Below are 55802 nucleotides of genomic sequence, written 5' to 3'. Positions count from 1 at the left end.
CTGCGCGAATACGGCATCGAACGCCTCACCGAGGCCGGCACCATCGCCGACGTCCGCCGCGCCCACGCCCGCTACTTCCGCGACCTCGCCGAACAAGCCGAGCCCCACCTGCGCCGCCGCGAACAACTCACCTGGCTCGCCCGCCTGGACGCCGACCACGACAACATCCTGGCCGCCCTGCGCTTCGCCGCCGACAGCGGCGAGGCCGACACCGCGATCCGCCTCGCCGCCGCCCTGGCCTGGTACTGGTCCATCATCGGCCAGACCGCCGAAGGCCGCGTCTGGCTCGCCCTCGCCCTGTCCGTCGACGGCGACTCACCCGCCGAGGCCCACGCCGTCGTCACCATCCTGCACGCTCTCAGCGGCCTGTTCAGCGCCCAGGACTGGACCGAGCTCAGCGACATCACCGACGCCCTGGCCACCGTCGTCGACGACCCCGGCCTGCCGTATGACAACCCGCTGCTGGCCATCGCCGCCTGCACCATCCCGATCATCACCGACGACCTGCCCGCGGTCGTCGCCGCCGTCGCCGTCCACGAGAACCACCCCGACCCCTGGGTCCGCGGCATGCTGCACCTGATGCGCGGCATGGCCGCCGAGAACAGCGGCGACCTCGCCACCCAACGCCGCGACCTGGAAGAAGCCCGCCGCCGCTTCGCCGAGATCGGCGAACGCTGGGGCCTGTCCGCCACCTTGTCGGTACTCGCCGGCATGGCCATGGCCGACGGCGACACCACCCACGCCATGCAGCTACAGGACGAGGCACTGACCCTGCTCCACGAGATCAACGCCGCCGACGACGCCGCACAGATCCAGATGATGCGCGCCACCGCCCTGGCCCGCATCGGCAACCAGGACGAAGCCAAGGCCCTGGTGAACTCGATCCTGGAATCGGCCCGCCAGAACCGCTCCCACCCGGCGATGCTGCTGGCGTACATCGGCCTGGCCGACATCGCCCGCTACGAAGGGGACACGGACACGGCGTGGCAGAACCTGCGGGAGTCATACGAGATCACGCGCGGACAATGGCAAGGGCCGCCACAGCTGCTGGCGCTGCGGGAAGTGACGAAGGCGCTGCTGTACTTGGCCGGCACCAGCTCGGACGCCGGTGAGACGGATGCCGCGGATGCCGCGGATGCCGCGGATCGCACGGAAGACGCCGGTGCCGCCGATGACGAGCGGACCAAGGCGAAGCAAGCACTCCACGAGGCGTACGCCCTCGGAACCGCAGCCCACGACATGCCGGTCCTGTCCCGCATCGCCATCGGCATCGCCACCTACGCCGACGCGACCGGCGACTCCCACGGCGCGGCCCGATTCCTCGGCACAGCCGACGCCCTGCGCGGCGGCACCGACCTCGGCGACCCGGACCGTGCGGACGTTGGGCAGAGCGTACGCGCGCAACTCGGGAACGAGGAGTACGACGCGACGTTCGCCCTCGGGCGCGCGATGGCCCGGCAGGAGGGACTGGTCGCCATGGCCGACCACCTCGGCATCGAGCCCAGTGCTCCGCGAGGCTTCGACGAAGTGAGCGAGGGCTGAAGCCACGCCAGAGTCCTGGTTCACGGCTTCAATGTTCACGGCCTCAACTCGCTGCCATGGTCGGCCCGGGCCCGCTGAGGTCGGCAAGTCGTCGCCGAGACCACTGAGACCAGCGAAGCCACCAAGACCACTGAAGGCCGCCGAGGTAGCGACCGCGACTTCCGCAGCCGTCAGAGTCAGCACGCTTGCTTTCGCCCACCGGCCACTCCCCTGTCGGCAAGCCACCAGCGATTCCAGCCCACGCAAACTGGCTGGTTGTATTAGTTGAGTGCCGCCGAAGGCGGCTCCCTAGAGTTCGTGTGACGCGTATCGGGACTATTTATCTAGAAGAAGTTGAGGGCCAGTTATCTTAGGCATAGTCGCGGAGACACCGCATACCCCGAGCCCTATTCCGGCTCATCGCGGTTGACCTTCGAGCCTCCAGTCATATTGGCTCGCCTGATGAAGCTGCTGTTGACATCGAGCGGTCTGCGCAACGAGACACTGCGGCAGGCGCTGCGGGACCTGCTGGGCAAGCCGTTCGAGGCGGCGAACATCGTGTACATTCCCACCGCATCCGTCGCCGAGCCCGGAGACCACGGCTGGTTCGTGGAGGACATGAACCGGCTGCACGGCCTCGGTTGGCGGGAGTTCGACATCCTGGAGCTGAACGGCCTGCCTCGACAGATGGTGCTCGACCGGCTGCTGCACGCCGACGTCATCTATGCCGAGGGCGGCAACCACTACCACCTCGCGCGCAGCATCATCGGCAACGACCTGGCCGCCGACTTCCTGGAAGCACTGGAGAGCCGGGTCTACGTGGGCGTGAGCGCCGGATCGATGATCTTCAGCGGGAACCTCACGGAACACTCCGCTGACGTCATCGGGGACGCCGCAGACCTGCACGTGCTCGGCGCGACGACCGTGCAGCCGCCGTTCGGCCTGTTCGACTGGTATCTCAAGCCGCACCTGTACTCGCCGGACTTCCCGGAGCGGGACGACGCCTGGGCCGATCGCATCGCCGCGCGGGCGGACTTCCCGATCTACTTCATCGACGACCAGACGGCTATTCGCGTCAGCGACGACAGGGTGGACGTGATCTCCGAGGGCCGGTGGCGGTTTCACCCCTGACACGGCGCACTGAGTGACGCACCGAGCGGCGCGTCAGCACGCAGAGGCTCGCTGAGCCGCGCGCACCCAGGGATTCTGGGACACCCGGGGATTCGCGGGCGCCGGAGGATTCGCGGACACCCCACATTCTTCGGCGTCATGCACCTGTGCCGGCCGATCTTCGAGTTCCAGGACCGCCATCCCGGGATTCACGTCGACTCCGTCCTGACCGACGAGCGCTCCGACCTGATCCGCGACGGCATCGGCCTGGGCCCGCAGATCGGCCCGCAACCAGGTTGGCACGGTTGGCACGGCCGCCTCCGGCTGAGGGCTTGCGCGCGATCAAAGCAGCTAGGGCCGCATCCCGTCCCACTGGACGTCGAAACACACCAGGCCGTGCTCAGCGAAAACCTCGCCGGCTTCCACGTCGCCAGGCGGGCGCTCGCCCTCCCATACCGCCATGTCGTAGCTCATTGCTGAATGCTTGCAGAGTCCGCTGACAGCTGATCCCTGCCTAATCCCCCATGAACCACAGGTAGCTGCCCGGCATCGCCGCACAGGCGGCCAACAACCTCGCGAGATCGTGAACGGCCGCCGTCTGCGACGCATTCAGGCACAGCGGCAATAGGCCGGGGACCTCCAGAAGGGCAGCTTCTGCGTCGTGCTCGGTGAACAACGTGTCGTCGAAGGGCGTTACCGAGCAGAGCCTGCCCGTCCTGTTGCTCCCGAGTAGGGCCGCCAGCACCTGCGCCAACGCTTTGCCGTGCTCGTACGACCCTTGAAGGACCGTGGCTCTGGATGTTTCCCAGGTTTCCCACTCGGTCCACGCCGGTCGCTCGGAGTGCAGTTCGAGCTCAATCCCCATGTTCGTCTCCTTGAAGGGCACGCGCCGAAGCCCGTCGTGGGTGTCCATGGTGCCTAGTCGGCGGTTTTGGGTTTCGTGGCTATTCCTATGGAAGTTTGGGGCCAGTTATCTGACGTCCAACAACCGACGACGCCGCTCCTCCACATCATCGAGGATCGCCGCGGTGGCGGTGGCGCCGAAGCGGGTGGCGCCCAGGCGGTTGAGTTCCAGCAACGCGTCCAGGGTCCGGACACCGCCGGCTGCCTTGACCTGCACCGCGGCCGATACGGTGCGCCGCATCAGGGCGATGTCCTGCGCCGTTGCCCCGCCGGCGGCGAAGCCTGTGCTGGTCTTCACGAAAGCCGCGCCGGCCGCCTCGGCCGCGCGGTAGCCCGCGACCTTCTGCTCCTGCGTCAGGTAGGAGTTCTCGAAGATCACCTTCACCGGGCGGCCGGCCGCCGCTTCGACCACCGCCGCGATCTCGTCCTGCGTGAACGTCGTGTCGCCGGCGCGGAGGCGGCCGATGTCGATGACCATGTCGATCTCGTCGGCGCCGAGGGCGATCAGTTCGGTGGCCTCGAAGACCTTCGTCGGCGTGGTGCCGCTGCCGTGCGGGAAGGCCACTACCGTGCCGACGGCGACCGGGGTGCCGCGCAGGGCGGCGGACGCTGCCTCCACGTCGGTCGGCCGGACGCATACCGAGGCCGTGCTGTAGGCGAGCGCCGTGGTCAAGCCGGCCTGGACGTCCGCGGGAGTGAGTTCGGGACGCAGCAACGAGTGGTCGATCATCTTCGCCACCTCCTCGCGGGTCGGCAGCGGGCCGTCCCAGCGCGGGACCTCGATCGAAGCTATGGCCATGGTGGTTCTCCTTCAGCGAGACAACTGTCTAGACAGCCTATACACTTATCGCCATGGCCGCATCACAGCCCCTCTACGAGCGCATCGAGAAGCAGCTCCGCCGCCGCCTCACCACCGCGGACGACGGCGATCCGTTCCCCTCCGAGCCGCAGCTCGCGGAGGAGTTCGGGGTTTCGCGGATGACGGTGCGCGCCGCGTTGGCCGGCTTGGAGCGCGACGGGATGTTGGAGCGGGTGCCGGGGCGCGGCAGTTTCGTGCGCAAGGGCGCGGCGGCGCGGCCGGTCGGCATCCTGCTGAGCTTTCACGACCAGGCGCGTGCCGCGGGCAAGACCCCGCGTTCCCGGGTCCTGGAAGCCACTGTGCGTGACGCCGAGCCGCCCGAGATCGCAGCCCTCTACCAGGTCAGCGACCCGGCAGCCTCAGGCTTGGCGTCGGTGACAGCCCCGCGCCCCGCGCCGCCCCGAGTCCTCGCCATCACCCGCGTCCGCCTGTTCGACGACACCCCGATCGCCCTGGAGCACGCGACCTTCCCCGCGACTCCCACCCTCAGCACTCTGTTGACCGCCGACCTGGAGACCGGCTCGCTCCACCACGCACTCCGCCGCCTGGGTCTGAACCCGACCCTGGGCTCCTCGATCCTCACCGCCCGCACCGCCGGCGACGACGCCCGCGAACTCGGCGTCGCCCCGACCACCCCGATGCTCGTCGAGACCCGGTCCATCGTCGACCAGCACGGCGACCCGTTGGAGTACACCGTCAGTTCCTACGTCGCGGACCGCTACGCGCTCAAAGTCGACTTCGCCGTCCAAGCGGGCTGATGCCCGAAGCTGACACCCGCGCGGAGTGATCCACCTGCGCTAAACCCCGCGATATCCGCGCTCCGACCCGCGATAATGGCCGGCGTGCAAGAGGTCGAAGTGATCGTCGCCCATACCGAGCGCACGACCCTGCGGGTCGGCGAGGTGTTCCTGAAGGTCGACGCGGATCAGGCGCGCGCCGACGTGGAGGTCGAGGCGATGGCCCTGGTGCCGGTCCCGACGCCGGAGGTGCTGTGGCGTAAGCCGCCGGTGCTGGCGCTGGCCGCGGTGTCCGGGACGGCGTTGGGGCGGTTGGGCGAGCCGTCGGCGGCGTCGGCCGCGGCCTGGGGTGCGGCCGGGGCCGCCATCCGCGCGCTGCACGAGGCGCCGCTGCCGCCGTGGCCCGGTCCCAGCCTCGACAAGCTTTCAGCGGAGCTGGAGACCGAGTGCGACTGGCTGCTCGCGAACGACGTGCTCCCCGCCGGCGTGGTCACGCGCGGCCGACTGGTCGCCGAGGCGGCGCTGCGGCCGTGGAAGCCGGCGTTCGTGCACGGCGATCTGCAGATCGCCCACGTGTTCGTCGACGGCGACCGGGTCACCGGGATCATCGACTGGTCCGAGGCGGCGTGCGGGGACGCGTTGTACGACCTGGCCACGTTGACGCTCGGGCAGCAGGAGCGGGTCGGGGACCTGCTGGCCGGTTACGGCGGTGACGTCGATCTCGACGTGATCCGGGGCTGGTGGGCGCATCGCAGCCTGGTGGTGATCCGGTGGCTGACCGAGCACGGCTTCGACCCGTTCCTGCCCGGTTGTGAGGTCGACGTGCTCAGGTCTCTGATGTGACGCGGTGATGTGACGCGATAATTCGACGCCGTGATCTGACGCGATAAGCCTCCGCGATCCGACGCCGTATCAGACCCCTGGCGCCGGAGCCGTACTCTCCCGCACCGCCAACGTGGGCGGCAGCAGCGTCACCCCGGACATCCCGGCATCCGGCCCCAGCAGCATCTCCACCGCCTGCCGTCCCAGCTCCTGCGCCGGAACCGGGATCGTCGTCAACCGCGGCGAGGTCTGCAACGCCACCGGCTCGTCCGGCCCGATCGCCACTATCGACACCTCCTCCGGGACCGTCCGGCCCGAAGACCGCAGCAGCCCCAGCAGCGGTGCGATCATCGCCTCGTTCTGGACCACCAGCCCCGTGGTGTCGGGGCGGTCCTCGAAGATGCGGGCCAGCACGCCGGCCGCGCCCTCGAACGAGGCGTCGCAGGGCCGGTGCACCGCACGCAGCCCCCGCTGGCGACACCGCTCCTGGAACCCGGCCAGCGTGCGCTCGGCGAAGCCGGTGTGCCGGCGGTAGACGCCCTCGCTCTGGCCGATGAAGGCGATCTCGCGGTGGCCGAGATCGGCCAGGTGGTCCGCGGCCGTCGCGCCCGCCGCGGCGAAGTCCAGATCCACGCAGGACAACCCGGCCGGGTCGGCGGGCAGCCCGATCAGCGAGGCCCGGGTGCCCTGGGCGCGCAGCACCTCGACCCGCTCGTCCTCCAACTCCACGTCCATCAGGATCACGCCGTCGGCCAGGCCGCTGCCGGCCACCCGCCGCACCCCGTCCGGCCCCTCGTCGTTGGTGATCAGCAGCACGTCGTGCCCGTACTGCCGGGCAGTGGTGGTGACCGCGATCGCGATCTGCATCATCACCGGCACGTACAGATCGGTGCGCAGCGGCACGACCAGCGCCACGATGTGCGACTTGCTGCTGGCCAGCGCCCGCGCCCCGGCGTTCGGGTGGTACCCGAGCGCGTCGATCGCGGCCTGCACCCGCACCCGCGTCGAGTCCGAGATCGAGCGTTTGCCGCTCAGGACGTAGGAGACCGTGCTCGGCGAGACTCCCGCGTGCTTCGCCACTTCGGCGAGTGTCGCCATCCTCGGCCCCTGGCCCTTCTGATCGGTCATGCCTGTCATTGTGGACTGTCCGGCGCGCTGTCGCGGAGCAGGGCGCCATAGCCGGGCAGTTCGAGTCCAGCAGCTTCGAGTCCAGCAGTTTCGAGTCCGGCAGCTCCAAGTTCAGCCGCTTCGAGCCCGGCCGCGCCGTCCGGGCCCGCGCGGAGATGCGGCTCAGCCCTTGATCGCCCCGGTCAGCATCCCCTTCGCGAAGTGCTTCTGCACGAACGGCGTCAGGACGACGATCGGCACCAGCGACAGCGACACCACGCACATCTGCAAGCCCAGCTGCGAAGCCTGCTGGAGTCCGCCGATCCCGGTGGTCCCCATCCCCGGCATCTGGTTGCCGGAGTAGGTGTACTCGTAGATGACCATCGCCAGCGGCCACTTGCGGCTGTCGGGTTCGTACAGCAGCGCGTTGAAGAACGTGCCCCAGTAGGTGACCGCGTAGAACATCGTCATGACCGCCAGGACCGGCCGCGAGGTGGGGATCACCACCGACCACAGCAGCCGCCACTCGTTGGCGCCGTCCAGGCGGGCGGCCTCGATCATCTCCGCGGCGGTGTTCTGGAAGAACGAGCGGATGATGAGGATGTTGAAGACGTTCACCGCCGAGGGCAGGATCATCGCCCACAGGCTGCCGTACAGCTTGAGGTCGCTGACCACCAGGAAGGTGGGGATCAGGCCGCCGTTGAAGAACATGGTGACGATCAGCATCATCAGCAGCGGGCGCTGGCCGAGCGAGCGGGGCCGGGACAGGCCGTAGGCGCACAGGACGCTGACGACCATCGACAGGGCCGTGCCGATCAGCGTCACGAACAAGCTGACGTACACCGCCTGGGAGACCGTCCCGCCGGAGAAGATCAGCTGGTAGTTCTGCAGGCTCAGCCCGTGCGGGATCAGGACCAGGCCGCCGGCGGAGTTGATCGAGCCTTTGGTGGAGAAGCTGGTCAGCACCACCGCCCACACCGGCACGATGACCAGCGCGCAGACCACGGTCAGCACCGTGCCCTTGCTGAACTGGCCGATCCGGGTCGGCCTCTCCTCCCAGACCTGGCGGCCCTTGGCACGCTTGCGCGGCGCGGTGGTCGCGGCGCGCGGGGATTGAGTCAATGAGCTCATTTGCGGTACAACCCGTCCTCACCGAAAGCGTGCGCGAGTCTGTTGGCGCCCAGGATCAAGATCAGCGACAGCACGGCCTTGAACAGCCCGGCGGCGGCGCCGTAGCTGTAGTCGGCGCCCATCGTGGTGGACGAGCCGAAGCCGCCGCCGATCCCGTAGATATAGGAGTAGGTGTCCAGGACGTCCGCGGCTCCGGCGCCGACGGCCTGGCGCTGGATCAGCATCTGTTCGAAGCCGACGCTGAGCGCGTTGCCCAGCCGCAGCACCAACATCAGGATCACGATGCCGCGCAGCCCCGGCATCGTGATGTGCCGCATCCGGCGCCAGCGTCCCGCGCCGTCCACCGCCGCCGCCTCGTACAGGGACTGGTCGATCGCGGCCAGCGCGGCCAGGAACACGATCAGGCCCCAGCCGGCTTCCTTCCACACCGCCTGCGCGGTCACCAGGTACTTGAACGTGCCCGGGTCGGTCATGATGTTCCACGACGAGATCCCGTGCTTGTTCAGGAAGACGTTCAGTACCCCCGCGCCGCCCAGGAACTCCTGGAAGATGGTGATCACCAGGACGTAGGAGAAGAAGTGCGGCAGGTACACCACGGCCTGGATGAAGCCGCGGACCTTCGTGCTCAAGACGGTGTTCACCATCAGCGCCAGCGCGATCGGGACCGGGAAGTACAGGATCAGCTGGACGAAGCTGATCACCAGGGTGTTCTCGAAGGCGTGCCAGAAGTCGGGGTTGGCGACCAGCTGGCGGAACTCGTCCAGGCCGACGAAGTTGCTGTGGATCAGGCCCTGGTAGATGTCGTAGTGCTCGAAGGCCACGATGATGCCGGCCATCGGCAGGTAGTTGAACAGCAGGAGCAGCAGCAGGGCGGGGACCGTCATCAGCAGCAGGGACTTGTCCCTGCGCAGCCGGATCCGGAAGCTTAGCCGGGGCCGCGGCGGGGCCGGGGGCCCCTGGCGCCGGGGCCGGCCGAAGCGGCGCCGTCGCGGGGCCGGTTCTGCCGTCGCCTCCTGGGTCGTTATCGAAGCCACCGCCCTGTCTCCTACTCTCCCGTGTGCCTCAACGCGCCTGACCTTAATTACCCGTGCCGTACTGCTTGGCAATGCCTTCGTAGAAAGTCCGCAGCTGGTTGCCGCCGTTGTTCTGCCACGTGCTCAGCGCCGACTGGTAGTCGGACACGCCCTTGCGCCCCATCCGCACGTCGGTGATCACCGCCTCCAGCGCCGTGCTGGCCTTGGCGGTCTGGGCCGGCTCGCTGACGTTCATCGAATAGAACATCGGCTTGGTGGCGTGCTGGACCATGTCGGCCTGCCAGGCCGCGTAGTCCTTGGTCATCTGGTTGTAGCCGGCGTTGAACGTCACCGCCTGGCAGTTCGCCAGCTGGTCGAAGACGTCGGTGACCACCTTGTTGCCCTCGTCGGTGAGGATCGGCGCGCCGGCGGTCATCGTGTAGTCGACGCCGACCTTGCCGTACCGGGCGATCAGGTACTCCGCGCTGCCGAACGGCGCGGCGAGGTAGTCGGCGATCCGCAGCAGTTCCTTGACCTTGGCGTCGGACAGGCTCTTGCTCAGGTAGGAGCTCATGCCGGCGCCCGGGTACAGCGGCATCGTCGCCTTGCCGCCGTCGAAGGCGAAGACCTTGAACGCCTGGCGCTCGTAGTTCGGGCTGGCCGCGACACCGCTCTGCGCGTCGCTCTTGTTCCACGCCCCGGTACCGTCCCCGGTGATCACGGTCTTGCCGGCCCAGAACCGGTTCTTGGCCTTCGAGGAGTCCCCGGCCAGCGCGTCGGGGTGGATCAGCCCGCCCTTGGCCAGGGAGTTCTCGAAGTTCAGCAGCTCCAGGAACTCCGGCACCTCGTAGCCGTTGACCAGCTTGCCGGTGCTGTCCCGGGTCCATCCGGTGTTGCCGTTGTTCTGCGGGATGTTGAAGACCTGGTACAGGTACTTGGTCAGGTCCTCGAAGGCGTACTGGCCCTTCGACGGGGCGTTGACCTGCTTGCCGACCGCCTTGAGCTGATCGGCGGAGGTGACGGTCGAGGGGTCGATGCCGGCGGCCTTGAAGATGTCCGCGCGGTAGAACAGCGCGCCTTGGACGGCCGCGGCCGAGGTCCACAGCGGGATGCCGTAGAGCTTGCCGTTCCACACCCCGGCCTGCCAGCCGCCGGTCGGGATGGCCGCCAGGTTCGGGTAGTCGAGGATCTTGTCTCCGGCCAGGTACGGTGTCAGGTCCTTGAAGAACTTGTCGACGCCCTCAGCGAAGTTCTGGATCGAGGAGACGTTCCAGCCCGGCACGGCCAGCCAGTCCGGGATGTTGCCGGAGGCGAAGCGGGTGGCCAGCATCGTGGCGTAGGTGGTGCCGTCCGCCGGGTTGTCGGTCAGCGTGGCGCCGAGGGCCTGGTTCAGGGCCGTGTAGTAGCTGTTGCCCGCCGGCGGGACCGAACCCCACAGCGGCGAGACCGCCTGGTAGCTGCCGCCGGAGCCGACCGCACCGGTCACCGACGCCGGCGGGCTGGCCGGATACGTCAGGAACGCCGGGTCGCTGGCGGCGCCGTTCGCCCCGGGGACCCCGGGGATGTCGGCCGTCACCGCGTTGCTCGGCTTGTAGGTCGGCAGGACCGCCTGCACCGCCGCCTTGGCCACGACGCCGCTGCTCTTCGACGCGGTCGAGCCGGCACCGCAGGCGGACAACAGCGGCGCGGCGGCTATCGCCCCGCCGAAGGCCACGGAGGTCTTGAAGACCTGGCGGCGGGTGAAGGTGAAGGTATTCGAACTCGCCATGGAACCCTCCATCGAAACGGATGTATATCGAAGTGGATGTACATGCACCTGCGGACTGTCTGACCTCACGCCTGTCAGACCTCACACTTGTCGGGCCTCACGCCTGTCGGGCCCCACGCCTGTCGGGCCCCACGCCTGTCGAGCCTCATGCCTCCAGGGTCAGCACCACGGTGTCGCCGTCGGCCCGCACCTCGTCGAGCCCGGCCACCTGAACCCCCCAGTTCCGCGCGCCGCCGGAGCAGGTGACGCGGATCGTCCGGCCGGTCCTGGTCGTGGTGAACGTCGCCAACACCGAACCGTCCGCGGCCGGCACCGCCGTGGAGACCTCGGCGCCGTCCTGGAGTTCGAACACGTGCAGCGTGACGCCGTCGGCGTAGTCGTATTCGGGCCCGCCGTCGTGCGCGCCGACCGCGATGACCGAGCCGGGCCGGGCCAGCAGCGGGACGCTGTCGAACCCGTGCCGCTCGGCCGCCCAGCGCGGCCCGACCACCTTCTGACCGGTCAGCAGGTGGGTCCACGTGCCCTCCGGCACGTAGTACCGCACGTCTCCCTCAGCCGTGAACACCGGAGCGACCAGCAGGTCGTCGCCGAGCATGTACTGCCGCTCCAGGTGTGTGCAGGCCGGATCATCGGGGAACTCCAACACCATCGCCCGCAGCACCGGCAGACCGTCGCCGACCGCCTGCTCCGCGCTCTGGAGCAGGTAGGGCATCAGCCGGGCCTTGAGCTTGGTGAAGTGCCGCAGGACGTCCACGGCCTCCTCGTCGAACAGCCACGGGACCCGGTAGGACTCGTGGCCGTGCAGCCGGCTGTGCGAGGACAGCAGGCCGAACGCGATCCAGCGCTTGAACACCGCCGGATCCGGCGTGCCCTCGAAGCCGCCGATGTCGTGGCTCCAGAAGCCGAAGCCGGACAGGCCCAGCGACAGCCCGCCGCGCAGGCTCTCGGCCATCGCCTCGAACGTCGAGGCGCAGTCCCCGCCCCAGTGCACCGGGAACTGCTGCGACCCGACGGTGGCCGACCGGGCGAACACCAGCGCCTCGCCGTCGCCGCGCCGCTTGCGCAGCAACTCGAAAACGGTCTGGTTGTAGTAGTAGGCGTAGAGGTTGTGCACGCGCTCGGGGTCGGAGCCGTCGGCGTAGACCACGTCGGTGGGGATGCGCTCGCCGAAGTCCGACTTGAAGCAGTCGACGCCCATCTCGACCAGCGCGTCCAGCTTGGCGGCGTACCACTGGCGGGCCTCGGGGTTCGTGAAGTCGACGACCGCCAGCCCCGGCTGCCACAGGTCCCACTGCCAGACGTCGCCGTTGGCCCGCTTCAGCAGATACCCGGCGGCCCTGGCCTCGGCGAACAACGGCGAGCGCTGGGCTATGTAAGGGTTGATCCATACGCAGATCCGCAGGCCGCGGGCCTTCAGCCGGGCCAGCATCCCGCGCGGGTCCGGGAACGTGCGCCGGTCCCACTCGAAGTCACACCAGTTGTACTCGCGCATCCAGAACGTGTCGAAGTGGAACACCGACAGCGGCAGATCGCGCCGCACCATCTCGTCGATGAAGGCGCCGACGGTCTCCTCGTCGTAGTCGGTGGTGAACGACGTCGACAGCCACAGGCCGTAGGACCAGGCCGGGACCCGCGGCGGCCGACCGGTCAGCGCGGTGTACTTGCGCAGGATCTCCCGCGGTGTGGGCCCGTATATGAGGAAGTACTCCAACTGCTGGCCCTCGACGCTGAACTGGGCCCGGGCCACCGATTCGGAGGCCAGCTCGAACGACACCCGGCCGGGGTGGTTGACGAAGACCCCGTAGCCGGCGTTGGTGAGGAAGAAGGGGACGTTCTTGTACGCCTGCTCGCTGGCCGTGCCGCCGTCGGCGTTCCAGCTGTCCACGGACTGGCCGTTCTTCACCAGCGGGCCGAAGCGCTCGCCGAGGCCGTAGACGAAGGCGTCGATCGCCAGGTCCAGCTGTTCGCGGACGTAGTGGCCGCCGTCGGGGGTGTCGATCGCGGCCATCGCCTTGGTTCCGCTGCCGGTCAGCCGCCGGCCCTCGGCCAGGAAGTCCAGGCTCCAGCGCGGGCCCTTGCCGATCCGGGCGGTCAGCGCGCCGGAGGTGAAGGTCAGCGCCGCGTCGTCCTCGGTGATCACCGGCGCGGCGCCGTCGCCTTCGGCCAGCACGAAATCCGGCTTGCGGTCCTGGCCGGCGAAGTGCGTCACGGTGACCCGCAGCACGTCCGGCAGCGGCGCGCCGAAGGCCACCGTCAGCGCCGGGCCGCGCAGCAGGTCGTCGCGGCCGTGGAAGGTGTAGCAGGGGGCGTGGACGACCAGCGTGTCCGGACCGATGTCGCCGTCCAGCACCCGGGCGGGATACGCCGCCTGGACGCCGGGCCGCATCATCCAGTAGCCGTCGGTGAACTTCACAGGACCCCCTTGGGTCTTCGGGCTTGGCTCGCGCTCGTGAGCTCCTGAGCGAAGCGCTTCGATGTCCAGCGCCGACACCACGGCTTCCTTGCCGTCAGCCCTCGTGGTGATCGTCGAAGCGCTTCGATGGTTCGTCATCGTAGGGGCAGGGCGATGCGCAGAACAACACCTGGAGGAAACTTTGTGGGCGGGCAAGTGGGCGGACAGTGGCCAAAGCGTGCCGAAAGGCCGTGCACGGGGGTCGCGACGATGGTCGGCAATGGTCCGGCGGTGGTCCGGCGGTGGTCCGGCGGTGGTCCGGCGGTGGTCCGGCGGTGGTCCGGCGGTGGTCCGGCGGTGGTCCGGCGGTGGTCCGGCGGTGGTCCGGCGGTGGTCCGGCGGTGGTCCGGCGACGGCCCGCGGCGAGAACAGCGACGTCCACGACAACCGCGACGATGACAGCGAAACCGTTCGACACTACGGTTCTCGATCATGGCCTTCGTCGACATGCCCCTGACAGAGCTCCGCGACTACCGTCCGGACCGCACCGATCCCGCCGATTTCGACGCGTTCTGGACCGCGACCCTTGCCGCCGCCCGCGAATTCCCCCTCGACGCCCGCTTCGAATCCGTCGACACCGGCCTGAGCACGATCGCGGTCGAAGACGTCACCTTCAGCGGCTTCGCCGGACAGCCGGTCAAGGGCTGGCTGCTCCGCCCCGCCACCGCCACCGGACCCCTGCCGGCCATCGTCGAGTACGTCGGCTACGGCGGCGGCCGAGGCCTCCCCCACGAACGCCTGCTGTGGTCCAGCGCCGGCTACGCGCACCTGATCATGGACACCCGCGGCCAGGGCGGCGCCTGGCAGACCGGCGACACCCCGGACGACGGCCCGACCGGCCCCTCGTTCCCCGGCTTCACCACCCGCGGCGTCCTGGACCCCGACACGTACTACTACCGGCGCCTGTACACCGACGCCGTCCGCGCGATCGAGGCGGCCCGAACACACCCGGCCGTGGACCCGACCCGCGTCCTGGTCGCCGGCGGCAGCCAGGGCGGCGGCACCGCGCTGGCCGCCGCCGGACTGGTCGGCGACCTGACGGGCGTCCTCACCGACGTGCCGTTCATGCAGCACATCCGGCACGCGACGGAGAGCACCGACGGGTACCCGTACAAGGAGATCGCAGAGTTCTGCAAGGTCCACCGCGACAAGGTGGAGCAGATCTTCGACACCATCGCCCACGTCGACGGCGTCAACTTCGCGGCGCGCGCCACCGCCCCGGCCCTGTACTCGGTGGCGCTGATGGACGACGTGTGCCCGCCCTCAACGGTCTTCGCCTCGTTCAACCACTACGCCGGGCCGAAGGAGATCGAGGTGTATCCGTACAACGGGCACGAGGGCGGCGGGGCGCATCAGGTTTCGCGGGCGCTCGCGTTCGCGGCGGGGCTTGTCTGAGGGGCGGAAATTGTCTGAGCGGCGGGGCTTGCCTCTACTCCGCCGCCGCAGGCTTTCTGATGCGGTAGACCACACCCGCGCGCAGCGGACCCTCGGGCACCGTCGGGTCGTCGAAGTCGTCGCGCGGATCGTGGGTCATGCCGAGGCGCCGCATCACCGCTTGGGAGCGAACGTTGCCGACGGTCGTCAGCGCCAGGATCTCCGGCAAGTCCAAGGCGTCGAAGCCGAACGCCAGGACGGCCCGGGCGGCCTCGGTGGCGTAGCCGTGGCCCCAGGCCGCCCGGGCCAGCCGCCAGCCGATCTCGACACCGTCGAACGGCATCTCCTCGTCCACCTCGTCCAGACCGGCGAAGCCGATGAACTCGCCGGTCTGGCCCACCTCGACCGCGAACCAGCCGTAGCCGCGCGCGTCGAACTCCTCCTGGAAGCGCGCGACCGACTCATCGCTCTGCTCCCGTGTCATCACCTCGCCCAGGTGCTCCCGGACCAGCGGGTCGGCGTTCATCGCCGCCCAGGGTTCGAGATCTGATTGCTGCCAGCGGCGCAGCAGGAGGCGTTCGGTGCGAAGTTCGGTCACGCAGGACACCCAACGCGATCTTGCGCGTGCAGGCAACTCCGTTATGACATCAGCACTCCCAGCCCGACTTCAACCCGAAAGCGTCAGTAGCATGATCGACGGACCGACAGACCGACAGACCGCTTACCCGAAGGCAGCCCGATGGCAGACTCCACCGACCACGCCCGTATGATCGCTCACTGCTTGACCGATGCCGAGTTCGATGGCGTGCCCGGGTTCTATCGCAACAAGGTACGCGATGCCTACCAGTTGCCCGGTCGACGCCGGCTGCTGATCTCGACCGACCGGCAGTCCGCGTTCGACCGCGTTCTGGCCGATATCCCGCACAAGGGCCAGGTGCTCACCCAGACCGCGCGGTACTGGTTCGACGTCACCGCGGACGTGTGCCCCAACCACGTGCTGTCCTACCCCGACCCCAACGTGGTCCTGGTGAAGGACCTCGACATGTTGCCTCTGGAGATGGTCGTCCGCGCCTACCTCACCGGGTCCACCAACACCAGCCCGTGGCCGATGTACGCCCGCGGCGAGCGAGTGCTCTATGGTCACCGCTTCCCCGAGGGGATGAAGAAGAACCAATCCCTCCCCGAGCCGATCATCACACCGACGACGAAGCCGGCAGAGGGCGGTCACGACGCGCCGACCACCGAGGCCGAGATCCTCAGCACCCAGCTCGTCACGACCGAGCAGTGGCACGAGATGGCGCGCAAGAGCCTGGCGCTGTTCGCCCGCGGCCAGCAGGTCGCGGCGGAGAAGGGCCTGATCCTGGTGGACACCAAGTACGAGTTCGGTCTCGACGAGAACGGGACCGTGGTCATCGCCGACGAGATCCACACCCCCGACTCCAGCCGCTACTGGATCGCGGACTCCTACGAGGAGCGGTTCGCGGCCGGCGAGGAGCCGGACAGCCTGGACAAGGAGTTCCTTCGGCTCTGGATCACCAGCCAATGCGACCCCTACACCGAGCCGATACCGACGATCCCGGACGACACCGTCATCGAGTTCAGCGACAAGTACATCGCGCTCTTTGAGCGGGTGACCGGCCAGACCTTCGAGCGCCCAGACCCGGCGCTCTCAGTCCGCGCCCGCATCCGCGAGGCGCTGGCGCGGGAGTTCCCCGAGCACTTCTAGGCACCGTGGCCCGCGATCAGGGGCGGTGGAGGATCACCGGCGCCAGGCCGGCGATTATCCGCGCGGGCGGTGGCGGCGGCGAGTGGTTTTCGGGCGCGGGGCAGGGCGGGGATGGGGCGGCATCGACGGCATGCCGCTCGGCAGCTCTCCGCTCGGCAGCTCTCCGTTCGGCAGCTCTCCGCGCGCCAGCTCCGTGCTCCCCAACTCCCCGATCGCCGCGACCGTCGCCCCGCTCGTCCGGCAAGCCCATACCGCGGTGCCGGCCTCGACCGTAGCCGTCAGCGGGTGCGTGTTCGGGTGGATCGGGCAGTGGGGCCAGACGGCCGGCTCGCCTGCCGTCCAGAGTGCTTCGACCGCCCATTCCTGCACCTGGTCCGCGAGGTTGGCCAGGGGGTCCGGGCCGGGGCCGCCGAGCCAGATGAGGCCCTGGCCGGAGCCGTCTGGTGCGTAGAGCATGGTCTCATCCGCGGCGTCCACGCGTACCTTCGGCAGCACCGCGTGCTGGGCACGCAGGTCGTGCAGGATCGTCTCCAGTGCCTCGGTGAATTCCGGGTCGGTCATGGGGCTCCGATCGCGCGGTGTCGGCTGGGGCTGGGGTGGAGCTGAGGCTTTGCCGGAACGGCAAGGGTGTTTGGCGGGGCGCGGGCGGGGCGCGCATGATCGCCATGGTACGGGGAGCACGGCGTTCCGAGTCGTTCAGGAGGCAGCATGATGACCAGCTCGCGCCACGACGAGCACGACGAACACGGCCAGCCCGACCACCCCGACCAGCCAGCCCAGCGCCACCGGACCATCACCACACCTGCGGGCCGGCGCATCCACCTGGTCGAGCAAGGCACCGGGCCGCTCGTCCTGCTGATCCACGGCTTCCCAGAAGGCTGGTACTCCTGGCGACGCCAGTTGCCGGCGCTGGCCGAGGCCGGGTACCGGGCCGTGGCGCTCGACGTCATCGGCTACGGCCGGTCGTCGAAGCCTGCGGACCCGGCGGCGTACCGCATGGTCGAGTTGGTCGAGGACAACGCCGCGGTGGTGGCGGCGCTCGGCGAGCGCCGCGCGGTCGTGGTCGGGCACGACTGGGGTGCGACCATCGCGGCGAACACCGCGCTGCTGCGGCCTGACGTGTTCCGTGCGGTGGGGTTGCTGAGCGTCCCCTATGCCCCGCGCGGCGGTCCGCGGCCGAGCGAGATCTTCGCGCAGATGGGCGGTGATGAAGAGTTCTACGTCAGCTACTTCCAGGAGCCGGGCCGCGCCGAGGGGGAGATCGAACCCGACGTCCGTGGCTGGCTTGCCGGCTTCTACGCCGCCCTGTCCGCTGACACCATGCCCGCTCCCGACGCGCCGTCCCCGTACTTCGTGCCCCGAGACGGCGGCCGACTCCGCGACCGGTTCCCCGCCGACCGCATCCCGTCTTGGCTGACCGAAGCCGACCTCGACGTCTACGCCGCGGAGTTCGAGCGCACCGGCACGACCGGCGCGCTCAACCGCTACCGCGCGATGGACCGCGACTGGGAGGACCTGGCCCCCGTGGACGGCGCGCCGATCCCGCAGCCGTCGCTGTTCATCGGTGGCGCGAGGGACGCCTCGATGACCTGGCTGGCCGGGGCGATCGAGGCGTTCCCCACGACGCTCCCCGCCCTGCGCGCGACGCACATCCTGGACGGCGTCGGCCATTGGCTCCAGCAGGAGCGGCCCGACGAAGTCAACAAGCTGATCATAGACTGGCTCGCCACACTCACCACCCTCGCCGACTGACCAGCGACGACGAGAGCGCCTGCGGCGGCGGTGCCTGCGACAGCGACCGCCCCACCGCCGGCAAGTGCTCACAGCTGCGAAGCGCCGCCATCCACCACGAGCTCAGCACCGGTCGTGTACGTGGCGTCGAAGGCCAGGAAAGCGAAGGCCTTGGCGATCTCCATGGGCTCACCGAAGCGCAGCATCGGGTTGTTCACCCGCATCTGCTCCTCCACCTCCGCCCGAGCCGCCTCCGGCAGCACCTTGCCCAGGATGCCGGTGGCGATCGGCCCGGGACTGATGGCGTTGACCCGGATCCCCCGCGGCAGCAGCTCACGGGCCATGCTGCGGGTCAGGGAACGCACCGCGGCCTTGGTGGCGGAATAGATGCTGATCATCTCCAGCCCCTTGACGTTCGCGACCGAGGTGGTCAGCACCACGCCGCCGCCCGGGCGCAGCAGCGGCGCGAGCTTCTGCACGGTGAAGTACGCGCCCTTGACGTTCGTCGCGAACAACTCGTCATGCACGGCCTCGGTCGCCGCCTCGAACGGCACGAACCGGGTGATGCCGGCGTTCACGAACACCGCGTCCAGCGTCCCGAACTCCGCCTTCGCCCGGTCGGCGAGCACGTCGAGATCGTTCCCGTCGGCGACGTCCCCGGCCACCGTCACCGCGTTGTCCCCGAGCTGTTCCCGGGCGGCGGCGAGTGCTTCGGGCCGCCGCCCGGTGATCATCACCCGCGCTCCCCCGGCCGCCAACAGCTGCGCGGTGGCCAGGCCGAAGCCGCTGCTGCCGCCGGTGATGACCACGTTCTTGTCTGCGTATTCGTTCATGATTCGAGTCAACGGCACGCCCCCGGGGACCGTCCAAGACCTGTTCAGGATGGGGTCATGCGGCCCCGGCATGACCGACGTACGCTGGTCGGGTGGATCTGGACCTGCGGCTGGTGCGGTACTTCACCGTCGTGGCCGAGCACGGCGGGCTCGGCAAGGCGGCCGGCGCGCTGCACGTCGCCCAGCCCGCGCTGAGCCGGCAGATGCAGCGGCTGGAGCACCAGGTCGGCGCGCGCCTGTTCGACCGCACGCCACAGGGTGTCAGCCTGACGCGGGCCGGTCAGGAGTTCCTGCCCTACGCGCAAACCCTGCTGCGCACAGCGGAACGCGGCCTGTCTGCGGCTCGAACCGCACCCGCCGGCACGATCGTGATCGGGCACCTGGGCGACCTCGTGATCACCCCGGCGGTCCGGGAGCTGCGTCGGCTGCATCCCGGCGCCCTGATCCGCACCCGGCATCTGGACTGGCGCGAGCTGGACGCGCTGTCCGAGCGCCGGGTGGACGCGCTGGTGACCCGCTTGCCATTGCCGATGCCAGCAGCGGCGCCGACACCCGCGCCAGCACCGATGCCAGGGCCAACACCAGGGCCGATGACTGCTGACCGGCTGCGCGTGACAGTGCTCTACGACGAGCCGCGGGTGGCGGTGCTGCCGGCGGGGCATCGGCTGGCCGGCAAGGACACGATCGCCGTCGCCGATCTCGTCGACGAAGACCTGGTCGCGTGCGAACACACGCCGACGATCTGGGGTGTGAGTCGGAGCGCGGCCGGGCCGATCGTGCCGCCGAGCGCCGAGGACGGTTACGAGGACAAGCTCGAACTGGTCGCGAGCGGGGACGCCGTCGCGATTCTGCCGGCCGGGGATCGACGCATCGCTTTACGGAGCGAGGTGGTGACGGTTCCGGTCACCGGCATCGAGCCGTGCCGGGTGGTGGCCGTGACGCACGCCGACGATGACTCGGTGCTGGCGGACGCGTTCCATCGGGTCGCGGCGCAGACGCTCCGGGACCCGATGGGGCTTTGAGCTCCGACGCGACTTTGAGCTCCGACGGCGCTGTTGGTCTGGTTCTGTTCCTCCATGTACACGGGATTACGGTGCGCTAGGCGAGAACCGACACGCTATGCAGGAAATGGTTCATCAAGTCGCGCGGCACTACTGGAAGCAAGACATTTGCGGCGAACTCAGGGAACGCCGGGCGTGATCGCCGAGTCCGCCGGGTTCGCCGCGTCTGTCGAGTTCGCTGAGTCCGCCGCGTCCGCCGCGTAGGCGACCGCTTGCTCCCACGACGGCTGCGCGGCCGTCCCGCCGACCTCCCGCGTGGACAACGCCCCGCACGCGCAGCCGATCGCGAGCGCCCGGTCCAGATCGTCGCCGTTCAGCACCGCGGCCAGGAATCCGGCGTCGAAGCTGTCGCCGGCGCCGACGGTGTCGACCGGGTCGAGCGGGGTGAGGCGCGCGCTGTGGAGCTCGGTGCCCTTACGGGCCGTCGCTCCGTCGCGACCGCGTTTGACGACCGGTGTGACGACCCCCGCTTTGACGAAGCCGGCCAGCGCTTCGTCCACGGTCGCGGTGCCGGTCAGGGCCAGGGCTTCGGCTTCGTTGGGGAGGACGTAGTCGCAGGCTTCGAGCAGACCGGGGGTCAGGTGCCAGTGGCCGGACGGGTCGTGGTTGGTGTCCATGGAGCAGGTGGCATCGGTGGTGCGGAACAGGTCCGGCAGGCGGGCGGCCAGGGCTGGCTGGAGGAAGTAGGACGCGGCGTGGATGTGCCGGGCCGGAGGCAGCTGCCGCGGGTCGAAGGCGGCCAGGCAGCCGGGGGCGGTGAGGATGGCGCGGTCGCCGTCGGGGCCGTCGAGGCAGACGGTCAGGGCGGTGGGCAGGTCGGGGTGGCGGGTGACGGCCGCGATGTCGACGCCGGCCGAGGTCAGCACGTCGAGGACGAAGTCACCGGCGGCGTCGCGGCCCACGGCGGCGGCCAGCGCGGTGGACAGGCCCAGGCGCGCGGCACCGTGCGCGACGATGGCCGCGGACCCGCCGAGGGCCAGGGCGCCGGACGTCACCAGGGTCTCGGCCTGGCCGTAGGGCGGGACCGGCGGGGCGCCGGCGAGCAGGACGTCGGGGTTCGCGTCGCCGACGACGAGGAGGTCGAAGGTGGTCACCGCGGTCCTCGCGCGGACCCGAGATCAGTCCCCCTCACCGAGCACCTCCCGCAGCCAACGGACTGCGCCGCAGCGGCTCCGGCAACACCTCGCGGTGTGCCTCGACCATCGCGTCGCACAGCGTCCAGATCTCCTCGACCGTCAGCGCCGCGGCCGTCGCCGGGTCGGCCATCGCCGCGTGCCGGATGTGCCGCGGGTCGCCCTCCACCGCCGCGGCGACCACCAGGTCGACCACGTTCAGGAAGTGCCGGTTCGGCGCCGCCAGCTGCACCGGCAGGTCCCCGACATAGTGCGGGTGCACGCCCAGCCGGTCCAGGGTGGCCGGGACCTCGACCGCCGCGCCCGGCGGCAGGTTGGTGATCAGGCCGGTGTTGGCCGTGTTCACCTGGATCGTGCGCTGGGTGCCGGTGACCAGGCTGTGGATGACCTGCGGGGCGTACTCCGCGGCGTCGCTCTCCCACCCGTCGGCCGGCGCGGCGCCCTCGGCCACGGCGGCCCGCAGCGCCGCGTACTCGGCCAGGTTCTCGGCGCTGATGGCCACGTAGTCGCCGACCGGGATCCGCAGTCGGGCGATCTCGCTGTCGTGACCGAGGTACCAGGGCACGTATTCGGACGAGTGCTCGCTGGTCTCGGTCGGGTAGTAGCCCAGCCGCCGGTACATGTCGACGCGCACCCGGCGCGCCAGGTCCGGCCGGGCCGCGATCGCGGCGTCCAGCTCCGGGTACAAGTCCCGCCCCTGGTGCTGCCAGCGCAGGATCCAGGCCTGGTGGTTGACGCCGGCGGACAGGACATCGACCTCCTCGTGCGGGACGCCGATGATCTCGCAGAGCCCGCGCACCGTCCAGTACACCGAGTGGCACAGGCCCGCGACCTTCAGCCCCGGCGCGATCCGGCTCAGGTACTGGATGTTCATGGCCATCGGGTTGGTGTAGTTGAGCAGCCAGGCGTCCGGGCAGACCTCGGCCATGTCCGCCGCCAGGGCTCGCAGCACCGGAAAGGTGCGCAGAGCCCGGAAGATGCCGCCCACGCCGAGGGTGTCGCCGATCGTCTGCCGCAGGCCGGAGGCGGCCGGGATCTCGAAGTCGGTGACGGTGGCCGGGTGGCCGCCGACCGCGATCATGTTGACCACGACGTCGGCGCCGGCCAGGGCGGCACGGCGGTCGGTGGTGGCGGTGACCGTCGGCTTGGCGCCGAGGGTCTGCGCGGCGCGGTCGGCCAGGGCGGCGGCGACCTGGAGGCGCTCGGGGTCGATGTCGTGCAGCGCGATGGCCACGCCGGACAGCTCGGGGAAGGAAAGGATGTCGTGCAGCAGCTGCCGGGTGAAGACCACTGAGCCGGCGCCGACGAAGGCGATGCGGAACACGCGGGATTCTCTTTCAGGATCGGGCGGCGGACGAGGGAGCCGGGGAGGAAACGGAGGAAGCCGGGGAGGTCGCCGGGGACGACGAGGCCTTGGCCGCGGCGGCGTCGTGCGGGCGCAGGATCACCGAGCGGGTCAGGTGCCGCGGGGCGTCCGGGTCCAGGCCACGGGCCGCGGCCAGTTCCAGGGCCAGGCGCTGCGCCTGGATCAGTGAGGCGAGCGGGTCGAGGTTCTGCTGGACCCACAGCCCGCCGGTGACGCCGACCTGCTCGGCCAGGCCCTCGGGCGCGGCGCCGAACATCCAGACCGCCGACTGCTCGTCGGTGATCGCGATCGGGCCGTGCCGGTAGTCCATGGCCGGGTACGACTCGGACCACGCCAGGGCCGCCTCACGCATCTTCAGCGCGGCCTCGGCGGCCAGGCCGGTGGTCCAGCCCGCGCCCAGGAACGTGAACTGGACGCGTTCGGCGACCCCGGCCGGAAGCGGTTCGCTGACCGCCCGCTGAGCGTCGGCGATGGCCCCGGACAGGTCTTCGCCGAGATGCGCACGCAGCAAGGCCAGCGTGGTGGTCGCGAACCGGGTCTGGACCACCGAGCGCTCGTCGGCGAAGTCCAGCACGACCGACGTGTCGGCGAGCGCCGGCGCCGGGGAGTCGGCCACGCCGGTGATCAGCGTGGTCGGCACCGTGGCGGCGGCCAGGACGTCCAGGATCTCGGTGGTGGTGCCGGACCGGCTCAGGGCCAGTATCCGGTCGTAGGCGCGGCCGGCGGGCAGTTCGGAGGCGGTGAAGGCGTCGGTCTCCCCGGCCCCGGCGGCCTCGCGCAGGCCGGCGTAGGCCTGGGCCATGAACCAGGAGGTGCCGCAGCCGACGACGGCGACGCGTTCGCCGGGTTCGGGCAGGCCGGCCGCCGACGGGGCCAGGTCGGCGGCCCGCTGCCAGCTGCGCGGCTGGTCGGCCAGTTCGGCGGTGACGAAGGAAGGCATGGGACTGGGACTCCGTTCGAGCAAGGTTTCTGTTTCGAGCAGGGGGTCTGTTTCGGACCGGGTGTCTGTTCGCTGGTTCAGCCTTTGAGCCCGGACATGCTCATCGTCTGGACGAACTGCCGCTGGGCGATGAGGAAGCCGATGATCAGCGGCGCGGTGGCCACGACGTTGCAGGCCATCAGCTCCTGCCAGTCGATGTGGTGCGCGCCCTGGAAGTTGACCAGGCCGAGCTGGATGGTGAACTTCGACGGGTCGTTGATCGCGATCAGCGGCCACAGCAGGTCGTTCCAGGAGTTGAGCAGCGTGAACACCGCCAGCGTGGCCAGCGCCGGCCGGGCCAGCGGCAGCACGATGCGGAAGAAGACGCCGAAGGTGGTCAGGCCGTCGATGCGGCCGGCCTCCTCCAGGTCCTTGGGCAGCGACAGGAAGAACTGCCGCATCAGGAACACGCCGAAGGCCGAGGTCAGGAACGGCACGAAGGCCGCGCCGAGGGTGTCGATCAGGCCCAGGTGCGAGAACATGAAGTAGGTCGGGATCATCAGCATCTGGGTCGGGATCATGATCGTGGCGACCAGTGTCACGAAGGCCACGGTCCGACCCCGGAAGGACAGCCGGGCGTAGGCGTAGCCGCCCAGCGAGCACAGCACCAGGTGGCTGACGATCGCGATGCCGGAGACGATCGCCGAGTTCAGCATCCACCGCCCGACCGGGGCGTCCCGGAACAACCGCACGTAGCCGCTGATGTGCAGCGCGGACGGGATGAAGCGCGGCGGGAAGCGGTTGATGTCGGCGTTGGAGGTGAACGAGGCCAGGAGCATCTGCGCCAGCGGCAGCAGGAACACCAGGGACAGCGGCATCAGGAGCAGGTGCCAGCGGCTGAACTTCCGGCTCATCAGAAGGCCTCGATCTTGCTGCGCCGGGCGTACGCGAACAGCCCGAGGGTGATGATCAGGGTGCCGCCGAACAGCGTGTAGGCGACGGCGGACCCGTATCCGTAGCGAGACAGGTTGAACGCCTGGTTGTAGATGAAGTACACGATGGTCTGGCTGGCCCCGAGCGGGCCGCCGTGGGTGGTGGTCAGCACCAGCTCGAAGATCTGCAGGACCGAGATCGTCTCCCAGACCCCGACGAACACGGTGACCGGCGCCAGGCTGGGCAGGATCACGTGCCGGAACTGCTGCCAGCGGTTGGCGCCGTCGATCCGGGCCGCCTCCAGGCAGTCGGTCGGGATGTCCTGGAGCGCGGCGAGGTAGACGATGACGGAGAACGCCAGGTCGGTCCACAGGTAGATCAGGGCGATGACCCACATCACCTCGTGCCGGTCGGCCAGGAAACCCTGCCGCGGCAGGTGCAGAACCCGCAGCAGGTTGTTCGCCAAGCCGAACTGCTGGTCGAACACGAAGTTGGCGAGGATGCCGGTGGCCGCGGCCGAGACCACCAGCGGGACGAACAGCGCGGTCCGGTAGAAGGAGATGAAGCGGATCTTCCGGTTCAGCGCGATCGCCAGGAACATGCCCAGGCACAGCACGACCGGGACGTACAGGACGGTGAACAGGACCGTGTGGTTCACCGCCGACTTGAAGTCGGCGTCCTTGAGTAGCAGGCGGTAGTTGTCCCAGCCGATCTGGCGGGCCGGGGTCAGGCCGTTCCAGTGCTCGCGGGAGATCAGGAACGCCCAGGCCGCCGGGAACAGGGTCAGGGCCAGGATGATCAGGGTCGCCGGGGCGGCGAAGGACCAGCCGGTGAGGTTGGCCACGACCCGGCGGCGGCGCGCGGTCCACTTGGGTTTGGCCGCCGGGGCGGGCTCATCCGGCGTGGTGCGTCGGTCGCGCCGGCGGACGACGTTGGCGCCGGACTTCTCGTGGTCGGAGATCAGGATTCCGTGTTTCATCGGCGCGACCCTCAATCCGCTTGAGCCAGCGCGACGTCGGCGGCCTTCGCCGCGTCCTTCAGCGCCGATTGCGGATCACCCTGGCCTTGCAGCACCTTGGCGATCGCTTGTCCGACCGCCTGGGACAGGCCGACGTAGCCGGGGACCGTGGGCCGGGCGGTCGTGGCGTTCTTCAGGTTGTCGAAGAGGGTCTGCGCGCCGGGGTACTGCTTGGCGTAGTCCTGGAACTCCTGGCTGTCGGACTCGCTGCTGCGCAGCGGCAGGTTGCCGGTGGCCAGGTTGAACTTCGGGTCGACCTGGGCCGAGGTCAGCCACTGCGCGAACTGGTAGGACCAGTAGGCGCGGTCGGCGTCGTGGTGGTCGTACAGGGTCCAGATGTCCGGGCCGGAGATGGTCTGGTGGTCGGTGCCGTCGAAGGACGGCAGGTAGGTGACGCCGTAGTCCAGGTTCGCGGCGACGTTGTCCGAGAGCTGCCACGGGCCGCTCATGATCATGCCGATCAGGCCGGACTTGAACAGGTCGGCGTACTTCTGGTCGTCCTGCGAGAGGTACACGGACTTGTCGTCCACGGCCATCTGCTGAAGGAACGTCAGCGCGGCCACCCCGGCCGGGGAGTCGAACTCCGATTTGGTGCCGTCGGAGTTCACGACCGTGCCGCCCTTCTGCCACAGCAGCGGCCAGAAGTGCCAGGTGGTGTCCTCGGTGCCGGAGACGGAGTAGGCGGTGCCGTACACGTTCTTGGCCGGGTCGGTGAGCTTCTTGGCCGCGGCCCGGAAGTCGTCCCAGGTCCAGGTGTTGGTCGGCGGGGCCACCCCGGCGGCGGCGAACAGCTTCTTGTTGTACATCAGCGCCAGGTTGTCCACGACCGCCGGGAAGCCGATGACGTGCCCGTTGGGGGTGGCGGTCTGGCGGGCGGCCGGCGGGAACTCGTCCCACTTCACCGCCGGGTCCTTGACCTTGTCGGTGATGTCCAGGGTGCGGCCGGACAGCTGCATCTGGGTGGCCCAGCTGCCGAAGTTGTAGGAGATGTCCGGGTAGGTGCCGCTGGTGAAGGCGGCGGTCAGCTTGGGCAGCAGCTGGTCGGTGGTCGGCGCGCCGGGCGAGATGTCGATGGTGACGTTCGGGTGCGCGTCGTGGAACTGCTTGGCCAGCCCCTCCAGCAGCTTCTCCGGGCCGACGTCCTGCCCGGTCCACACGGTGATGGTGACGGCCTTCGCCGGATCCGCCGGTGCCTTGGCGGAGGACGAGGAGGACGACGAGCAGGCGGACGTCAGCGCCAGCGCGGCGACGCTGAGGGCCGCCGCGGCCGGGCGCAGGGCGGCGCCCGCCGTTCTTGCGCCGTTTCTTGGATGCACGGGAAGACCTCCAAGACGAGGGAGAAGGAGATGGGGGTGGGGGTCATTCAAGGCCCGCGCACACCGAACTCACAAGATCCGCGCAGGTTTCGCTCACCACCGGTGCGCGAAGACGCGCGGATCCGGGCGGATCCGGGCCTGGGCAAGTGCTTGGCAGCGTCCGGGGGCACGCGTAGCATCAGGGGGCGTCGCAGTGGAAACGCGACGTCAGAGGTACGCCCATCCGGTATGCCGGCGCCCGCCGCGAGTCCGGACCGAGTCGCCAGGACCGCGCACGACGCGTGCGGTTTCCGAGGCGGGGTCGTGCCCACCAGCACTGTGGAGCTCACCATGAGCCTCATCGATGCCCGAGCGTTGATCCATCCCCGGCAGTCAGTCAGTCCCGGACCCCGTTCGTCGCAGTAGCGGGTCCGGCGATGACTGAGTCTCAATTGCAGAACACGCACATGCCGGTGCAGGACAAGCACGCACCGGCCATGCACCGCTCCGACCGCGTCACGGCGATCCTGGACCGGCTGGCCTACGGCGGCACCGTGGACGTGGCCACGGCCGCCCGCGAACTCGGCGTCTCGGTGGCGACCATCCGCCGCGACCTGACCCTGCTGGACGACCAGAACCTGCTGGTCCGCACGCGCGGCGGCGCCGTGGGCCGGGACATCGCCTACGAACTCCCGGTCCGCTACCGCGACAACCACGGCCGCGCCGCCAAACAGGCCATCGCCCGCATGGCACTGCGCGCCCTGGCCCCGGGCCGCCACGTGGTCGCCGTCAACGGCGGCACCACCACCAGCGAGGTGGCCCGCCTGCTGGCGACCCGCACCGAGCTGACGGTGGTCACCAACGCCCTGAACATCGCCGGCATCCTGGTCAACCGCCCGAAGGTGAAACTGGTGGTCACCGGCGGCGTGGCCCGCTCCAACTCCTACGAGATGGTCGGCCCCTGGGCCGAGACCATCGTGGGCCGCTTCAACGTCGACACCGCCTTCATCGGCATCGACGGCATCAGCGCCGCCAGCGGCCTGTCCACCCACGACGAGGTCGAGGCGCACACCAACGCGGTCATCATCGGCCGCGCACAACGCGTCGTGGTGGTCGCGGACGGATCGAAGATCGGCCGCACACACCTGGCGCACGTGGTCGGCCTGGACGCGATCGACCAACTGGTGACCGACTCCAGCGCGGACCCGGCGGAGTTGCAGGCGATCGCGGCTCAGGGGGTGGCGGTGCGGATCGCCGAGCCGGCGCGGCGGTGATATCGCCACAGCGATCAGCGCTCTTGCGCTCAGCAGGCGCTTGACCAGCGATCGGCCGCCAGCCCCGGTTCCGAGGCTGGCGGCCGATCAACCATTGCCGTCCCACTCACCGTCCTGTTCAGCAGCTAGCGCTGAACTCGCTGTGCGCATCCAACCCGGTCGCCGCCCGGTAGGCCGCGAACCCGGTGTACGTCTTCCCCTGCCAGCCCCACTGCGCCGTGGTGGCACTCGCGGCGGCGGCCGAGTAGCGGTTGTCGTCGACCTTGTCGCCCTTGCCCGACGTCGAGCGGGCGACGGTGCCGACCAGCAGCGTGCCGGGGCCGGCGGCGCAGATCGTGTTGCCGGTGATGGTGTTGCCGCTTTCGTGGAACTGGATCAGGAACTCCGGTGAGCCGTCGTGGTCGGTGTTGTTGTCGCGCAGCACGTTGTCGGTGAACGTGTTCGCCGATGAGGTGCCGGTCTGGACGCCGCCACAGTCCTGTTGGCCGTCGCAGTAGCCGCCGGTGGTGATGCCGACGTAGCGGCTGTCGGTGACCGTGTTGTGGTCGACGTTCACGTGGTCGGCGGCGCCGCGGGCGTTCTCGGCGGCCACCTCGATGCCGATGTCGTCGGTGTGCGCGGTGTTGCCGGTGATGGCGATGTGGGTGCCGCCGTCGACGTAGAGGCCGTCGGCGCAGTTGCACCAGCCGCTGGAAGACCAGTAGGCCGGGTTGCCCTCGGACTTGATGTTCTCGACCGTGTTGCCGCTGATCACGCCGTTGCGGGCGCGGTTGAGGTCGGTGTAGCGGTAGGCGGGCGGCAGGGTCTGCTCGAAGCCGATGGCGTCGATGCCGATGTTGTTGTCGTCGTGGATCCGGTTGCCGGTGATGCGCCAGCCGTCGACGTTGCCGTTGACCACGACCGACTCGCTGGCCCCGAGAACGAGGTGGTCCACCTCGTTGTCGGCGATGCTCAGGGTGCTGATGGACCGCTTCGGGTTGTCGCCGTACGCGGCGATCCCGTGCGCGTTCATGTCCATGCTGCCCAGCGTGCCGTTGTCGTTGCCCATGGCGTGCACGTGGTTGCCGCTGACCGTGACGCCGGTGTCGCCGCCGTGCACGTAGACGCCGATCGGCATCGCGGTGATGTCGCTGGTGCGGTAGCCGGTGATGTCCAGGCCGTGGACGGTGACCGAGGTGCTGTCGGCGATGTCGACCATCGCGGAGCGGACGCCGGTCGGGACGGCCAGCTTGGACCCGTCCAGGACGGGGTGCTCGCCGGGGGCAGCGGTGACGGTGATGTCGGTGACGCCGTGCAGGCTGATCCGCTGCGCGTACGTACCGCCGCGCACGACGACCGCACCGCTGCCGGAGGACAGTGCGGTGATCGCGTGCTGGATCGTGGCGAACGGGGCGCCTTCGGTGCCGGTCGCGGAGTCGGATCCGTTGACGGCGACGTAGACAGTGGAGGTACCGGCCGCGTGTGCGGTCGCCGGCAGCATGACGGCTGCCGGGCCGAGCGCGCAAAGGGCCGCGATGGCCAGGGCTTGTGGCTTCATACCGCCCAGAGCGTGCGGTCCGGACCCGGCGGAGTCAACGAAAACTCAACCTGATTGAGCGAATCGGCCCAGTCGCTCACCGGCGCTGCTTGTTTCCCGCGCTCTCCTCGACGCTGCCAGATGGCCACTGCTAAGAATCGGCGCAAACACGAGAACGCCCCCACTTCTCGAGGAGGAATCATGTTCCTGACTCCATCCGCCAAGCGCCTCGCGTCGGCGGCCGCCGGCCTGGCCCTGGCCGCCGCCACGACCGCCGTCCTGGCGCCGTCGGCCGGCGCCGCGCCGTCCGCGGCCACGGCCACACGGTCGGCGAGCGCCACGCCGACCCCGCCGAGCCCGGTCTCCTGTTCCGACTGCTGGCAGCCGGACGTGCAGACGTCCTGGAACTGGGTCATCTCCACGGTGCCGACCGCGCCCTACCGCAACGTCCAGATGTACGACGTGGACGGCTTCAACAACACCGCCGCGAACGTCTCCGCGCTGCACGCGGCCGGGATCAAGGCCGTCTGCTACCTGTCCGCCGGCACCTACGAGAACTGGCGCCCGGACGCCTCACAGTTCCCGTCCTCGGTCCTGGGCAGCGGCAACGGCTGGCCGGGCGAGAAGTGGCTGGACATCCGCGAGATCCAGAAGTCGAACAGCGTGCTGCGCACGATCATGGACGCCCGGCTGGACATGTGCCGGCAGAAGGGCTTCGACATGGTCGAGCTGGACAACGTCGACGGCTACACCAACAGCACCGGCTTCCCGCTGACCGCCGCCGACCAGCTCTACTTCAACGCGACCCTGGCCAACGACGCCCACTCCCGGGGCCTGAGCGTGCTGCAGAAGAACGACGACGAGCAGATCCCGCAGCTCCTCCCCTACTTCGACGGCGCCCTGAACGAGCAGTGCAACCAGTACAAGGAGTGCACCACCGCGCAGAACGGCGACTACGGCTACGACCAGTACGTCGCCGCCGGAAAGCCGGTGTTCCAGGCCGAGTACAACCTGGCGACGTCGAAGTTCTGCTCCGCCGACAACACGAACGACTTCAACGGCGTGCGGTTCGACCTCAACCTGGACGACAAGACGTTCGAACCCTGCCGCTGACGCAGGGCGAGGCAGGGGCAGGGCAGGGTTAAGGCCGGAGTTGGGGCCAGAGTTAAGGCCGGAGTTAAGGCCAGAGGTAGGGCTGGAGCTAAGGACACGCTCGCATTCCCTTACCTGCGCCCGAATCCGCCCGGTATATCAGTAATCTCACGGTATGTTGCCCCTGATCGTCTCCAGCCTGGCCGTGCTGCTGGCCTGGACCTTCGCCGCCCGTCGCCTGGCCCGCTGGCATATCTCCGGCCCGTTGGTCATGGTGGCGGGCGGCATCGTCGCGGGCCTGATCCTCGGGGACGGGTTCGCCTCGAACCTGGACACCCACATCGCGGAACGGATCGTCGAGCTGGTCCTGGCCGTGCTGTTGTTCGTCGACGCCACCGTGGTCCGCGACGGATTCCTGGCCGGCGAGCGGGGCACGGTGCTGCGGCTGCTGTTCGTGGCGCTGCCGATGATGGTGGCGGCGGCGTTCCTCGTCGGGCTGCCGCTGCTGCCGACGCCGTCGTGGGCGGTGGTGTTCGTCATCGCCTGCGTGGTGATGCCGCTGGACTTCGCCAGCGCGCCGCACCTGCTCAAGGACCGAAACCTGCCGCTGTGGGTGCGGCACGTCCTGGCGATCGAGAGCGGCTACAACGACGGTCTGTTCTCCCCCGCGTTCGCCTTCGGCATCCTGGTGATCGGTGAATCAGGGCACGGCGGCGCGCCGACCACCGCGCTGCGGCAGGCCTTTCCGGCCGCGGCCTACGCGGTGCTGGTCGGGGTCGGGTTCGGTGCCGTCACCGGCCTGGCCCTGCGCCAGGCCGAGCGGGTGCGCTGGTCGAGTGCGGAGTCGGTGGGGATCGCGGCGCTGCTGCTGCCGATCGTGACGTACTCGATCGCGGTGGCCGTGGGCGGGAACGGCTTCGTGGCGGCGTTCCTCGCGGGCATCGCCTACAAGCTGGGCCGGGCCGGGCTGCGCCGCTCGCACGACACCGACATCGCGCACACCGACACCCAGGCCAAAACTGACAGCGGCACCGCGACCGGCACCACCAACAAGGACAACACCGAGACCACCGGCATCTCCGAACACGAATTCGCCACCGTCGAGGCGCTGGGCACCGTCGCGTCGCTGATCGTGTGGTTCGTGTTCGGCGCGGTCGCGGTCCTGGTGTGCCGGACCGGCGTGCCGGGGTCGGCGATCCTCTACGGCGTGCTGGTGCTTACGGTCGTGCGCATGGTCCCGGTGTATCTCGCGATGCTGGGCACCACCGCGTCGTGGCTGGACCGCACGCTGCTCGGCCTGGTCGGGCCGCGCGGCACCACCTCGATCGTGTTCGGCCTGCTCGCCTTCAACGCCGTCCGCGACGAGGACGCGGACTTGGCGCTGAGCACGATGACGATCGTGCTGGTCGGGAGCCTGGTGCTGCACGGGGTGGCGGTGCCGGTGGCCGCCCAGCGGCTGCGCAGGAGTACGGCCGGCCCGCCGGACGGCGACGAACCGGCGCCGGCGTAGACACGGCGATGACCGGGACGAACACCCCGACCGAAGGCCAGGGCCTGATCGCGGTTCCCCGATCAGCGGTTCCTCGATCAGCCGTTCCCCGATCAGCTGGTCCCCGACCAGCCGAGCCGGCCGGTGGTCAGACCGGCCAGTCCGGCCCGAACCGACTCGGTGGCCTCGTCGGCGAAGACCTCGCTCGCCCCGGCTTCGAGCGCGTCCAGGACGCGGCGGACGATGTCGTCGGGTGCTGATTTGTCGACGTCCTTCAGCTCGGCGATCATCGGGGTGTCGACGTAGGCGAAGTGCGCGCCGAGGACCTGCGTGCCCTGGCCGTCCAGCTCCAGGCGCAGGGAGTTGGTCACGCCCCAGAACGCGGCCTTGCTGGAGCTGTAGGCCCCGGGCCAGGCCAGCCAGCTCATGACCGAGTGGATGTCGACGACCGCGCCGCCGCCGTTGGCCGCCAGGAGCGGGGCGAAGGCCCGGACCAACGCGAGCGGGGCGAAGACATTCGTCTCGTAGGTCTGACGGATCGCGGCCATGTCCTCGGCCAGCAGCGACCGCGGGCCGCTGATCCCGGCGTTGTTGACGAGCACGGTGACGTCGCGCGCCGCGGCCGCCGCGGCCTCGACGGCGGCCGGGTCGACGACGGCGCTGGACCTGGCGCACGTCGGGTGCGGGGCGAGCGTGGAGGTGTCGGTGACGTGCCGGGAGCACCACGAGGTGGGCTTCGAGGAGGTCGAGCTGATGGATCGGGCCGATTAATCCGGCCCTGGAGCCAGGTGCCGATCCCGTGGAAATCAGTGGTGCCGGCTTCAGGTCGGCCAATACGCTCGCTGCCATGCTGTCCACTCCGCGGCTGGGCGAGCGCCCGGCAACCTCCGACGACGGTCCGCACCGCCAGTTGGACCAGCGATCGAGTCCTGACCTGTGGGGCCGTCTGGTCGCGCGGACCTTCGCCCTGCCCGATGTCGTCGAGGGCCACAGCCAGGTCTCACCGGCCTCGTCCAGAGCGGTGTTCCTGACTGATCGGCACGAGGAACGTGCCCCGGAGACGTCGCTGGCGCCCGGAAAGCGTCTGGAGCCGGTGCATCTGCACGGCGTCGAGGACACCAGTGTCCACCTCGTGCTTCCACCGGAGCGCGGCCGGGAACTGGGGCGTCTCGGCTGGGCCGAGGCCCATCAGTATGCCGACTTCGGGACCGAGTTCATGGTCTACGGCCCTCGTTCCGACGACGAGCTGGACGCCGTTGTCTCGATCATCGCGGAGAGCCTGGCCTTCGCGCGCGGCCAACGCTGACCGCGCAATGCCGACCGCACCACGCTGACCGCGCGATGCTGCCGCACAACGCTGACCGTTTTCCCCCGCCCGTCTCAGTAATCGCCTTCCCGACTCCCCCGCGAAGCGCTCTCCACGAGCACGTCCCCGGCGGCCGTCCGGTAGTAGAGCACTGATCTGCCCGAGCGCCGGCGCCGGACCAGGTCCGCGTCCAGCAGAACCTTGAGATGCCGGCCGACCGAGCCCAGTGGCTGGCCGGTCAGCGTTACCAGGTGGGTGGTGCTCTTCGGCGCGGTCAGTAGCAGCAGGATCGTCGCGCGGTTCGTGCCGAGCAGGCGGGCCAGCGGCTGGGGGGCGATGGTGGTGCCGACGTCGGCGAGGGCGCCGGTGCAGGGGTAGATGATCGCGTAGCGGGGGGTTGTGTCCCAGGTGACCCAGCCTCGGCCGGGGGTCACGGGCGCGAAGTAGAGGCGGGCGCCGGTGGTTTGGCGGGGTGGGAAGTCGTGGAGGTTGATCTGCAGGCGGCCGTCGCCGAGCCAGCGCATGCCGGGGCGCATGTCGTTCAGGGCCGCGGCCCAGCCCGCATGGCTGAGGTGGGCGGTGCGGGAGACGATGTCCGCTTCCATCAGTCGGCGGCGGCGTTCCCAGGTCGGGGCGACGGTGTGGGTCCAGACCCAGGCCAGGATGTCGGCGAGGCGGGCGGCGAGGTCGGGGCGGTCGAGTGCGGGCGGGAGCGGGCCGCCGGAGGAGACGATCAGTTGCTCGCGGGCCTCGGCCGGCGGGGTGCCGCGGACGATGTCCAGTTCCTGCTCGAACGTCCGGTCGCCGATCGGCACCGGTGCCAGCAGGTCCGCGATCCAGTGGGTGCGGGCGCCCATCGCCGCGTCGAGTAGCGGGCCGGTCAGCGGGTCGGCCTCCACCATGGCGCGGTAGGCGGCGCGGTGTTCGTCGAACCAGGCCTTCTCCGCCGGGTGGGAGGTGGTCGCCCGGTAGAGGGTGTGCAGGCAGGCGTGGGCCTCGGACAGCGGCGAGACCACGAAGCGGCCGCTCGCCAGCGTGTCGGTGTCGACCAGCCACCAGCCCATGGTTTCGCCTCCACGCGAAACTGTACCGGCGGTGGCCCGGGCGCTTCCACACTGACGGGCATGCGGACGTACCGACAGCTCTTCGCGACCCCCGAGTTCCAGCCCCTGTTCTTCACCAGCCTGGCCCAGATCGCCGCCCAGACGGTCAGCGGCCTGGCGCTGAGCACGCTCATCTACGCCGCCACCGGCTCCCCGCTACTGTCGGCGCTGAGCATGTTCGGCCCGAGCCTGGCGCAGGTGATCGGGGCGACCGCGCTGATGTCGGCCGCGGACCTGATCCCGCCACGCGCGGCGATGTCCGGGCTGGCGCTGGTCTTCGCGGTCGCGACCGCCGCGCAGGCGATTCCGGGGCTGCCGATCGCGGCGTCGTTCGGCATCTTGTTCGTGATCGGCGTCCTGGCCTCGGTCGGCGGCGGCGTGCGTTACGGGCTGCTGAACGAGATCGTGCCGAAGCAGGGGTATCTGATCGGCCGCTCGGTGTTGAACATGGCGGTCGGCACGATGCAGATCTGCGGCTACGGGCTCGGCGGCGCGCTGCTGGCCGCGCTGTCGCCGCGGGCCACGCTGCTGGTCGGCGCGGGCCTCTACCTGGCCGCGGCCGTCGTCGCCCGGTTCGGGCTCAGCGGACGGCCGCAGCGGGCGACCGGGCGTCCGTCGGTCGCCCAGACCTGGCGGAACAACGCGGCCCTGTGGGCCTCGGCGCCGCGCCGCTACGTGTTCCTCGCCCTGTGGGTCCCGAACGGGCTGATCGTGGGCTGCGAATCGTTGTTCGTCTCGCTGTCGCCACGCCACGCCGGTGTGCTGTTCGCCGGCGCCGCGTTCGGGATGCTGCTCGGCGACATCACGACCGGCCGGTTCCTGCCCGCGCGGTGGCGGCGGGTGCTCGGTGCTCCGCTGCGGCTGCTGCTCGCGGTGCCGTACCTGGTGTTCGCGCTGCACCCGGGGATACCGGTGGCGGCGGTGGCCGTGATGCTCGCGTCGATCGGATACGCGGCGAGCCTGCTGTTGCAGGAGCGTCTCATGGCCCTGACTCCGCACGAGCTCAGCGGGCAGGCCCTCGGGTTGCAGTCTTCGGGGATGCTGACGATGCAGGGGGTGGGAGCGGTCGTGGCCGGCGTGCTCGCCCAGTGGTCCTCGCCGGCCGCGGCCATGACGACCATGGCGGTGTTGTCGGTGCTGGTGACGTTGAGTCTGGCTCGGGGGCTGCGCGCCGAGCCGTCGGTCGGCGAGGCGCCGGTCGGCGAGGCGCCGGCGGCCGAGCCGCAGGCACCTCGTCGCGCCGCCCCTGCGAACGTAGGCTGACGTCGGCTCGTTCCGATGGACGCCGCCACACGCCTCATCTTCGGATCCGTCCGAAGAACCTGGCCCGCAGCCGGTCGAGCAGGATCGCGGCGCCGAGCACCGCGCCTTGCACGACGGTCTGGTAGTAGGTGTTCACGTGCAGGGCGAGCAGGCCGTTGGCGATGAACTCCAGGAGGATCGCGCCGGCCGCGATGCCGACCATGCGCCCCTCGCCGCCGAACAGGGACACGCCTCCGACCACGGCCGCGGCGATGGCGGTGAGTTCCCAGCCGCTGCCGACCGAGGGGTCGGCGACGTTCATGCGGCCGATGACCAGTACCCCGACGACGCCGGCCAGGACCGCGCTGGCGACGTAGGCGCTGGTGACGCGCCGGGCGACGGGGATGCCCGCCAGGCGCGCCGCCTCCTTGTTGCCGCCGACCGCGTATATCTGGCGGCCCACGTAGGTCCGTTCCAAGGCGAACCAGGCGATCACCACGGCACCGAGGAAGAACAGCGCGGGCACCGGCACCCGGCCGATGTAGTACTGACTCAGGTTGCTGAACAGCGGCGCGATCCCGTTGATCGGCGTGCCGGTGGTGATGGCCAGCGCCAGGCCCTGGGCGACGGTGTACGTGACCAGGGTGATCACGAACGGCGGCACGTTCAGCCGGGTCACCATGACTCCGTGCCAGAACCCGACCCCGGCGCAGATCAGCAGGGTCAGCAGGACCGCCAGCGGCGCGGGCAGGCCCTGGTTGACGTTGAACCAGGCGGTCAGGATGCCCGCGAGGCCGGCCAGCGCGCCGACCGACAGGTCGATCCCGCCGGTCAGGATGACCACCGACTCCCCCACCGCCAGGATCCCGACCTGCGCCAGGTCGCGCCCCATCACCTGGAGGTTGCCGACCGAGGTGTAGGTCGGGGCGTTGGCCGCGATGACCGCGAACACCAGGACGCAGGCGATGATGACGCCGGCCTCCGGTGATTCGGCGAGCTTGCGGAGCACGCGGGTGAGGGCGGCGGGTGCGCCGCGCGGTGGCGCGTCCTCGGAGGTCAGGGTGCTCTGTGCCGTCATGATGCGTCTCCGTGTTCTGGCACGTGTTCTGACACGTGTTCTGGCGCTTGTTCCGGCCCTAGTTCCGGCCCCGGTTCCGGCCCGCCGCCCGGGACCGCCACGATCGGGGCGGTGCCGGCCGCGGCCGTCATGATGCGTTCCTTGGTGGCCTCGGCCCGGTCGATCAGGTCCACCAGCCGGCCGTGGTTCAGCACCGCGATGCGGTGGCAGATCCACAGCAGCTCCTCCAGCTCCGAGGACGCGACCAGGACCGCCATGCCGCGCTCGGCGGCCCGGTCGATGAGCTCGTAGATCTCGGCCTTGGCCCCGACGTCCACCCCGCGCGTGGGCTCGTCGAGCAGCAGCAGCCGCGGGTCGGTGGCGAAGGCCCGGCCGAAGATCGCCCGCTGCTGGTTGCCGCCGGACAGCGCGCCGATCGGCTGGTCGACGCTGCGCATGCGGACGTTGACGCTGGCGGTGATGCGTTCGGCCTCGGCCCGCTCGCGCCTGGGCCCGAGCAGGCCGCGGGTGCTGATGCGGCGCAGGATCGGGATGGTGACGTTGGACCGGATCGGCGCGAACACCACCAGGGACTGCTCCTTGCGGTCCTCGGGGATCATCGCGATGCCCGCGGCCGTGCCGTCGCCGGGGTCGTGCGGCCGGTAGCGGGAACCGGCGATCGTCATCCGGCCGCCGGTGGCCGGTTGCGCTCCGGCGACCGTGTGGATCAGGCGGCTGCGACCGGAGCCCATGAGCCCGGCCACGCCGACGATCTCGCCGGCGTGCAGGTCGAGGTCGACCGGGCCGAGGCCGTCGGCGGTCAGGTCGCGCAGGGAAAGCAGCACGGGGGCTCCGGTCGGTTCGGCCTTGGGCCGGGCATGGGCCACCTCGCCGCCGACCATCTCCCGGATCAGCCGCTCCTCGCTCGCCTCCTCAGGGGTCAGATCCGCGACCAGCCGGCCGTTGCGCAGGACCAGGATCCGGTCGCTGACCTCGCGGACCTCGTCGAGCCGGTGCCCGATGAACAGCACCGTGCCGCCGCGCGCGGCCAGTTCCCGGGCCAGGCGCAGGACGTGCGCGCCCTCGACCGGACCGAGCGAGGACGTCGGCTCGTCCAGGATCAGCAGCCGGGGCCGGCGGCCCCAGGCCTTGGCGATCTCGATCATCTGCCGGGTCGGGACCGGGAGCGTGCGGACCTGACGGCCGACCGGGACCGCGCCGGCGGGCAGGCCGATCTCGGCCAGCATCTCCACCGCCTCGCGGCGCAGCGCCGGCCGGTCGACCAGCAGGCGTCGCCGGGAGCGGCGCGGACGTCGGCCCAGCAGCAGGTTCTCGGCCACGGACAGCTGCCCGACCAGCGGGAACTCCTGGGAGACCAGCGCGATTCCGAGGGCCGCGGCGGCCTCGGTCGAGCCGGGCGCCAGCGGCTTGCCGCCGATCGAGATGTCGCCGCCGTCCCGGCGTACGGATCCGGCCAGCGTTCCCATCAGGGTGGACTTGCCGGCGCCGTTCTCGCCGACCACGCCGACCACCTGGCCGGCGTGGAGGTCGAGTTCGGGGAGGTCGAGGACCCGGACCGGGCCGTAGGACTTGTGGACGTCCCGCAGCCGCGCGGTGACCTCGCCGGCGGGGACCTCGCGCGTAGTAGCCGCGCTGGCAGGGGCTTCACGCCCAGTGACGTCGCGCGCAGCGACTTCGCTGGCGGGGATGCCGTCCGGCGGCGGCCGGTCGTCGGGAGCCGGCGTGTCGTCGAGGACCGTCATCGTCAGCTGATCCCGAGCTGCGCCTCAAGCGCCTGGTAGGCGGCCAGGTCGGAGGAGGTGACCAGGCCGACGCCGGAGCTGAGCGTGGAGCCGTCGGACTCCAGGTAGGGCTTGATGATCGCCATCGTGGCGTCCTTGCCCAGGGCCTTCTCGGCGGCGAGGATGTAGGCGCCGGTGTAGCCCTGTTGATACGGCATCTGCACGACCGTGCCGGAGATGACACCGGACTTGATGAAGCCGAGCGTCTGGGCGTCGGTGTCGTCGGAGACGATGTGGACGCTGCTGGTCTTGCCCGCCGACTGGACCGCCTGGGCCAGCGCCGGGCCGTCGTAGGAGTAGACCCCGTAGAGGCCGTTGACGTCGGGGTTGTTGGCCAAGATGGTCTCGGCGTCGGAGGTCGCGGTGGCCGCCGACAGGTTGTCGTTGACCTTCTGCACGACCGTGATGGACGAACCCTGCAATCCGTCCTCGAAGCCCTGGATGCGCTGGGTGGCGTTGGCGGCGGTCAGCGAGCCCACCAGGACCGCGACCTTGCCCTTGCCGCCCAGGACCGCCTTCATCGCCTCGCCGGCCTGCTTGCCCGCGGTGTAGTTCGGGGTGCCGAGGTAGAGGGAGGCGGCGTCGGTGCCCGGCAGCGGGGAGTCGATGGCCAGGACGCTGATGCCGTGCTGGACGTCGGTGTGGATGGTGCCGGCCGCCGAGGTCGGGTCGATCGCGGAGATCGCGTAGCCGGTGACGCCTTGCGAGCGCAGGGTCTCCATCTCGGAGTTCTGCTCGGTCAGCTTGCCGTTCGGCGGCGCGTAGTAGGTGCAGTGGGAGCTGGACAGGCCGAGCTCGGAGCAGGCCTTCTGCCAGCCGACTTGTCCGGCCTTCCAGTAGTCGGCGGCGACGTTCACCACCATCGCGATGTTCAAGCCGGACAGGGCCTTGCCGGCCAGCGCGCCCTTCAGGGCGACGTCGAGCTTGGCCAGGTTGTCCTGGTTGAAGGTGACGGTGCCGGTCAGCGCGGCGGGCGGGGTCGAGGAGCCGGACCCGGCGGAGTTGCCGGAAGAGCCGGTGTTCGAGCTGGACGATCCTGACGCGTTCTTCGAGCAGGCCGCGGCCGAGGCCACGAGGAGCGTGGCCGCGAGGGCGGCGGTGATGCGGTGTCTGCTGGTGCTCATCGTCGTTCAGGTCCTTTCCGGAGGGGAGTTGGCTGGCGCGTGTTAGCGGTAACACTTCGGGGCGAGTGGGAACCCTTTCTCGAAGGGGTGCTTTCAGTGCCTGGGACGCGCCGTGGACGCGCGGACCACCAGGGTCGGGTTGACGACGGCGACCGGGTTCGCGGCCCGGGCGGTCGAGCCGCGCGCGCCGCCACCGGTCGCGCCGGCCGGGCCAGTCGAGCCGATCGAGCCGATGGAACCGGCGGAGCCGGTCGAGCCGGTCGAGCCGGTCGAGCCGGTCGAACCGGTCGAACCGGTCGAACCGATCGAACGGATCAGGGCGAGCAGCGCGCGCCGGCCGAGTTCGTCGAAGTCCTGGCGGACCGTGGTCAGCGCCGGGCCGAAGAACTCGGCGTCCGGGATGTCGTCGAAGCCGATGACGCTGACCTGGTCCGGGACGTGGCGTCCGGCGGCTTGCAAGGCGCGTATGAGGCCGAGGGCCAGGTGGTCGTTGGCGCAGAAGACCGCGGTCACGCTCTGGTCGGCGACGATCCGCCGGCCGAGTTCGTAGCCGGTGCGGGCCGACCAGTCGCCGCCGGGGAACGGTTCGGGGGTCGCGGCGCCGCGGGCGGTGAGCGCGCGGCGCCAGCCGGCTTCGCGTTCCTGGGCGTCCAGCCAGGTGCGCGGGCCGGCCAGGTGGTGGACGGTGCGGTGGCCGAGGTCGAGCAGGTAGGAGGTGGCGCGTTCGGCCCCGGCCTCGTTGTCGACGGCGACCGCGCTCAGCGCGGCGTGGACGCCGCAGCCGACCGCGACCAGCGGGACGCCGGCGGGCATGGCGGCCAGGATCTTGACCGCGGCGGTCTGCGGCGCGATCCCGATGATGCCCTCGACGGCCTGGTCGCGCAGCCGTTCCACGGCCTCGAACACCGAGCGCCGGTCCATCGCGGCCAGGGCGGCGACGGTGACGAAGTAGTCGTGCTGTTTGGCCGCCTGCTCGATGGCGTAGAGCATGGAGGCCGGGCCGTAGAGCGTGGTGTTGAAGCTGATCACGCCCAGGGTGTTGGTGCGGCGCGTGACCAGGGTGCGGGCCGCGGCGTTCGGCCGGTAACCCAGTTCCCTGATGGCCTCCAACACCCGGACGCGGGTGGCGGGCCGGACATTGGGGCGCTCGTTGAGTACCCGGGACACGGTCTGCTGCGAGACGCCCGCGACCCGGGCGACGTCGGCCATGACCGGGGCGCGGTCGCCGGCGAGTATCTGCATGACGCTTCACACCTTCCCGGGGCCGACGGTGCGTGGACGGTTCCGTGGCAGGGCCCTGATGGGGCCCGGCGGCGCGCCGGGGAGGCCGCGCCGTGGTCGAGCGATGACGCCTTGCTGTGGCGTGCTGACGATTGTTAGCGCAAACATCCGGGGCGTCAAGGGGTGGCAACCTGTTCGCAATCCGGGGCGTCGGCCGGATGTCGGGGAAGGTCGCCGACGTGTAGCTTGGGGCCATGGATTCCGGGGACCAGATAACGGTGGAAATGCGGCTGGCCGCGATCGAGGAGAAGCTCGACCTGGTATTGGCCCAGCTGGGCCTCGGCGGGGATCCGGGCTCGGACCTGTACGCGCCGCTGACCGCGGCGGGTGCGGGCAGCCCGACGGCATGGGCGCCGGGCTCGGCGATCGAGACCGATCCGCAGCTCGCGGCGCTGATCCAGGCCGGCAAGACGATCCAGGCGATCAAGGTCTACCGGCAGGCCACCGGCGTGGGATTGAAGGACGCGAAGATGGCGGTCGAGGCGTTGGAGCGGAATATGGGGCGGCGGCGGTAATAGCGCCGGCAGCCCGCCCCTGAAACCCCTACTCCGCCAAGTGCCGCCGGCGCAGTTCGCCACAAAGCCCGACCAGGGCGCGCGCCCGGGCGAACTCGGTGGGGGTGAAGTCCAGCGTCTCGCGGGTGACCAGCAGGGTTCCGCCGCCGGGGTCGGACAGCGTGATCAGGGTTCCGGTACACGCCGCCTCCGGTACTTCGCGCGGGTCCCAGGTGACGGCGCACTGGCCGAACAAGTCGTGAAGCGCGGCCGGTAGGCCGGCGTCCCCGGCGGCCAGGCGGGCGGCGAGGGTGAGTACCCGGGCGGGCGCATCGGTGAGGTCGTCCCGGGCCGCGCGGTCGACGAGCGACACGTCCGCGCCGCCCGCGGCGATGGCTGACGCCAGTACCTCGGCGTCGATCGTCGCCGGCACGTCGAGCAGGAACTCGTCCAGAACTCCGGTACCGAGCGGATGGACCTGCAGGCCCACGATGTTGGCGCCGAGTCCGGCCAGCCGTTCGCACACCGCCGCCAGCGAACCGGGCCGGTCGCCCAGCGCCGCGCGCACCCGCCACAGGTTCAGGTCCTCATGCCACTCCCCCAACGCCGCGTCCAGGCCGTCGTCCGCCGGCCGTACCGAGACGAACGGCGTGTGCGCACGCAGCCGTCCCGGTCCGTAGACGCGCCACCACCATTGCAGCACCGAGGCCGCCAGCAAGGCCGCGCCGAGCGCGATCAGCAGCGTCCAGCCGTAGTGCCGTTGCCCCAGCACCTCCGTGAACAGTCCGGCAGTGCCGATAGCGAGGAAGAGTACTGCCAGCTCGATGATCTCCCGGCGCCAACTCCATTCCGGACGACGACGGCCACGGCCCGGTTCCTGGCGAGAAGTCCGCATGCCCCGACTGTGCCGGTCGGTTGTTGCATGATCAGGTCCGGATCATCACGGTTGCGTGAATCCGGTGCTGGGACCCGGTGGGATGCCCGATGGCATGCCGGTCGAATGCCCGGTGGAATGCCCGATGGGACTGGACGGCTCAGGCTCAGGCCGTCGCGCGCCCCAGGAACGTCAACTCCCCCGGATCGGCGGTCGGGATCTCGTGGAAGCCCATCCGGTCGTAGAAGGCCCGGGCCGCGGTGTTCGCGGTCGACATCACCAAGTGCACCCGCTTCGCCCCGGCCTGGTCCAGAGCCGCGAACAGCGTGTTGAGCAGGGCCCTGCCATGCCCCTGTCCTTGGTGGCTGGGCAGCAGGTCGATGTGCAGGTGCGCCGGGTAGTCGGCGAGGTCCGGGTCGACCCTGAGCTCCGGGTGGTGCAGCAGCTCGGTCATCACCGCGTCCAGCGTGCCCGGCTCGCCGCCCGGCAGCGGATGCCGCGCGCCGACGATCGGCAGCCACTTGTCGCGCAGTTCGCGGGCGAAGCGCACGCTGTCACTGGTCCCCAGCACGTAGCCGACCGCCCGGCCACCGTCGTCGAGCACGAACGCGAGGTCGGGTTCGAGGGTGGCGTAGGGGGCGGCGAAGACGTCCGGCAGCAGTTCCTGGTCACGGTAGATGCCGCGCGCGTCGCCTCCGGCGTATCCGGTGCGCATGCAGATGTCGTAAAGGGCGTCCCGGTCTTCGGGTCGATAGAGGCGGATTGTAGGCGAGGACACGGATCGAAGCCTCCTATTGACCTATAGGACGAGAGCGGCTTCACCGTAGCGCGCCCCGCTGACAGGGCGACGCGGGGCCGAACGCGGGGTCAGCAGCAGCCCGCCAAGCACGGCCGGGCCCGCCGTCAGCGGGTGGCCTGCTCCGCGATCAGCCCCGAGACCCGCACCCGATCCGGGTGCATCTCCTCGACCGTCTTGTGCCGGTGCGACCAGGGCTGGCGCAGATCCGGGGTGTACAGACGCGGCACAGAGCAGCCGTAGCGCTTGGCGTGATACAACGCGATGTCCGCGCGCCGGAGCACGTCGGAGAAGGTGTCGCCGGGTTCGGACACGGCTATGCCGGCCGAGGCGCTGGGCACCAGCGTGACCGAGCGGATCTCGTCGAGCTTCAGGTACTGCGGGGCGCCGAGGGCCCCGACGATCGCGGTGACGTCGCGCAGCACGGCCCGCGGGTCGGGCGAGGGCAGCAGCAGGACGAACTCGTCGCCGCCGAGGCGGAAGGCGCGGGCGCCGACGTCCCGGCAGGCGGCCGCCAGGCGTTCGCCGACGGTGACCAGGTGGGTGTCGCCGACCTGATGGCCCCAGGTGTCGTTGACCGTCTTGAAGTCGTCCAGGTCCAGCAGGGCGGCCGCGGGTGGTCGGCCGGCCCGGGCGGCATGCAGGTAGTGCTGGCGGGCGGCGGTGCGGTTGGGCAGACCGGTGAGCGCGTCGTGGTCGGCGAGCCAGCGGGCGTGGGCGGCCTCGCCGGTGGCGCGCAGGACCCGGCGGCGCATCGCGGCCAGCCCGGCCAGGAAGCCGGAGACCGCGGCCGGCGGCGCCGTCAGACACACCACTAGTTCGCAACCCACCACTGCTCCCCCGGATCTCAGCTCGTGCGGTGCGGCGCGACGGCCCGGCCGTCGGGCAGCAGTTCGCCGGTGTCCTCGAACTGCACCACCCCGTTGCACAGCAGGCCCCATCCCTGCTCGGGGTGGCTGACCACCAGGTGGGCGGCCTCGCGGTCGGAGTCTTCGGCGGTCGGGCACGGCGGCTGGTGCTCGCACGTGCGCTGGGCGGGAAGGACAGCGCCTCGGCGCGTGGCTTCGGTGTCCTTCATGGCGATCATTTCTGGCCTCCTGCGTGGCCGGCCGTCTGCACCGGGTGTGGTGAGAGCGACGAGGGTTTCGCGTTACACGCCCCCACCCACGAGGTTCGCGGGCCCTCTCGTCTAGATCAATAAGTATCCCATTTTGCAGGGATACGTAATTTATTCAAGGGGTCGGCGGCCTCGATCACGCAGAGCTTCTGCGACATCACCCCTGGTAGTTCCCAGTTTCCGCAGAACCCGCGCGACGTGCTGCTCGACGGTGCGCGGAGAGAGGAACAACGCTTCGGCGATGTCGTGGTTGGTCGCGCCGCGGGCCACCAGGGCGGCGACTTGCCGCTCCCGGGGCGAGAGCTGGTCGCCGTAGCCGCGCCGGCCGCGTCCGGAGGGCCGGGAAAAGCCCAGCCCGGCCATGGTGTGCCGGCAGCGGGCGGTGTCGTGGACGGCGCCGAGCCGTTCGTAGCCGGCCAGCGCCTCGGTCAGCCGGGCGGTGGCCGCCTCGCGGTCGCCGGCCGCGCTCCACGCGGTCCCGGCTTGTTCGGCCACGCGAGCCTGATCGTAGGGACGTCCGATGTCGGACCAGAGCTGGCGGGCGGTGTCGAACTCCCACGCCGACGCCGCCGGGTCGGTCGCCAGCAGCAGCACGCCGCGTGCCATGTGCAGCTCCGCTGTCGCGGCCGGCGCGTCCCGCCCCCGCAGCCCGGCCTCGACGTCGGCGATCAGCTGCGCGGCGGCGTCGCGCCGCCCGCGGGCCAGCGCCGCCTGGACGGCGACCGGCACCAGGCCGGTACCCCGGGCCCAGGCCTCGGCCCGGCGCAGCGTCGCGAGCGCCGGCGTGGCGATCGCCCAGGCGTCGTCGCCGGCGGCCGCGGCCAGCCGGACCGCGATGAGCCCGGCGGCGGCCCGCAGCTCGACGGTCACCTGGGACTCCAGTTCGCCGTAGGCCGCGGCGGCGGTGAACAGCTCGGCGGCCCGGTCCCGGGCGCCGCGCGCGGCGGCCAGCAGGCCGACCGTCAGCGCCTCGTCGGTCTTGGCCATGGCGATGTCCGGATACTCGGCCCGCAGCGCGGTGAACCGGTTCTCGATGTCGGCCCAGTCGCCGGCCAGCGCGTCGAGCCGGAGCAGCGCGATCCGGCTGTAGGACTCCATGTGCGGGAAGCTGACGCGGTGCGCCAGGTCGCGGCTCTCTTTGAGCAGCCGGGCCCCGCGCCGGTCGTGGCCGAGTTCGACGGCGATCTCGCCGGTGTTGTACAGCGCGCGGATGGTCTGCCGCATCTCCTCGTCGTCGTCGCTGGACCGCGGCAGCTGGTCGGCGCGGGCCCAGACGCCGGGATCGCCCTGCCGGGCCAGCAGGGTGAGCCGGGTGGCCTGCACCGCGGCGTGCACGGCCGGGCCCGGGCTGAGCGCGGCCTGGGCTTCCGCGCGCTCCACCCAGGTCCAGGCCTGCTTCGCGCCGCCGTCGCGTTCGTTCATGGCCAGCGCGATCAGTGCCCGGGCGGCGCGGTCGGGCTGGTCGGCCAGTTCCTCGGCGGCGCGCGCCAGCTGCTGGAAGCCGGCCCGGTCGCCGGCGTGGCCGACCATGAGCAGCCCCAGCGACAGCCGGATCTCCCCGCGAGCCCGGGCCGGCAGCCGGGGGTCGGCCAGGATGCGGCGCAGCGCGCGGGCGTCGGTGCGGTAGTCGACGCCGGTCACGGCGATGCCGGCCAGGGCCAGGGCGGCGCGGGAGCGCAGGTCGCCGGAGATGCCCGGCTGTTCCAGGATCCGGTGCAGCAGCGCCGCGGCGGTGCCGGAGTCGCCGAGCGAGATCGCCTGGTCGGCGGCGGCTTCGGCGCGGTCCAGCCAGGCCTTGGGGTCGCCGAGCATCAGGGCGTGGTGGGCGATCTGGACCAGCGGCGGCGGGGACTCGGTCTCCAGGACGGCGATCGCCTGCCAGTGCAGGCGGCCGCGCAGCGGGCCGGGCATCTGTTCGTAGGCGACGCGCTGGGCCAGGACGTGGCGGAAGAAGTAGCGGTTCGCGTCGGTCTCCTGCAGGACCGCGGCGCGCAGCGCTTCGGTGAGGCCGCGGGCGGCCAGGTCCCGTTCCAGGCCCGCGACCTGGGCCAGGAGCTGTTCGGTGGCCGGGACGTCCAGGACCGCGGCGGTCTCCACGACGGTCCGGGCCGGCGCCGACAGCGCGTTCAGGCGTTCGGTGAACGCCTCGCTCAGCCCGCGCGGCACTTCGGCGCGTTCCAGATCGGCGGCCAGGTCGGCGCCCTGGCCGGGGACTCCGCCTTGATCCCGGTCGCCCTGATCGCCCCGGTCGCCGCCCGGACCGCGTTCACCGCGCTCGGCCAGCGTGATCAGGTCCTCCTCGGCGGCCAGCGGCAAGCCCTCGCTGCGCTGGTAGAGCACCCTGCCCAGCTCCGGAGTCACCCGGGTCCCGAGCGCGGCGTGCGCCAGGGCCAGCACGTCCGGTCCGGACAGCGGGCCCAGGTGGATCGCCACCGCGCTGACGCCGGGCTGCCGCCGGAACGCCGAGCCCAGGACCGACCCGCCGGGCGGCAGGTCTTCGTCGCGGTAGGTCAGGACCAGGCTCAGTTGCTCGGGCATGTCCCGGGTGAGCAGCAGGAGCAGTTCGCGGGTGGCCTCGTCGATCCAGTGCGCGTCCTCGATGACCAGGACCGCCGGGCCGAGTGCGGCCAGGAACGAGCGCAGGCCGAAGACCTGCTGGAAGCGCTTGGCGTGGGCGTCGGCCGGCGGCGCGGGCGGGGCGGGAAGCCGCCAGGCCAGATCGGGCAGCAGCGGGGCCAGGACCCCGGTGCTGGGCGGGAGGTCGGCGCTGGGCGGCAGCCAGTCGCCGGCCTTGCGCAGCGCGTCGATGACCGGGCCGTAGGGGAACGGTTCGCGCAGCGGGTGGCACAGCCCGGTCAGGACCCGGCCGCCCTCGGCGGCCAGCGGGGCCGTCGCCTCGTGCACCAGCCGCGACTTGCCGATCCCGGCCTCGCCCTCGACCAGGACCACGGCCGGCGGGTGCCGCACGGCGGCGAGCAGCAGGCCGGTCTCGCGTTCGCGCCCGACGAAGGCGAAACCGGCCCCCGACCACGGCCACCGCGGCTCGGCTCCAGTGCCGGGGCCGGTGTCGGTGTCGGTGTCGCGGTCGGCATGCCGGGAGGTAACGGCCACGTGTGATCACCCGTCCAGATTCCCTCCAAAGTAGATCAAGAGCCGGCTTTCGGCCATGCCGGTCGCCCCGGCCACCTCAAGCCTGGGCGGTGCGGCTCTTGAGGTCCTCGTCGGTGATGGCGCGCAGCACCCGGGCCGGGGTGCCGACCGCGACGACCATCGGCGGGACGTCCCGGCTGACGACGCTGCCGGCCCCGATCACCGAGCCGTGGCCGATCCGGACGCCCGGCAGGATCACCGCGTTGCTGCCGATCCACACCTTGTCCTCGATCACGATCGGCTCGGAGAACCGGCCGAAGTCGGCGCGGCGCGCCGGGTGCACCGGGTGGCCGGTGGTGGTCAAGGTGACGCTCGGCGCGATCATCACGCCGTCCCCGATCCGGATCTCCACGTCGTCGACGAAGGTCAGGTTCACGTTGCCGAAGAAGTCGTCGCCGATGTGCACCTTGCTGCCGAACCCGGCGGCGAACGGCGGCAGCAGCACGGTGCGCTCGCCGACCGAGCCGAAGATCGCCTCCAGCAGCGCCCGGCGTTTGTCCGGCTCGCTGGGCGCGGTGCGGTTGTACTCGAAGATCTCGTCGGTGCGGCGTTGCGGGGCTTGGAAGGCGGCCTCGGTCTCGGTGTAGACGAGCCCCTTGGCTATCCGCGCCAGGACTTCTTCCTCATTATTCTGCGACACAGCCGAACACTCCGTCCCTTGCTTCACTATGTGGATCATCGGTGCGGTCGAAGAGGATTGACTCTCTTTGGTAAGGCTCGCATATTCGCCTGGGGACGGTTGTTCCCGCCCATTCACCGTCGGGAGGCAATATGTACGATCGCGTTCCCCTGCCCGTCGCGAGATTCCTGCGGCGCCACGGCGCCCGCTTCGCCGCCCTCGGCGCGGCGTTCGCGCTCGTCCTGGCGTTCACCGCGCCGGCGAGTGCGAACACCGGCGCCGCGCGCGCGAGCGCCACTCGCGCCGCCCTGCCCGCCGTGGCCCCGATCATCCCCTTCGGATGTGCCAAGGCCGAGCCGGGCCAGGCCCACTGCCTGGGGCGGGGGCGGCTCGCGCCGACCACCTCCGGCAGCCCGACCAGCTCCGGGCTGAAACCGGCCGACCTGATATCCGCCTACAAGCTCAGCGGCACCAACGGCGCCGGTCGGACCGTCGCGATCGTCGACGCCCTCGACGATCCCAACGCCGCCTCCGACCTCGCGGCCTACCGCAGCGCCTACGGGCTGCCGGCGTGCACCGCGGCCAGCGGCTGCTTCCAGAAGGTGAACGGTAGCGGGCAGGCCTCGCCGCTGCCGGCCGCGGACTACGGCTGGGCCGAGGAGGAGAGCCTGGACCTGGACATGGTCTCGGCGATCTGCCCCGGCTGCCACATCCTGCTGGTGGAGGCCGCCGGCGCGGACACCGCGTCGCTGACCGCCGCCGAGGACACCGCGGCCAAGGCGCCGGGCGTGGTGTCGGTCTCCAACAGTTGGGGCGCGGCCGAGGACAGCTCCACGCTGGCCGCCGACCCGCACTTCAACCACCCCGGAGTCGCGATCACCGCGAGCAGCGGCGACAGCGGGTACGGCGTCAGCTGGCCGGCCGCCTCGCCCTACGTCACCGCGGTCGGCGGCACCAGCCTGAGCACGGCGTCCAACGCCCGCGGCTGGACTGAGACCGCCTGGTCCAGCGCCGGCAGCGGCTGTTCGACCCAGGAGCCGAAGCCGGCGTGGCAGCAGGACACCGGCTGCGCACACCGGACGGTCGCGGACGTGTCCGCGGTCGCCGACCCGAACACCGGGGTCGCCGTCTACGACACCGCGAACAGCTGCGGGGGCGGGGCGTTCTGCGACCTGCTGCTGTCCCTGGGCCTGGCCACCGGCGCCGACGGCTGGGTGCAGGTCGGCGGGACCAGCGCGTCCTCGCCGATCATCGCCTCGGTCTACGCGCTGGCCGGGAACAGCGGCACGACGAACTACGGCTCCTACCCGTACGCGCACACCGCGTCGCTGTTCGACGTGACCAGCGGCTCCAACGGCACCTGCACGCCGACGTACCTGTGCACGGCCGGTCCCGGCTACGACGGGCCGACCGGGCTGGGCACGCCGAACGGCACCGGCGGGTTCTGATCCGCACCCGCTGAACCGGAAGTGGTGCCGCGCCGCCTGGGATCCCGGGATCGGCGCGGCACCGCGCTTCTCACACCGCGCGTCTCATACTGCGCATAGCTCGCCGCTTCGTTGTTCAGAACCCCCGCGCGAGCCGGTAGTAGGCCTGACCCCACCGCAGTTCCTTCTCGAACTGCCGCACCCGGGTCTGACCGTCGATCACGAGCAGCTCCACCCCGACGATCTCGGCCAGATCCCGCAGCACCTCTGTGCTCAGCGCCGAGGAGTAGACCGTGTGGTGCGGTGCTCCGGCGATGAGCCAGGACTCCGCTGACGTACGCAGATCCGGACGCGGCGCCCAGACGGCGCGCGCCACCGGCAGCTTCGGCAGCGGTTCGGGCGGCCCGACCGTGTCGATCTCGTTGGCCACCAAGCGGAACCGGTCGCCGAGGTCGGACAGGCCGGCCACGAACGCCGGTCCCGGGGCGGCGTCGAAGACCAGGCGGACCGGGTCTTCGCGGGCGCCGATGGACAGCGGGTGCAGCTCCAGCTTGGGCCGCTCCCCCGCTATCGACGGGCAGACCTCCAGCATGTGGGCACCCAGGACCAGGCCTTGGCCGTCTTCGAGGTGGTAGGTGTAGTCCTCCATGAAGGAGGTGCCGCCGGGCAGTCCGGTCGCGGCGGCTTTCAGGGCCCTGAGGAGCACCGCGGTCTTCCAGTCGCCCTCGCCGCCGAAGCCGTGGCCGTCGGCCATCAGCCGCTGCACCGCCAGGCCGGGCAGTTGGCGCAGGGCGCCGAGGTCTTCGAAGTTGGTGGTGAACGCGGTGAAGCCGCCGTCGGTGAGGAACTGCCGCAGACCGGCCTCGATGCGGGCGCCGTAACGCAGGGATTCGTGGCGGTCCCCGGCGGGGCGGAGCTCCGGGGAGATGTCGTAGAGGTCTGAGTATTCGGTGATGAGGGCGTCCACCGCGTCGTCCGGCGCGGCATGCACCGCCGAGGCGAGCGCGTCGGCGCCGTAGCCGTTCACCGACACCCCGAAGGTCAGCTCGGCCTCGACCTTGTCGCCCTCGGTGACCGCGACGTCCCGCATGTTGTCGCCGAACCGGGCCAGGCGCATCGTGCGCAGCGCGTCGGCGGCCTGGCAGGCGCGGGCCCAGTCGCCGACGCGGGCGGTGACCGAGGGGTCGGCGACGTGCCCGAACACGGTCTTGCGCGGCACGCCGAGCCGGGTCTGCGCGTACCCGAACTCGCGGTCGCCGTGCGCGGCCTGGTTCAGGTTCATGAAGTCCATGTCGATGGTGGCCCAGGGCAGCGCGCGGTTGGCCTGGGTGTGCAGGTGCAGCAGCGGTTTGCGCAGCGCGTCCAGGCCGGCGATCCACATCTTGGCCGGGGAGAACGTGTGCATCCAGGCGATCACGCCGACGCAATTGTCGTCGGCGTTGGCCGCCAGCAGCACACGCCGGATGGCCGCGCTGTCGGTGAGGACCGGACGCCAGCTGACCGGCACGGGTATCGCGGCATCGGCGCCGAGCCGCGCGGCGACCTCCCGCGACTGCTCGGCGACCTGCCGCAGCGTGTCCTCGCCGTACATGCCCTGCGAACCGGTGAGGAACCAGATCTCGGCGGTCATCCCTTTGTGTCTCCCTGTGAGGCGGGCTGTGCGGCGGAGGGTGTGGCGGACCGGTCCGAGGACTGGCCGTAAACGTTCTGATAGCGGTCGTGGAGCGAGGCGATGTCCTGCTCCCCGATCGGCAGCGGACGGCCGTGCGCGCGGGCCAGGTGGACGGTGCGCGCCACGTCCTCGGTCATCACCGCCGCCTTGACCGCGGCCTTGGCGGTGTCGCCGACGGTGAACACGCCGTGGTTGCGCATCAGCACCGCCGGGGAGTTGCCGCCGGCCAGGGTCTGCACGATGCCCCGGCCGATCGAGTCGTCGCCGATCAGCGCGAACGGCCCGACCGGGATCTCGCCGCCGAACTCGTCGGCCATCGCGGTCAGCACACACGGCACCGCCTCGCCGCGGGCCGCCCAGGCCGAGGCGTAGGTGGAGTGGGTGTGCACGACGCCGCCGACCTCGGGCATGTGCCGGTAGACGTAGGCGTGCGCGGCGGTGTCCGAGGACGGGGCCAGATCGCCTTCGACGACCGCGCCGTCGAGGTCGCAGACGATCATGTTGGCCGGGGTCAGGTCGTCGTAGGCGACCCCGGACGGTTTGATGACCAGCAGATCCCGGCCCGGGACCCGGGCCGAGACGTTGCCCGCGGTCCATACCACGAGCTGGTAGCGGACCAGCTCGGCATGCAGGTCGCAGACCTCGCGGCGGATCCGGGCTATGTCGGTGCTCACTGTACGGGGCCTTTCTGGGCGGGGCGGTCGGCGCGGGCTATGGCGGCGTTGCGGATCTTGCGCAGGCGGTGCAGGGCTCCCCCGGCGGCGCCGAAGGCATCGTGCAAAGCGCGGTACTCGGCGAACAGGGCGTCGTAGGCGTCGGCGCGCGCCGGGTCGGGAACGTAGGCGGCGCTCTCGCAGGCGCCCATCGCCTCGGCGGCGGTCGGCACATCCGGATAGGCGCCGGCGGCGACGGCGGCGTGGATCGCCGAGCCGAGCGCCGGGGCCTGGTCGGAGACCGCGACGGAGACCGGGCGGCGCAGGATGTCGGCGTAGAGCTGCATCAGGAAGCTGTTGCGTTTCAGACCGCCGGCGACGACGAACTCGGCGACCCCGACGCCCCCGGCCTCGAAGGCCTCGACGATGACCCGGGTGCCGAACGCGGTGGCCTCCAGCAGCGCGCGATAGACCTCCTCGGGCCGGGTGGCCAGGGTCAGGCCGATGATCACACCGGACAGGTCGTGGTCGACCAGGATCGAGCGGTTGCCGCCCATCCAATCCAGGGCGACGAGGCCGTGGCCGCCCACCGGCTGGTCGGCGCAGGCCGCGGTCAGCTCCTCGTGGCCGCGGCCGGTGAGCTGGGTCCACCAGGCGAAGATGTCGCCGACGGCGCTCTGCCCGGCTTCGTAGCCGTAGTACCCGGCGGTGATCCCGCCGTCCACGACACCGCAGATGCCCGGGACGTCGGCCAGGACCGGGCTGTTGAGGACGTGACAGGTCGAGGTGCCCATGATCGCCAGCAGCTTGCCGGGCTCGACGGCGCGCGCCGCCGGGGCGGTCACGTGCGCGTCGACGTTGCCCGCGGCCACGGCGATGCCGGCGGGCAGGCCGGTCCATTCGGCGGCCCGTTCGGTCAGGGCGCCGACCCGGGAGCCGAGGGGGGCCAGGCCGTCGGGGTGGACAAGGCGGGTGGCTGCGAAGTCGGCGAAGCGGGGGTCCAAGGCGTGCAGGAAGTCGCCGGCCGGGTAGCCGCCTTCTTGAAAGATGCCCTTGTACCCGGCGGTGCAGGCGTTGCGGGATTCGGTGCCGGTCAGTTCCCAGACGATCCAGTCGGCGGCCTCGATCCAGCGTTCGCAGCGTTCGTAGATCCCCGGGGCTTCCTCCAACACTTGCAGGGCCTTGGCGAACTCCCATTCCGAGGACTGCTTGCCGCCGTAGCGCCGGGCCCACGGCTCGCCGCGTTCGACGGCCAAGGCGTTGATCCGGTCGGCCTGGGCTTGGGCGGCGTGGTGTTTCCACAGCTTCGGCCAGGCGTGCGGCTCGCCGGTCAGGCCGCTGAGTTCGCACAGCGGCGTGCCGTCGGCCAGGGTCGGCAGCACGGTGCAGGCGGTGAAGTCGATGGCGATGCCGATGACGGCGGCCGGGTCCACCTCGCTCGCGGCCAGGGCGGCCGGGACCGCGCCGCGCAGTACCTCGCGCCAGTCCTCAGGGTTCTGCAACGCCCAGTCCGGCGGCAGCGGGCCGGTGCCGTCCGGGAGCAAGTGGTCGATGACGCCGTGCCGGTAGTCCGTGACGGCGCTGCCCAGTTCGGCGCCGTCGCGGACGCGGACCACGACGGCGCGTCCGGACAGGGTGCCGAAGTCGACACCCACCACATACCGATCGATGTTAGCGGTAACAATCATGGCCCGACGCGATCCCTCCGCGTTGTTTGGTCGGATGAAGCTGGCTGAAATACTGCTCAAGTGCGCCGTGGCGCGGTACTCCGGCGCACGACGAGCTCTGTCGGTATGACCACCCCGGCCGGCGCGGCGGGGGCGCCGACCGCGCCGATCTGGTCCAGCAGCAGCGCCAGACTGCGCCGGCCGAGCGCGGCGAAGTCCTGCCGCACCGTGGTCAGCGGCGGGCTGAAGAACGCCGCCTCCGGGATGTCGTCGAAGCCGATGACGCTGACCTCTTCGGGCACCCGGCGGCCGGCCTCGTGCAGGGCCAGCAGCAGACCCAGGGCGATGTGGTCGTTGGCGGCGAACACCGCGGTCACCGACGGGTCCAGGGCCAGCGCCTTGCCGCGTTCGTAGCCGGAGGCCGCGCTCCAGTCGCCCGGGACCGGCTCCGGGACCGGCGCCCCGGCCGCGGTCAGCGCGTCGCGCCAGCCGCGCATCCGGTCCCGGGCCTCGGGCCAGTCCGTGGGACCGGCCGCGTGGTGGACCGTGGTGTGCCCCAGATCGAGCAGGTGCCGGACGGCCGCGAGCGGGCCGTCGTGCTGGTCCACCACCGCCGAGGCCACAGTCTGGGCCGGGGCCAGCGCCACCACCGGCAGCACCGGCGGCAGGTGCCGGACCACCTGGTCGGCCGGGACGTGGCCGGGGATCAGGATGATGCCGTCCACGCCCTGGCCGCGCAGCCGGTCGGCGGCCTCGGCCACCGAGCGCCGGCTGGGCGAGGCCAGGCCGACCACCGAGACGAAGTAGTCGGCGTCGCGGGCGCTGCCCTCGATCGCGCTGACCATCGAGGCCGGGCCGAACAGCGTGGTGTCGAAGCTGACCACGCCGATGGTCCGCGAGGAGCCGGTGGCCAGGGCGCGCGCTATGGCGTTGGGCCGGAAGTCCAGCTGCGCGGCCGCGGCCAGCACCTTGGCCCGGGTCTCGGCGCTGACCCGCGGGTGGTCCTTGAACACCCGGGACACCGTCTGGTGGGAGACCCCGGCCAGTTCGGCCACGTCGCGCAGCCCGGGCCGGCCGCCGCCGCGCGCCGGCTCGGCGGTGCGCACCCGCTCGTTGGTCACCTGGGGTTCTCCTCGTCCTCGTACAGTGCTCGCAGCTTATCGAGCCGTCCCGGCCCGGCGCTCGGCGCACACGTCGAAGGCCACCGCGCGGCCGGCGGGATCAGGCGCTTGACCGGCATGACGCGTTCGGCCGTGAGACGTGAGTGTTACCGGTAACTCATACCGTGTCAAGGGTTCGGCGAGCGCCCGGAGGTCACAGGCCTGGGCTGGTCAACGGCATCAGCGGCTTATGCACGCCGATCGAGGGCTGCGCGCCCGGCGGCCAGGACCGCGTCGGCGATCTGGGCGACCGGGCGGGTGCCGTCCAGGACCAGCGCGCCGAAGCCCCGGTAGGTCGACTCCATGTTCTCGTTGTACCCGAGCGCGGCCGCCAACTCCTCCGGGTGTTTGCCGAAGGCGTTCGTCGTGCGGGTCAGCAGACGGTGCCGGAGCGTCTGTTCGTCGACCACCAGGCAGACCACGACGTCGAACAGGTCCCATACCCGCACCTCGTTCTCGACGGTGCCGAAAAGGTACGCGACCGTTCCCCGGGATTCCTCGGCGAGAGCCTCAACCTTCGGCCGGCTGATCTGCCACCCGAAACCGTCGAGCCAGCCGGGCGGCGACGGATACGGCGGGTCGACGACGACCTGCCCGGTGACCCGGTCGACCCACTGGTTGTAGCCGTCCCAGTCGGCGTCGATCGCCTGCTCGCCCCGGTCTTTCAGCAGGGTGCAGACCGTCGACTTGCCGACCCCCGCGTTGCCCGTCACCCACACCAGTGCCACCACCGCAGTGTCGCACGGGGCTGGCTAGGCCGAGGTACGGGTTTAGTGCGATATCAGGCAGCCTCTGTCAGGTAGTGCGCGACGTGACATTCGATGTGCCGGTCGTCGGGCGGGAGGTGCTGTGGGCTGGTGCTGGTGGCTGGTGCTGTGGGCCGGGTTGCGATTGGGCTGTGGTTTCAAATGCCTTTTACGGCCTTCGGTTATAGGTGTGCTGGTTCGGGGTTCGGGTCGGCGGGTGTGTTTGTCGGCTGCCGGTTCCCGCGTTCACAACCCCGCCGCAGCTCAGGCCTCTGCAACTCCAGCAAGTCCGGGCAAGGGCACAGGCAAGATCAAAGTCAAGAGCTGTG

50 protein-coding genes and 2 pseudogenes are annotated in these 55802 nt (G+C 70.7%); 17 read left to right on the top strand and 35 right to left on the bottom strand.

Annotation, left to right across the window (positions count from 1 at the left end):
• Positions 1 to 1542 (top strand): annotated as a pseudogene (locus IZR01_RS15680) (BTAD domain-containing putative transcriptional regulator); the annotation flags it as partial.
• A 441-nt stretch (positions 1543 to 1983) separates the two neighbouring features.
• Positions 1984 to 2652, top strand: coding sequence for a Type 1 glutamine amidotransferase-like domain-containing protein (locus IZR01_RS15675; RefSeq protein WP_194924290.1), 669 nt, complete (start codon positions 1984 to 1986; stop codon positions 2650 to 2652).
• A gap of 330 nt (positions 2653 to 2982) precedes the next feature.
• Here the strand turns inward: IZR01_RS15675 and IZR01_RS52370 are convergent, their stop codons facing one another.
• Genes IZR01_RS52370 through deoC form a run of 3 tightly spaced genes read right to left on the bottom strand, consistent with a single transcriptional unit; the run spans position 2983 to position 4333 of the window.
• Positions 2983 to 3105 (bottom strand): hypothetical protein, encoded by a 123-nt coding sequence (locus tag IZR01_RS52370; RefSeq protein WP_267254823.1) that lies wholly within the window; start codon positions 3103 to 3105, stop codon positions 2983 to 2985.
• Positions 3106 to 3145: 40 nt separating this feature from the next.
• Positions 3146 to 3544 carry a hypothetical protein gene (locus tag IZR01_RS15670; protein WP_228555479.1) on the bottom strand — a complete coding sequence of 133 codons (399 nt, stop codon included), beginning with the start codon at positions 3542 to 3544 and terminating at the stop codon, positions 3146 to 3148.
• Between the two features lie 57 nt (positions 3545 to 3601).
• Positions 3602 to 4333: a deoxyribose-phosphate aldolase gene (gene deoC, locus IZR01_RS15665; protein ID WP_194924289.1), complete on the bottom strand. Its 732-nt coding sequence runs from the start codon at positions 4331 to 4333 to the stop codon at positions 3602 to 3604.
• A 53-nt stretch (positions 4334 to 4386) separates the two neighbouring features.
• Here deoC and IZR01_RS15660 point away from each other — a divergent pair, with 53 nt between their 5' ends.
• Together IZR01_RS15660 and IZR01_RS15655 are read left to right on the top strand one after the other, a co-directional pair.
• The gene (locus IZR01_RS15660) at positions 4387 to 5151 is read left to right on the top strand and encodes a GntR family transcriptional regulator (protein WP_194897367.1); all 765 of its coding nucleotides are present in this window, start codon (positions 4387 to 4389) and stop codon (positions 5149 to 5151) included.
• A 75-nt stretch (positions 5152 to 5226) separates the two neighbouring features.
• On the top strand, positions 5227 to 5973 hold the full coding sequence (locus IZR01_RS15655) for a phosphotransferase family protein (RefSeq protein ID WP_194924288.1): 747 nt from the start codon (positions 5227 to 5229) through the stop codon (positions 5971 to 5973).
• 69 nt (positions 5974 to 6042) lie between these two features.
• Here IZR01_RS15655 and IZR01_RS15650 read toward each other — a convergent pair whose 3' ends face one another.
• Positions 6043 to 7050 carry a LacI family DNA-binding transcriptional regulator gene (locus IZR01_RS15650; protein WP_194897371.1) on the bottom strand — a complete coding sequence of 336 codons (1008 nt, stop codon included), beginning with the start codon at positions 7048 to 7050 and terminating at the stop codon, positions 6043 to 6045.
• Positions 7051 to 7088: 38 nt separating this feature from the next.
• Here IZR01_RS15650 and IZR01_RS15645 point away from each other — a divergent pair, with 38 nt between their 5' ends.
• Complete coding sequence (locus IZR01_RS15645; RefSeq protein ID WP_194924287.1) at positions 7089 to 7253, top strand: hypothetical protein; 165 nt, start codon at positions 7089 to 7091, stop codon at positions 7251 to 7253.
• Here the strand turns inward: IZR01_RS15645 and IZR01_RS15640 are convergent.
• The 4 genes from IZR01_RS15640 to yicI form a co-directional block, all read right to left on the bottom strand.
• Positions 7243 to 8190 carry a carbohydrate ABC transporter permease gene (locus IZR01_RS15640; protein WP_194897365.1) on the bottom strand — a complete coding sequence of 316 codons (948 nt, stop codon included), beginning with the start codon at positions 8188 to 8190 and terminating at the stop codon, positions 7243 to 7245. The genes IZR01_RS15645 and IZR01_RS15640 overlap by 11 nt on opposite strands.
• Positions 8187 to 9224, bottom strand: a complete 1038-nt coding sequence (locus tag IZR01_RS15635) for an ABC transporter permease (RefSeq protein ID WP_323746557.1) — start codon at positions 9222 to 9224, stop codon at positions 8187 to 8189. The genes IZR01_RS15640 and IZR01_RS15635 overlap by 4 nt, the downstream gene beginning before the upstream one ends.
• Before the next feature lie 43 nt (positions 9225 to 9267).
• Positions 9268 to 10971 (bottom strand): type 2 periplasmic-binding domain-containing protein, encoded by a 1704-nt coding sequence (locus IZR01_RS15630; RefSeq protein WP_194924286.1) that lies wholly within the window; start codon positions 10969 to 10971, stop codon positions 9268 to 9270.
• Positions 10972 to 11116: 145 nt separating this feature from the next.
• The gene (gene yicI, locus IZR01_RS15625; protein WP_194924285.1) at positions 11117 to 13384 is read right to left on the bottom strand and encodes an alpha-xylosidase; all 2268 of its coding nucleotides are present in this window, start codon (positions 13382 to 13384) and stop codon (positions 11117 to 11119) included.
• 471 nt (positions 13385 to 13855) lie between these two features.
• On the opposite strand from yicI, the gene IZR01_RS15620 reads away from it, so the two are divergent.
• Positions 13856 to 14818 carry an acetylxylan esterase gene (locus IZR01_RS15620; RefSeq protein ID WP_194924284.1) on the top strand — a complete coding sequence of 321 codons (963 nt, stop codon included), beginning with the start codon at positions 13856 to 13858 and terminating at the stop codon, positions 14816 to 14818.
• Between the two features lie 34 nt (positions 14819 to 14852).
• Here IZR01_RS15620 and IZR01_RS15615 read toward each other — a convergent pair whose 3' ends face one another.
• Complete coding sequence (locus tag IZR01_RS15615; RefSeq protein ID WP_194924283.1) at positions 14853 to 15395, bottom strand: GNAT family N-acetyltransferase; 543 nt, start codon at positions 15393 to 15395, stop codon at positions 14853 to 14855.
• A 168-nt stretch (positions 15396 to 15563) separates the two neighbouring features.
• Between IZR01_RS15615 and IZR01_RS15610 the strand changes: the two genes are divergently transcribed.
• Positions 15564 to 16523: a phosphoribosylaminoimidazolesuccinocarboxamide synthase gene (locus tag IZR01_RS15610; protein WP_228559569.1), complete on the top strand. Its 960-nt coding sequence runs from the start codon at positions 15564 to 15566 to the stop codon at positions 16521 to 16523.
• 54 nt (positions 16524 to 16577) lie between these two features.
• On the opposite strand, the gene IZR01_RS15605 is transcribed toward IZR01_RS15610, so the two are convergent.
• On the bottom strand, positions 16578 to 17084 hold the full coding sequence (locus IZR01_RS15605) for a hypothetical protein (RefSeq protein ID WP_194924281.1): 507 nt from the start codon (positions 17082 to 17084) through the stop codon (positions 16578 to 16580).
• Positions 17085 to 17231: 147 nt separating this feature from the next.
• Between IZR01_RS15605 and IZR01_RS15600 the strand changes: the two genes are divergently transcribed.
• Complete coding sequence (locus IZR01_RS15600; RefSeq protein WP_228559554.1) at positions 17232 to 18275, top strand: alpha/beta fold hydrolase; 1044 nt, start codon at positions 17232 to 17234, stop codon at positions 18273 to 18275.
• Between the two features lie 68 nt (positions 18276 to 18343).
• On the opposite strand, the gene IZR01_RS15595 is transcribed toward IZR01_RS15600, so the two are convergent.
• Positions 18344 to 19087, bottom strand: a complete 744-nt coding sequence (locus IZR01_RS15595; RefSeq protein ID WP_194895069.1) for an SDR family oxidoreductase — start codon at positions 19085 to 19087, stop codon at positions 18344 to 18346.
• Between the two features lie 92 nt (positions 19088 to 19179).
• Here IZR01_RS15595 and IZR01_RS15590 point away from each other — a divergent pair, with 92 nt between their 5' ends.
• On the top strand, positions 19180 to 20109 hold the full coding sequence (locus tag IZR01_RS15590) for a LysR family transcriptional regulator (protein ID WP_194924280.1): 930 nt from the start codon (positions 19180 to 19182) through the stop codon (positions 20107 to 20109).
• Positions 20110 to 20267: 158 nt separating this feature from the next.
• On the opposite strand, the gene IZR01_RS15585 is transcribed toward IZR01_RS15590, so the two are convergent.
• From IZR01_RS15585 to IZR01_RS15560, 6 genes are all read right to left on the bottom strand, one after another.
• Complete coding sequence (locus IZR01_RS15585; RefSeq protein ID WP_194924279.1) at positions 20268 to 21242, bottom strand: carbohydrate kinase family protein; 975 nt, start codon at positions 21240 to 21242, stop codon at positions 20268 to 20270.
• 34 nt (positions 21243 to 21276) lie between these two features.
• Entirely contained in the window at positions 21277 to 22605 is a 1329-nt protein-coding gene (melA, locus tag IZR01_RS15580; RefSeq protein WP_194895067.1) for an alpha-galactosidase, read from the bottom strand.
• A gap of 13 nt (positions 22606 to 22618) precedes the next feature.
• The gene (locus tag IZR01_RS15575; protein WP_194924278.1) at positions 22619 to 23587 is read right to left on the bottom strand and encodes an SIS domain-containing protein; all 969 of its coding nucleotides are present in this window, start codon (positions 23585 to 23587) and stop codon (positions 22619 to 22621) included.
• 77 nt (positions 23588 to 23664) lie between these two features.
• Entirely contained in the window at positions 23665 to 24480 is an 816-nt protein-coding gene (locus tag IZR01_RS15570; RefSeq protein WP_194895065.1) for a carbohydrate ABC transporter permease, read from the bottom strand.
• Positions 24480 to 25478, bottom strand: coding sequence for a carbohydrate ABC transporter permease (locus IZR01_RS15565; protein ID WP_194924277.1), 999 nt, complete (start codon positions 25476 to 25478; stop codon positions 24480 to 24482). Before IZR01_RS15565 ends, IZR01_RS15570 begins: the two co-directional genes overlap by 1 nt.
• An 11-nt stretch (positions 25479 to 25489) precedes the next feature.
• On the bottom strand, positions 25490 to 26833 hold the full coding sequence (locus IZR01_RS15560; protein WP_194895063.1) for an ABC transporter substrate-binding protein: 1344 nt from the start codon (positions 26831 to 26833) through the stop codon (positions 25490 to 25492).
• A gap of 416 nt (positions 26834 to 27249) precedes the next feature.
• Between IZR01_RS15560 and IZR01_RS15555 the strand changes: the two genes are divergently transcribed.
• A complete protein-coding gene (locus tag IZR01_RS15555) occupies positions 27250 to 28086 on the top strand; it encodes a DeoR/GlpR family DNA-binding transcription regulator (protein ID WP_228554764.1) in 837 nt (278 codons plus the stop codon).
• A 118-nt stretch (positions 28087 to 28204) separates the two neighbouring features.
• Here the strand turns inward: IZR01_RS15555 and IZR01_RS52365 are convergent, their stop codons facing one another.
• Positions 28205 to 29623, bottom strand: coding sequence for a right-handed parallel beta-helix repeat-containing protein (locus tag IZR01_RS52365; RefSeq protein ID WP_194924276.1), 1419 nt, complete (start codon positions 29621 to 29623; stop codon positions 28205 to 28207).
• A gap of 180 nt (positions 29624 to 29803) precedes the next feature.
• On the opposite strand from IZR01_RS52365, the gene IZR01_RS15545 reads away from it, so the two are divergent.
• Both IZR01_RS15545 and IZR01_RS15540 read left to right on the top strand, forming a co-directional pair.
• A complete protein-coding gene (locus tag IZR01_RS15545; protein WP_194924275.1) occupies positions 29804 to 30715 on the top strand; it encodes an endo alpha-1,4 polygalactosaminidase in 912 nt (303 codons plus the stop codon).
• Positions 30716 to 30869: 154 nt separating this feature from the next.
• Complete coding sequence (locus IZR01_RS15540; protein WP_194895060.1) at positions 30870 to 32204, top strand: cation:proton antiporter; 1335 nt, start codon at positions 30870 to 30872, stop codon at positions 32202 to 32204.
• 92 nt (positions 32205 to 32296) lie between these two features.
• Here the strand turns inward: IZR01_RS15540 and IZR01_RS15535 are convergent, their stop codons facing one another.
• Positions 32297 to 32785, bottom strand: a complete 489-nt coding sequence (locus tag IZR01_RS15535; RefSeq protein ID WP_323747014.1) for an SDR family NAD(P)-dependent oxidoreductase — start codon at positions 32783 to 32785, stop codon at positions 32297 to 32299.
• On the opposite strand from IZR01_RS15535, the gene IZR01_RS50550 reads away from it, so the two are divergent.
• Together IZR01_RS50550 and IZR01_RS15530 are read left to right on the top strand one after the other, a co-directional pair.
• Entirely contained in the window at positions 32730 to 32954 is a 225-nt protein-coding gene (locus IZR01_RS50550) for a hypothetical protein (RefSeq protein ID WP_228559552.1), read from the top strand. The genes IZR01_RS15535 and IZR01_RS50550 overlap by 56 nt on opposite strands.
• Positions 32955 to 33030: 76 nt before the next feature.
• On the top strand, positions 33031 to 33489 hold the full coding sequence (locus IZR01_RS15530; RefSeq protein ID WP_228554763.1) for a luciferase domain-containing protein: 459 nt from the start codon (positions 33031 to 33033) through the stop codon (positions 33487 to 33489).
• A 74-nt stretch (positions 33490 to 33563) separates the two neighbouring features.
• On the opposite strand, the gene IZR01_RS15525 is transcribed toward IZR01_RS15530, so the two are convergent.
• The gene (locus tag IZR01_RS15525; protein ID WP_194924274.1) at positions 33564 to 34553 is read right to left on the bottom strand and encodes a transcriptional regulator; all 990 of its coding nucleotides are present in this window, start codon (positions 34551 to 34553) and stop codon (positions 33564 to 33566) included.
• Positions 34554 to 34613: 60 nt separating this feature from the next.
• Between IZR01_RS15525 and IZR01_RS15520 the strand changes: the two genes are divergently transcribed.
• On the top strand, positions 34614 to 35855 hold the full coding sequence (locus IZR01_RS15520) for an MFS transporter (protein WP_194924273.1): 1242 nt from the start codon (positions 34614 to 34616) through the stop codon (positions 35853 to 35855).
• 34 nt (positions 35856 to 35889) lie between these two features.
• Here IZR01_RS15520 and IZR01_RS15515 read toward each other — a convergent pair whose 3' ends face one another.
• The 4 genes from IZR01_RS15515 to IZR01_RS15500 all read right to left on the bottom strand — a co-directional run bounded on the left by IZR01_RS15515 (position 35890) and on the right by IZR01_RS15500 (position 41059).
• Positions 35890 to 36912 carry an ABC transporter permease gene (locus IZR01_RS15515; protein ID WP_194895055.1) on the bottom strand — a complete coding sequence of 341 codons (1023 nt, stop codon included), beginning with the start codon at positions 36910 to 36912 and terminating at the stop codon, positions 35890 to 35892.
• Positions 36909 to 38654, bottom strand: a complete 1746-nt coding sequence (locus IZR01_RS15510) for a sugar ABC transporter ATP-binding protein (protein WP_194924272.1) — start codon at positions 38652 to 38654, stop codon at positions 36909 to 36911. Before IZR01_RS15510 ends, IZR01_RS15515 begins: the two co-directional genes overlap by 4 nt.
• Before the next feature lie 2 nt (positions 38655 to 38656).
• Positions 38657 to 39817, bottom strand: a complete 1161-nt coding sequence (locus IZR01_RS15505; RefSeq protein WP_194895053.1) for a substrate-binding domain-containing protein — start codon at positions 39815 to 39817, stop codon at positions 38657 to 38659.
• A 93-nt stretch (positions 39818 to 39910) separates the two neighbouring features.
• Positions 39911 to 41059 (bottom strand): LacI family DNA-binding transcriptional regulator, encoded by a 1149-nt coding sequence (locus IZR01_RS15500; RefSeq protein ID WP_194924271.1) that lies wholly within the window; start codon positions 41057 to 41059, stop codon positions 39911 to 39913.
• 233 nt (positions 41060 to 41292) lie between these two features.
• Here IZR01_RS15500 and IZR01_RS15495 point away from each other — a divergent pair, with 233 nt between their 5' ends.
• Entirely contained in the window at positions 41293 to 41613 is a 321-nt protein-coding gene (locus tag IZR01_RS15495; protein WP_228559550.1) for a ribosomal protein L7/L12, read from the top strand.
• A 28-nt stretch (positions 41614 to 41641) separates the two neighbouring features.
• On the opposite strand, the gene IZR01_RS15490 is transcribed toward IZR01_RS15495, so the two are convergent.
• The 6 genes and pseudogenes from IZR01_RS15490 to IZR01_RS15465 form a co-directional block, all read right to left on the bottom strand.
• A complete protein-coding gene (locus IZR01_RS15490) occupies positions 41642 to 42487 on the bottom strand; it encodes an ACT domain-containing protein (protein ID WP_194895050.1) in 846 nt (281 codons plus the stop codon).
• Positions 42488 to 42632: 145 nt separating this feature from the next.
• Positions 42633 to 43244 (bottom strand): GNAT family N-acetyltransferase, encoded by a 612-nt coding sequence (locus IZR01_RS15485; protein WP_323746358.1) that lies wholly within the window; start codon positions 43242 to 43244, stop codon positions 42633 to 42635.
• 125 nt (positions 43245 to 43369) lie between these two features.
• A complete protein-coding gene (locus IZR01_RS15480; RefSeq protein WP_194895049.1) occupies positions 43370 to 44092 on the bottom strand; it encodes a diguanylate cyclase domain-containing protein in 723 nt (240 codons plus the stop codon).
• Between the two features lie 17 nt (positions 44093 to 44109).
• Positions 44110 to 44286 (bottom strand): annotated as a pseudogene (locus tag IZR01_RS15475) (DUF5999 family protein); the annotation flags it as partial.
• 204 nt (positions 44287 to 44490) lie between these two features.
• Positions 44491 to 47490, bottom strand: a complete 3000-nt coding sequence (locus tag IZR01_RS53260) for an ATP-binding protein (RefSeq protein ID WP_194924270.1) — start codon at positions 47488 to 47490, stop codon at positions 44491 to 44493.
• Positions 47491 to 47566: 76 nt separating this feature from the next.
• The gene (locus IZR01_RS15465; protein ID WP_194924269.1) at positions 47567 to 48169 is read right to left on the bottom strand and encodes a sugar O-acetyltransferase; all 603 of its coding nucleotides are present in this window, start codon (positions 48167 to 48169) and stop codon (positions 47567 to 47569) included.
• A 131-nt stretch (positions 48170 to 48300) separates the two neighbouring features.
• Between IZR01_RS15465 and IZR01_RS15460 the strand changes: the two genes are divergently transcribed.
• On the top strand, positions 48301 to 49596 hold the full coding sequence (locus tag IZR01_RS15460) for a S53 family peptidase (protein WP_194924268.1): 1296 nt from the start codon (positions 48301 to 48303) through the stop codon (positions 49594 to 49596).
• Positions 49597 to 49711: 115 nt separating this feature from the next.
• Here IZR01_RS15460 and araA read toward each other — a convergent pair whose 3' ends face one another.
• The 5 genes from araA to IZR01_RS15435 all read right to left on the bottom strand — a co-directional run bounded on the left by araA (position 49712) and on the right by IZR01_RS15435 (position 55455).
• The gene (gene araA, locus IZR01_RS15455) at positions 49712 to 51205 is read right to left on the bottom strand and encodes an L-arabinose isomerase (RefSeq protein WP_194924267.1); all 1494 of its coding nucleotides are present in this window, start codon (positions 51203 to 51205) and stop codon (positions 49712 to 49714) included.
• On the bottom strand, positions 51202 to 51921 hold the full coding sequence (locus tag IZR01_RS15450; RefSeq protein WP_194924266.1) for an L-ribulose-5-phosphate 4-epimerase: 720 nt from the start codon (positions 51919 to 51921) through the stop codon (positions 51202 to 51204). The genes araA and IZR01_RS15450 overlap by 4 nt, the downstream gene beginning before the upstream one ends.
• The gene (locus tag IZR01_RS15445) at positions 51918 to 53588 is read right to left on the bottom strand and encodes a ribulokinase (RefSeq protein ID WP_194924265.1); all 1671 of its coding nucleotides are present in this window, start codon (positions 53586 to 53588) and stop codon (positions 51918 to 51920) included. The genes IZR01_RS15450 and IZR01_RS15445 overlap by 4 nt, the downstream gene beginning before the upstream one ends.
• A 56-nt stretch (positions 53589 to 53644) precedes the next feature.
• The gene (locus IZR01_RS15440) at positions 53645 to 54688 is read right to left on the bottom strand and encodes a LacI family DNA-binding transcriptional regulator (protein ID WP_194924264.1); all 1044 of its coding nucleotides are present in this window, start codon (positions 54686 to 54688) and stop codon (positions 53645 to 53647) included.
• A 227-nt stretch (positions 54689 to 54915) separates the two neighbouring features.
• A complete protein-coding gene (locus tag IZR01_RS15435; RefSeq protein WP_194898839.1) occupies positions 54916 to 55455 on the bottom strand; it encodes an AAA family ATPase in 540 nt (179 codons plus the stop codon).
• Positions 55456 to 55802 lie beyond the last annotated feature (347 nt).

Source organism: Catenulispora pinisilvae, from assembly GCF_015356865.1.
In the GTDB taxonomy this organism is placed as follows: Bacteria; Actinomycetota; Actinomycetes; order Streptomycetales; family Catenulisporaceae; genus Catenulispora; species Catenulispora pinisilvae.
This window is presented reverse-complemented; position numbering and strand designations above follow the sequence as displayed.

What these genes read in the sequence shown, in the direction of transcription:
- IZR01_RS15525 (WP_194924274.1), bottom strand. Translation starts at nt 34,553, where the DNA reads ATGGGCTGGTGGCTGGTCGACACCGACACGCTGGCGAGCGGCCGCTTC.
- IZR01_RS15595 (WP_194895069.1), bottom strand. Translation starts at nt 19,087, where the DNA reads ATGAACGAATACGCAGACAAGAACGTGGTCATCACCGGCGGCAGCAGC.
- IZR01_RS15620 (WP_194924284.1), top strand. Translation starts at nt 13,856, where the DNA reads ATGGCCTTCGTCGACATGCCCCTGACAGAGCTCCGCGACTACCGTCCG.
- IZR01_RS15630 (WP_194924286.1), bottom strand. Translation starts at nt 10,971, where the DNA reads ATGGCGAGTTCGAATACCTTCACCTTCACCCGCCGCCAGGTCTTCAAG.
- IZR01_RS15520 (WP_194924273.1), top strand. Translation starts at nt 34,614, where the DNA reads ATGCGGACGTACCGACAGCTCTTCGCGACCCCCGAGTTCCAGCCCCTG.
- IZR01_RS15600 (WP_228559554.1), top strand. Translation starts at nt 17,232, where the DNA reads ATGATGACCAGCTCGCGCCACGACGAGCACGACGAACACGGCCAGCCC.
- IZR01_RS15545 (WP_194924275.1), top strand. Translation starts at nt 29,804, where the DNA reads ATGTTCCTGACTCCATCCGCCAAGCGCCTCGCGTCGGCGGCCGCCGGC.
- IZR01_RS15445 (WP_194924265.1), bottom strand. Translation starts at nt 53,588, where the DNA reads ATGATTGTTACCGCTAACATCGATCGGTATGTGGTGGGTGTCGACTTC.
- IZR01_RS15505 (WP_194895053.1), bottom strand. Translation starts at nt 39,817, where the DNA reads ATGAGCACCAGCAGACACCGCATCACCGCCGCCCTCGCGGCCACGCTC.
- IZR01_RS52365 (WP_194924276.1), bottom strand. Translation starts at nt 29,623, where the DNA reads ATGAAGCCACAAGCCCTGGCCATCGCGGCCCTTTGCGCGCTCGGCCCG.
- IZR01_RS15570 (WP_194895065.1), bottom strand. Translation starts at nt 24,480, where the DNA reads ATGAGCCGGAAGTTCAGCCGCTGGCACCTGCTCCTGATGCCGCTGTCC.
- IZR01_RS15530 (WP_228554763.1), top strand. Translation starts at nt 33,031, where the DNA reads ATGCTGTCCACTCCGCGGCTGGGCGAGCGCCCGGCAACCTCCGACGAC.
- IZR01_RS15655 (WP_194924288.1), top strand. Translation starts at nt 5,227, where the DNA reads ATGGCCGGCGTGCAAGAGGTCGAAGTGATCGTCGCCCATACCGAGCGC.
- IZR01_RS15510 (WP_194924272.1), bottom strand. Translation starts at nt 38,654, where the DNA reads ATGACGGTCCTCGACGACACGCCGGCTCCCGACGACCGGCCGCCGCCG.
- araA (WP_194924267.1), bottom strand. Translation starts at nt 51,205, where the DNA reads ATGACCGCCGAGATCTGGTTCCTCACCGGTTCGCAGGGCATGTACGGC.
- IZR01_RS15605 (WP_194924281.1), bottom strand. Translation starts at nt 17,084, where the DNA reads ATGACCGACCCGGAATTCACCGAGGCACTGGAGACGATCCTGCACGAC.
- IZR01_RS15515 (WP_194895055.1), bottom strand. Translation starts at nt 36,912, where the DNA reads ATGACGGCACAGAGCACCCTGACCTCCGAGGACGCGCCACCGCGCGGC.
- IZR01_RS15500 (WP_194924271.1), bottom strand. Translation starts at nt 41,059, where the DNA reads ATGCAGATACTCGCCGGCGACCGCGCCCCGGTCATGGCCGACGTCGCC.
- deoC (WP_194924289.1), bottom strand. Translation starts at nt 4,333, where the DNA reads ATGGCCATAGCTTCGATCGAGGTCCCGCGCTGGGACGGCCCGCTGCCG.
- IZR01_RS15495 (WP_228559550.1), top strand. Translation starts at nt 41,293, where the DNA reads ATGGATTCCGGGGACCAGATAACGGTGGAAATGCGGCTGGCCGCGATC.
- IZR01_RS15610 (WP_228559569.1), top strand. Translation starts at nt 15,564, where the DNA reads ATGATCGCTCACTGCTTGACCGATGCCGAGTTCGATGGCGTGCCCGGG.
- IZR01_RS15660 (WP_194897367.1), top strand. Translation starts at nt 4,387, where the DNA reads ATGGCCGCATCACAGCCCCTCTACGAGCGCATCGAGAAGCAGCTCCGC.
- IZR01_RS15540 (WP_194895060.1), top strand. Translation starts at nt 30,870, where the DNA reads ATGTTGCCCCTGATCGTCTCCAGCCTGGCCGTGCTGCTGGCCTGGACC.
- IZR01_RS15460 (WP_194924268.1), top strand. Translation starts at nt 48,301, where the DNA reads ATGTACGATCGCGTTCCCCTGCCCGTCGCGAGATTCCTGCGGCGCCAC.
- IZR01_RS15555 (WP_228554764.1), top strand. Translation starts at nt 27,250, where the DNA reads ATGACTGAGTCTCAATTGCAGAACACGCACATGCCGGTGCAGGACAAG.
- IZR01_RS52370 (WP_267254823.1), bottom strand. Translation starts at nt 3,105, where the DNA reads ATGAGCTACGACATGGCGGTATGGGAGGGCGAGCGCCCGCCTGGCGAC.
- IZR01_RS15490 (WP_194895050.1), bottom strand. Translation starts at nt 42,487, where the DNA reads ATGCGGACTTCTCGCCAGGAACCGGGCCGTGGCCGTCGTCGTCCGGAA.
- IZR01_RS15675 (WP_194924290.1), top strand. Translation starts at nt 1,984, where the DNA reads ATGAAGCTGCTGTTGACATCGAGCGGTCTGCGCAACGAGACACTGCGG.
- IZR01_RS15650 (WP_194897371.1), bottom strand. Translation starts at nt 7,050, where the DNA reads ATGGCGACACTCGCCGAAGTGGCGAAGCACGCGGGAGTCTCGCCGAGC.
- IZR01_RS15670 (WP_228555479.1), bottom strand. Translation starts at nt 3,544, where the DNA reads ATGGACACCCACGACGGGCTTCGGCGCGTGCCCTTCAAGGAGACGAAC.
- IZR01_RS50550 (WP_228559552.1), top strand. Translation starts at nt 32,730, where the DNA reads ATGTCCTCGGCCAGCAGCGACCGCGGGCCGCTGATCCCGGCGTTGTTG.
- IZR01_RS15565 (WP_194924277.1), bottom strand. Translation starts at nt 25,478, where the DNA reads ATGAAACACGGAATCCTGATCTCCGACCACGAGAAGTCCGGCGCCAAC.
- IZR01_RS15575 (WP_194924278.1), bottom strand. Translation starts at nt 23,587, where the DNA reads ATGCCTTCCTTCGTCACCGCCGAACTGGCCGACCAGCCGCGCAGCTGG.
- IZR01_RS15640 (WP_194897365.1), bottom strand. Translation starts at nt 8,190, where the DNA reads ATGAGCTCATTGACTCAATCCCCGCGCGCCGCGACCACCGCGCCGCGC.